This is a genomic window from Halanaerobium saccharolyticum (assembly GCF_003053565.1).
GTDB lineage: Bacteria > Bacillota > Halanaerobiia > Halanaerobiales > Halanaerobiaceae > Halanaerobium > Halanaerobium saccharolyticum_B.
Window position 1 is genome coordinate 1 of sequence record NZ_QAXS01000018.1, and the last position, 57,671, is coordinate 57,671.

General features: G+C 35.8%; 61 protein-coding genes (1 of these 61 running past the window's edge). 17 read left to right on the forward strand and 44 right to left on the reverse strand.

Annotated elements, in window-relative coordinates; translation table 11 throughout:
- Positions 1 to 79: 79 nt before the first annotated feature.
- Both C8C76_RS08165 and C8C76_RS08170 read right to left on the reverse strand, forming a co-directional pair.
- The gene (locus C8C76_RS08165) at positions 80 to 319 is read right to left on the reverse strand and encodes a trimeric intracellular cation channel family protein (protein ID WP_258222453.1); all 240 of its coding nucleotides are present in this window, start codon (positions 317 to 319) and stop codon (positions 80 to 82) included.
- A 109-nt stretch (positions 320 to 428) separates the two neighbouring features.
- On the reverse strand, positions 429 to 1,205 hold the full coding sequence (locus C8C76_RS08170; RefSeq protein ID WP_108140563.1) for an enoyl-ACP reductase FabI: 777 nt from the start codon (positions 1,203 to 1,205) through the stop codon (positions 429 to 431).
- Between the two features lie 361 nt (positions 1,206 to 1,566).
- Between C8C76_RS08170 and C8C76_RS08175 the strand changes: the two genes are divergently transcribed.
- From C8C76_RS08175 to arsB, 3 genes are all read left to right on the forward strand, one after another.
- Entirely contained in the window at positions 1,567 to 1,935 is a 369-nt protein-coding gene (locus C8C76_RS08175) for an ArsR/SmtB family transcription factor (protein WP_108140565.1), read from the forward strand.
- A 48-nt stretch (positions 1,936 to 1,983) separates the two neighbouring features.
- Positions 1,984 to 2,385, forward strand: a complete 402-nt coding sequence (locus tag C8C76_RS08180) for an arsenate reductase ArsC (RefSeq protein ID WP_108140567.1) — start codon at positions 1,984 to 1,986, stop codon at positions 2,383 to 2,385.
- A 111-nt stretch (positions 2,386 to 2,496) separates the two neighbouring features.
- The gene (gene arsB / locus C8C76_RS08185) at positions 2,497 to 3,579 is read left to right on the forward strand and encodes an ACR3 family arsenite efflux transporter (protein ID WP_108140569.1); all 1,083 of its coding nucleotides are present in this window, start codon (positions 2,497 to 2,499) and stop codon (positions 3,577 to 3,579) included.
- 193 nt (positions 3,580 to 3,772) lie between these two features.
- Here arsB and aroC read toward each other — a convergent pair whose 3' ends face one another.
- From aroC to C8C76_RS08235, 10 genes are all read right to left on the reverse strand, one after another.
- On the reverse strand, positions 3,773 to 4,879 hold the full coding sequence (aroC, locus tag C8C76_RS08190; RefSeq protein ID WP_108140571.1) for a chorismate synthase: 1,107 nt from the start codon (positions 4,877 to 4,879) through the stop codon (positions 3,773 to 3,775).
- Between the two features lie 110 nt (positions 4,880 to 4,989).
- Complete coding sequence (locus tag C8C76_RS08195) at positions 4,990 to 5,328, reverse strand: DsrE family protein (RefSeq protein ID WP_108140573.1); 339 nt, start codon at positions 5,326 to 5,328, stop codon at positions 4,990 to 4,992.
- Between the two features lie 36 nt (positions 5,329 to 5,364).
- A complete protein-coding gene (locus C8C76_RS08200) occupies positions 5,365 to 6,474 on the reverse strand; it encodes a methylated-DNA--[protein]-cysteine S-methyltransferase (protein WP_108140575.1) in 1,110 nt (369 codons plus the stop codon).
- 48 nt (positions 6,475 to 6,522) lie between these two features.
- Entirely contained in the window at positions 6,523 to 7,251 is a 729-nt protein-coding gene (locus tag C8C76_RS08205; RefSeq protein WP_258222454.1) for an HD family phosphohydrolase, read from the reverse strand.
- A 137-nt stretch (positions 7,252 to 7,388) separates the two neighbouring features.
- Positions 7,389 to 7,958 carry a DUF4256 domain-containing protein gene (locus tag C8C76_RS08210; RefSeq protein WP_108140577.1) on the reverse strand — a complete coding sequence of 190 codons (570 nt, stop codon included), beginning with the start codon at positions 7,956 to 7,958 and terminating at the stop codon, positions 7,389 to 7,391.
- Between the two features lie 180 nt (positions 7,959 to 8,138).
- Complete coding sequence (locus C8C76_RS08215) at positions 8,139 to 8,528, reverse strand: DUF302 domain-containing protein (protein ID WP_108140579.1); 390 nt, start codon at positions 8,526 to 8,528, stop codon at positions 8,139 to 8,141.
- A 38-nt stretch (positions 8,529 to 8,566) separates the two neighbouring features.
- Positions 8,567 to 8,884, reverse strand: coding sequence for an SHOCT domain-containing protein (locus C8C76_RS08220; RefSeq protein WP_108140581.1), 318 nt, complete (start codon positions 8,882 to 8,884; stop codon positions 8,567 to 8,569).
- 55 nt (positions 8,885 to 8,939) lie between these two features.
- Positions 8,940 to 9,506 carry a DUF305 domain-containing protein gene (locus tag C8C76_RS08225; RefSeq protein ID WP_108140583.1) on the reverse strand — a complete coding sequence of 189 codons (567 nt, stop codon included), beginning with the start codon at positions 9,504 to 9,506 and terminating at the stop codon, positions 8,940 to 8,942.
- 278 nt (positions 9,507 to 9,784) lie between these two features.
- On the reverse strand, positions 9,785 to 10,771 hold the full coding sequence (locus C8C76_RS08230; protein WP_108140585.1) for a YhdH/YhfP family quinone oxidoreductase: 987 nt from the start codon (positions 10,769 to 10,771) through the stop codon (positions 9,785 to 9,787).
- A gap of 57 nt (positions 10,772 to 10,828) precedes the next feature.
- Complete coding sequence (locus C8C76_RS08235; protein WP_108140587.1) at positions 10,829 to 11,848, reverse strand: YeiH family protein; 1,020 nt, start codon at positions 11,846 to 11,848, stop codon at positions 10,829 to 10,831.
- 142 nt (positions 11,849 to 11,990) lie between these two features.
- On the opposite strand from C8C76_RS08235, the gene C8C76_RS08240 reads away from it, so the two are divergent.
- Positions 11,991 to 12,875 (forward strand): LysR family transcriptional regulator, encoded by an 885-nt coding sequence (locus tag C8C76_RS08240; protein WP_108140589.1) that lies wholly within the window; start codon positions 11,991 to 11,993, stop codon positions 12,873 to 12,875.
- A gap of 68 nt (positions 12,876 to 12,943) precedes the next feature.
- Here C8C76_RS08240 and C8C76_RS08245 read toward each other — a convergent pair whose 3' ends face one another.
- From C8C76_RS08245 to C8C76_RS08270, 6 genes are all read right to left on the reverse strand, one after another.
- Complete coding sequence (locus C8C76_RS08245) at positions 12,944 to 14,023, reverse strand: ADP-ribosylglycohydrolase family protein (RefSeq protein ID WP_181248178.1); 1,080 nt, start codon at positions 14,021 to 14,023, stop codon at positions 12,944 to 12,946.
- Positions 14,024 to 14,071: 48 nt separating this feature from the next.
- On the reverse strand, positions 14,072 to 15,502 hold the full coding sequence (locus C8C76_RS08250) for a nicotinate phosphoribosyltransferase (protein ID WP_181248179.1): 1,431 nt from the start codon (positions 15,500 to 15,502) through the stop codon (positions 14,072 to 14,074).
- Positions 15,503 to 15,564: 62 nt separating this feature from the next.
- Entirely contained in the window at positions 15,565 to 16,530 is a 966-nt protein-coding gene (locus C8C76_RS08255; protein WP_108140591.1) for a zinc transporter ZntB, read from the reverse strand.
- Positions 16,531 to 16,543: 13 nt separating this feature from the next.
- Positions 16,544 to 16,882: a phenylpyruvate tautomerase MIF-related protein gene (locus C8C76_RS08260; RefSeq protein WP_108140593.1), complete on the reverse strand. Its 339-nt coding sequence runs from the start codon at positions 16,880 to 16,882 to the stop codon at positions 16,544 to 16,546.
- Positions 16,883 to 16,914: 32 nt separating this feature from the next.
- Positions 16,915 to 17,667: a hypothetical protein gene (locus C8C76_RS08265; protein WP_108140595.1), complete on the reverse strand. Its 753-nt coding sequence runs from the start codon at positions 17,665 to 17,667 to the stop codon at positions 16,915 to 16,917.
- Positions 17,668 to 17,722: 55 nt separating this feature from the next.
- Entirely contained in the window at positions 17,723 to 18,283 is a 561-nt protein-coding gene (locus C8C76_RS08270; protein ID WP_089656052.1) for a sugar O-acetyltransferase, read from the reverse strand.
- A gap of 172 nt (positions 18,284 to 18,455) precedes the next feature.
- Here C8C76_RS08270 and C8C76_RS08275 point away from each other — a divergent pair, with 172 nt between their 5' ends.
- Complete coding sequence (locus tag C8C76_RS08275; protein WP_089656053.1) at positions 18,456 to 19,292, forward strand: zinc metalloprotease HtpX; 837 nt, start codon at positions 18,456 to 18,458, stop codon at positions 19,290 to 19,292.
- A 150-nt stretch (positions 19,293 to 19,442) separates the two neighbouring features.
- Here C8C76_RS08275 and C8C76_RS08280 read toward each other — a convergent pair whose 3' ends face one another.
- A complete protein-coding gene (locus C8C76_RS08280) occupies positions 19,443 to 20,930 on the reverse strand; it encodes a TrkH family potassium uptake protein (RefSeq protein ID WP_108140597.1) in 1,488 nt (495 codons plus the stop codon).
- Between the two features lie 235 nt (positions 20,931 to 21,165).
- Here C8C76_RS08280 and C8C76_RS08285 point away from each other — a divergent pair, with 235 nt between their 5' ends.
- The gene (locus C8C76_RS08285; RefSeq protein WP_108140599.1) at positions 21,166 to 21,600 is read left to right on the forward strand and encodes a Dps family protein; all 435 of its coding nucleotides are present in this window, start codon (positions 21,166 to 21,168) and stop codon (positions 21,598 to 21,600) included.
- A gap of 93 nt (positions 21,601 to 21,693) precedes the next feature.
- Here C8C76_RS08285 and C8C76_RS08290 read toward each other — a convergent pair whose 3' ends face one another.
- From C8C76_RS08290 to C8C76_RS08335, 11 genes are all read right to left on the reverse strand, one after another.
- A complete protein-coding gene (locus C8C76_RS08290; RefSeq protein WP_108140601.1) occupies positions 21,694 to 22,233 on the reverse strand; it encodes a hypothetical protein in 540 nt (179 codons plus the stop codon).
- A gap of 65 nt (positions 22,234 to 22,298) precedes the next feature.
- Positions 22,299 to 22,574: a metal-sensitive transcriptional regulator gene (locus tag C8C76_RS08295; protein WP_089656057.1), complete on the reverse strand. Its 276-nt coding sequence runs from the start codon at positions 22,572 to 22,574 to the stop codon at positions 22,299 to 22,301.
- Positions 22,575 to 22,632: 58 nt separating this feature from the next.
- Entirely contained in the window at positions 22,633 to 25,119 is a 2,487-nt protein-coding gene (locus C8C76_RS08300; protein WP_108140603.1) for a heavy metal translocating P-type ATPase, read from the reverse strand.
- Between the two features lie 61 nt (positions 25,120 to 25,180).
- On the reverse strand, positions 25,181 to 25,318 hold the full coding sequence (locus C8C76_RS15130; RefSeq protein WP_166637103.1) for an LDCC motif putative metal-binding protein: 138 nt from the start codon (positions 25,316 to 25,318) through the stop codon (positions 25,181 to 25,183).
- Positions 25,319 to 25,565: 247 nt separating this feature from the next.
- The gene (locus C8C76_RS08305) at positions 25,566 to 25,775 is read right to left on the reverse strand and encodes a heavy-metal-associated domain-containing protein (protein WP_108140605.1); all 210 of its coding nucleotides are present in this window, start codon (positions 25,773 to 25,775) and stop codon (positions 25,566 to 25,568) included.
- A gap of 81 nt (positions 25,776 to 25,856) precedes the next feature.
- Entirely contained in the window at positions 25,857 to 26,489 is a 633-nt protein-coding gene (locus C8C76_RS08310) for a class I SAM-dependent methyltransferase (RefSeq protein ID WP_089656060.1), read from the reverse strand.
- 126 nt (positions 26,490 to 26,615) lie between these two features.
- Complete coding sequence (locus C8C76_RS08315; RefSeq protein WP_258222455.1) at positions 26,616 to 27,326, reverse strand: Crp/Fnr family transcriptional regulator; 711 nt, start codon at positions 27,324 to 27,326, stop codon at positions 26,616 to 26,618.
- A 56-nt stretch (positions 27,327 to 27,382) separates the two neighbouring features.
- Entirely contained in the window at positions 27,383 to 27,598 is a 216-nt protein-coding gene (locus C8C76_RS08320) for a cation transporter (protein WP_089656062.1), read from the reverse strand.
- A 66-nt stretch (positions 27,599 to 27,664) separates the two neighbouring features.
- The gene (locus C8C76_RS08325; RefSeq protein ID WP_108140609.1) at positions 27,665 to 29,506 is read right to left on the reverse strand and encodes a heavy metal translocating P-type ATPase; all 1,842 of its coding nucleotides are present in this window, start codon (positions 29,504 to 29,506) and stop codon (positions 27,665 to 27,667) included.
- 198 nt (positions 29,507 to 29,704) lie between these two features.
- Positions 29,705 to 31,639, reverse strand: coding sequence for a copper-translocating P-type ATPase (locus tag C8C76_RS08330; protein WP_108140611.1), 1,935 nt, complete (start codon positions 31,637 to 31,639; stop codon positions 29,705 to 29,707).
- Positions 31,640 to 31,717: 78 nt separating this feature from the next.
- On the reverse strand, positions 31,718 to 32,167 hold the full coding sequence (locus C8C76_RS08335; protein WP_108140613.1) for an RrF2 family transcriptional regulator: 450 nt from the start codon (positions 32,165 to 32,167) through the stop codon (positions 31,718 to 31,720).
- 191 nt (positions 32,168 to 32,358) lie between these two features.
- Here C8C76_RS08335 and C8C76_RS08340 point away from each other — a divergent pair, with 191 nt between their 5' ends.
- The 4 genes from C8C76_RS08340 to cysK all read left to right on the forward strand — a co-directional run bounded on the left by C8C76_RS08340 (position 32,359) and on the right by cysK (position 35,962).
- On the forward strand, positions 32,359 to 33,150 hold the full coding sequence (locus C8C76_RS08340) for an ABC transporter ATP-binding protein (protein WP_108140615.1): 792 nt from the start codon (positions 32,359 to 32,361) through the stop codon (positions 33,148 to 33,150).
- Positions 33,131 to 33,886 (forward strand): ABC transporter permease, encoded by a 756-nt coding sequence (locus C8C76_RS08345; RefSeq protein ID WP_108140617.1) that lies wholly within the window; start codon positions 33,131 to 33,133, stop codon positions 33,884 to 33,886. The genes C8C76_RS08340 and C8C76_RS08345 overlap by 20 nt, the downstream gene beginning before the upstream one ends.
- 67 nt (positions 33,887 to 33,953) lie before the next feature.
- Positions 33,954 to 34,958: an aliphatic sulfonate ABC transporter substrate-binding protein gene (locus C8C76_RS08350; RefSeq protein WP_108140619.1), complete on the forward strand. Its 1,005-nt coding sequence runs from the start codon at positions 33,954 to 33,956 to the stop codon at positions 34,956 to 34,958.
- Between the two features lie 80 nt (positions 34,959 to 35,038).
- Entirely contained in the window at positions 35,039 to 35,962 is a 924-nt protein-coding gene (gene cysK / locus C8C76_RS08355; protein WP_108140622.1) for a cysteine synthase A, read from the forward strand.
- A gap of 26 nt (positions 35,963 to 35,988) precedes the next feature.
- On the opposite strand, the gene C8C76_RS08360 is transcribed toward cysK, so the two are convergent.
- Entirely contained in the window at positions 35,989 to 36,753 is a 765-nt protein-coding gene (locus C8C76_RS08360) for a DMT family transporter (protein WP_258222456.1), read from the reverse strand.
- Positions 36,726 to 36,902, reverse strand: coding sequence for a hypothetical protein (locus C8C76_RS15365; RefSeq protein ID WP_258222457.1), 177 nt, complete (start codon positions 36,900 to 36,902; stop codon positions 36,726 to 36,728). Before C8C76_RS15365 ends, C8C76_RS08360 begins: the two co-directional genes overlap by 28 nt.
- Positions 36,903 to 37,369: 467 nt before the next feature.
- On the opposite strand from C8C76_RS15365, the gene C8C76_RS08365 reads away from it, so the two are divergent.
- The 5 genes from C8C76_RS08365 (at position 37,370) to C8C76_RS08385 (ending at position 43,414) form a co-directional block, all read left to right on the forward strand.
- Complete coding sequence (locus tag C8C76_RS08365; protein ID WP_108140624.1) at positions 37,370 to 38,629, forward strand: YeeE/YedE family protein; 1,260 nt, start codon at positions 37,370 to 37,372, stop codon at positions 38,627 to 38,629.
- An 80-nt stretch (positions 38,630 to 38,709) separates the two neighbouring features.
- Entirely contained in the window at positions 38,710 to 40,407 is a 1,698-nt protein-coding gene (locus C8C76_RS08370) for an FAD-dependent oxidoreductase (protein ID WP_108140626.1), read from the forward strand.
- Between the two features lie 103 nt (positions 40,408 to 40,510).
- Positions 40,511 to 41,374: an ABC transporter permease gene (locus C8C76_RS08375; protein ID WP_108140628.1), complete on the forward strand. Its 864-nt coding sequence runs from the start codon at positions 40,511 to 40,513 to the stop codon at positions 41,372 to 41,374.
- A gap of 95 nt (positions 41,375 to 41,469) precedes the next feature.
- The gene (locus C8C76_RS08380) at positions 41,470 to 42,555 is read left to right on the forward strand and encodes a taurine ABC transporter substrate-binding protein (protein ID WP_108140630.1); all 1,086 of its coding nucleotides are present in this window, start codon (positions 41,470 to 41,472) and stop codon (positions 42,553 to 42,555) included.
- Between the two features lie 64 nt (positions 42,556 to 42,619).
- Positions 42,620 to 43,414 carry an ABC transporter ATP-binding protein gene (locus C8C76_RS08385; protein WP_108140632.1) on the forward strand — a complete coding sequence of 265 codons (795 nt, stop codon included), beginning with the start codon at positions 42,620 to 42,622 and terminating at the stop codon, positions 43,412 to 43,414.
- Between the two features lie 145 nt (positions 43,415 to 43,559).
- Here the strand turns inward: C8C76_RS08385 and C8C76_RS08390 are convergent, their stop codons facing one another.
- Positions 43,560 to 44,459: a rhodanese-like domain-containing protein gene (locus C8C76_RS08390; protein ID WP_108140634.1), complete on the reverse strand. Its 900-nt coding sequence runs from the start codon at positions 44,457 to 44,459 to the stop codon at positions 43,560 to 43,562.
- Positions 44,460 to 44,615: 156 nt separating this feature from the next.
- Positions 44,616 to 45,536, reverse strand: a complete 921-nt coding sequence (locus C8C76_RS08395) for a sulfurtransferase (protein ID WP_108140636.1) — start codon at positions 45,534 to 45,536, stop codon at positions 44,616 to 44,618.
- 203 nt (positions 45,537 to 45,739) lie between these two features.
- On the opposite strand from C8C76_RS08395, the gene C8C76_RS08400 reads away from it, so the two are divergent.
- Positions 45,740 to 47,359, forward strand: a complete 1,620-nt coding sequence (locus tag C8C76_RS08400; protein ID WP_108140638.1) for an ArnT family glycosyltransferase — start codon at positions 45,740 to 45,742, stop codon at positions 47,357 to 47,359.
- Here the strand turns inward: C8C76_RS08400 and C8C76_RS08405 are convergent.
- The 8 genes from C8C76_RS08405 to rfbB all read right to left on the reverse strand — a co-directional run bounded on the left by C8C76_RS08405 (position 47,322) and on the right by rfbB (position 55,062).
- Positions 47,322 to 48,083 (reverse strand): ABC transporter ATP-binding protein, encoded by a 762-nt coding sequence (locus C8C76_RS08405; RefSeq protein WP_108140640.1) that lies wholly within the window; start codon positions 48,081 to 48,083, stop codon positions 47,322 to 47,324. The two genes, C8C76_RS08400 and C8C76_RS08405, sit on opposite strands and share 38 nt — an antisense overlap.
- Positions 48,080 to 48,850 (reverse strand): ABC transporter permease, encoded by a 771-nt coding sequence (locus C8C76_RS08410; RefSeq protein WP_108140642.1) that lies wholly within the window; start codon positions 48,848 to 48,850, stop codon positions 48,080 to 48,082. The genes C8C76_RS08405 and C8C76_RS08410 overlap by 4 nt, the downstream gene beginning before the upstream one ends.
- Positions 48,840 to 49,847, reverse strand: a complete 1,008-nt coding sequence (locus tag C8C76_RS08415) for an ABC transporter substrate-binding protein (protein ID WP_108140644.1) — start codon at positions 49,845 to 49,847, stop codon at positions 48,840 to 48,842. Before C8C76_RS08415 ends, C8C76_RS08410 begins: the two co-directional genes overlap by 11 nt.
- 17 nt (positions 49,848 to 49,864) lie before the next feature.
- Positions 49,865 to 51,109, reverse strand: coding sequence for an ATP-grasp domain-containing protein (locus tag C8C76_RS08420; protein ID WP_108140646.1), 1,245 nt, complete (start codon positions 51,107 to 51,109; stop codon positions 49,865 to 49,867).
- The gene (locus C8C76_RS08425) at positions 51,097 to 51,864 is read right to left on the reverse strand and encodes a glycosyltransferase family 2 protein (protein WP_108140648.1); all 768 of its coding nucleotides are present in this window, start codon (positions 51,862 to 51,864) and stop codon (positions 51,097 to 51,099) included. The genes C8C76_RS08420 and C8C76_RS08425 overlap by 13 nt, the downstream gene beginning before the upstream one ends.
- A complete protein-coding gene (gene rffA, locus C8C76_RS08430; protein WP_181248180.1) occupies positions 51,857 to 53,032 on the reverse strand; it encodes a dTDP-4-amino-4,6-dideoxygalactose transaminase in 1,176 nt (391 codons plus the stop codon). The genes C8C76_RS08425 and rffA overlap by 8 nt, the downstream gene beginning before the upstream one ends.
- A 40-nt stretch (positions 53,033 to 53,072) precedes the next feature.
- Complete coding sequence (locus C8C76_RS08435) at positions 53,073 to 53,963, reverse strand: LysR family transcriptional regulator (protein WP_108140650.1); 891 nt, start codon at positions 53,961 to 53,963, stop codon at positions 53,073 to 53,075.
- A gap of 139 nt (positions 53,964 to 54,102) precedes the next feature.
- Entirely contained in the window at positions 54,103 to 55,062 is a 960-nt protein-coding gene (gene rfbB / locus C8C76_RS08440) for a dTDP-glucose 4,6-dehydratase (RefSeq protein WP_108140652.1), read from the reverse strand.
- A 218-nt stretch (positions 55,063 to 55,280) separates the two neighbouring features.
- Here rfbB and C8C76_RS08445 point away from each other — a divergent pair, with 218 nt between their 5' ends.
- Positions 55,281 to 55,610 (forward strand): YolD-like family protein, encoded by a 330-nt coding sequence (locus tag C8C76_RS08445; RefSeq protein WP_108140654.1) that lies wholly within the window; start codon positions 55,281 to 55,283, stop codon positions 55,608 to 55,610.
- Positions 55,611 to 55,625: 15 nt separating this feature from the next.
- On the opposite strand, the gene C8C76_RS08450 is transcribed toward C8C76_RS08445, so the two are convergent.
- Together C8C76_RS08450 and ltrA are read right to left on the reverse strand one after the other, a co-directional pair.
- Positions 55,626 to 56,882: a Y-family DNA polymerase gene (locus tag C8C76_RS08450; protein WP_108140656.1), complete on the reverse strand. Its 1,257-nt coding sequence runs from the start codon at positions 56,880 to 56,882 to the stop codon at positions 55,626 to 55,628.
- A gap of 297 nt (positions 56,883 to 57,179) precedes the next feature.
- Positions 57,180 to 57,671: part of a group II intron reverse transcriptase/maturase coding region (gene ltrA / locus C8C76_RS08455; protein ID WP_108140658.1), annotated on the reverse strand (this coding region is incomplete at its 5' end). Its footprint extends 480 nt past the window's final position; the window shows 492 of its 972 annotated nt.

Consider the following 57,671-nt stretch of genomic DNA (forward strand, 5'->3'; position numbering starts at 1 on the left):
AAAGGATAAGGTAGTGACTGAATATTCTGTAGATAGTATATGTTCTCAATAACTTAAATTTGACAATGCTTAAATATTTTTATGCAATGCTAGTGAAAAAAGCAGATAAAATACTGATTATGAGATAGATTGGGTTAGCAAGAGAAACAGGTAAATCTTTATTTATTAATATATCTCTAATAGTCCCTCCGGCAACTGCAGTAGTTATTCCAAAAACAGCAACCCCATAATAATCCATCTCCTTTTCTATAGCACGCAGAGCTCCTGACATTGCAAAAGCTATAGTTCCTATAATGTCAACAATCGAAATAAATTCCATTTTAACCTCCTGATTTATTAAAAAAAGTCCTCAGAAAATCTCCATTATTTAACGGAAAAATGAACATTCTCTGAGGGGAAATCATCTTCCAAAATGTTATTTTAAAAGATTATCCCTGGGTGTGATAACCGCCATCTACATGAAGAATCTCTCCGGTTACCATGCTCGATAGATCACTGAGTAGATAAAGGGCACTTGCAGCAACTTCTTTCTGCTCAACTAATCTTTTCATCGGAGATTTATCTTTAAAATTTTTCATTAGATCTCTAAAATCAGAAATACCGCTGGCAGCTCTGGTTAGAATTGGACCTGGCGAAAGGGCATTAACTCTAATATTATCACGCCCGAGATCTGCGGCAAGGTATTGAACTGAAGATTCGAGGGCAGCTTTAGCAACTCCCATAACATTATAATTTGGAATCACCTTTTCCCCTCCATAATAGGTCAAAGTAACTGCTGCTCCTCCCTTTTCTTTCATAAACGGATAAGCCAGCTGAAGAGCTTTAACATAAGAGTAAACACTTATTTCCATACTGCGCAGAAAACTGCTGCGGGCTGTATCCATATATTTCCCTTTTAAATCTTGTTTATTAGGACCACCGGCAATTGCATGGACTATAAAATCAAATTGACCTCCAAACTCTTCTCCAATCTTTTCAAAAACTTCCTCGAACTCCTGGTCATCTGTGATATCTAGCGTGTGATAACCTGCGGCTCCAATCTCTTTAAATAAAGGGATTACCTTTTCGCCAATTTTTTCATTCTGATAGGTAAAAGCAAGTTCTGCTCCCTCTTTTTTTAATCTCTCTGCAGTCTCCCAGGCAATGGATTTTTTATTTGCTACCCCCATAATTATTCCCTTTTTACCTGACATTAATCCAGCCATCATAATTACCTCCCACAATAAATTGATTTAGTTTCAGATGAAATTAATAATTCTTTTTAAGTAAAAATATTTCATTCTATACTTAGTATAATTCATCTAAAACAAAGGTATTCCTTCAATTTTATCAAATATAAATAATTAACACTTCTTTTTATAATTCCAATTTAATAGAGTTCGATTTAAGTTAATTATTACAAAAAAATCATTTTTTATCAGTATTGACTTTAACAATCAAAATTTAACTCTTAGCAACTATGTAAAATAAATGTTAAATTATTGTAAATGACTTGACTATCTAAAAAAATACAAATATAATTTAAATATGATTAAAATCGAATATCCAAATATAGGAGGTCATAAAGTGGAGATTATTGAAGTCTTAAAGGCTCTGGCCCATGAAAACAGAATTAGGATTTTAAATCTTTTGGCTAAAAGTGAACTCTGTGTCTGCGAATTAGAAAATATTATGCAGGTTAATCAGTCCAATGCCTCCCGACATCTGGCGAAATTAAAGCAGGTCAATTTAATTAAAGGTAGAAAAAAAGCTCAGTGGATATACTATCATCTCAACGAAAAAATGCTGGCTGAGCATAAATTTATCAAACTTTTAATTGAAGATGAACTGGACGACTTTGCTGAGGCCAGAAAAGATTTAAAAAGGCTTAAAAAATACAATAACAGTTCTTTAAGCTGTGAAACACTTCCTGAAAGTAATCTATTTTCAAAATAGTAATTTTTTATTTAAAACATAATAACTATTTATAAGGAGAGATATTTAATGAAGTATAAAGTTGGATTTATTTGTGTTGGTAATTCCTGCCGCAGTCAAATGGCAGAAGGTTTTGCAAGAGAATATGCTGGTGATATTTTAGAAGTTTACAGTGCAGGTACTGATCCATCTCCGGAGGTTAAAGCAAATGCTGTTAAGGCGATGGATGAAGTTGGAATAGATATCAGTGATCATTATCCAAAACTACTGGAAGAAATCCCTTCTGAACTGGATATTTTAATTACAATGGGCTGTGGTGTTGAATGTCCCTACATACCCTGTAAGTTTAGAGAAGACTGGGGTTTAGATGATCCGGCCGGTCACCCAATGGAAGTTTTTAGAGAAACCAGAGAAATTATTGATCAGAAAGTTAAAGAGCTAATTGAAAAAGTGAAGAATGATGAAATCTAATTAAATAAAAACAGCAGTTTAAGCTTAGTCTGTTCGTTTGAGCTGCTGTTCTATTTTTTAAGCAGGCATATGATTAAAACCGAATCTATTAATGTGAAATGAGGGATAATTATGAGCAATAATTTTAAAAAAGAAAATTCTAAAACAGAAATTGAAGTGAAAAATGAGGACAATTCTTTAAGTATTTTTGAAAAATATTTAAGTGTCTGGGTAGGACTCTGCATTGTTATCGGAGTTGCTATCGGAAGGTTATGGCCAGCTTTTCCTAATACTTTAAGCAAATTTGAATATGCTCAAGTTTCTATTCCGGTTGCTATCTTAATCTGGTTTATGATCTATCCCATGATGGTCCAGATTGATTTCAGCTCTATTTTTGAGGCCGGTAAAAAACCAAAAGGATTAACTGTTACCCTGGTCAGCAACTGGTTGATTAAACCTTTTACGATGTACTTTTTTGCCTGGCTGTTTCTGCAGGTGATCTTTAAAAACTTAATCCCTGCCGGACTGGCCCAGGAGTATGTTGCAGGTGCAATACTGCTCGGAGCAGCACCCTGTACAGCTATGGTTTTTGTCTGGAGTTATTTAACTGATGGAGATCCAGCTTATACCTTAATTCAGGTTTCAGTCAATGATCTGGTCCTGATCTTTGCCTATGCTCCGCTGGTTATGTTTCTTTTAGGCTTAAATAATTTAACAGTTCCCTGGGATACAATTTTACTCTCAGTAATTTTATATATTGTTATACCTCTGACAGCAGGTTACCTTTCTCGCAAATATTTGCTTAAACACAAAGGAAAAGAATGGTTTGAAGGGGTTTTTCTTAAAAATTTAAGTGAGCTCACAGTAATTGGTCTACTATTAACTTTGATTATCCTTTTCTCATTTCAGGGAGATGTGATTTTAAATAATCCCTTCCATATTCTTTTAATTGCTGTTCCCCTGACTATCCAGACCTTCTTTATTTTTGCGATAGCTTATGGCTGGTCCAAACTCTGGAAGATCAATCATTCGGTAGCTGCACCGGCAGGAATGATTGGAGCCAGCAACTTTTTTGAACTGGCTGTAGCAACAGCAATCTCAGTTTTTGGACTGCAGTCCGGAGCTGCACTGGCGACAGTAGTTGGAGTTTTAGTTGAAGTTCCTGTTATGCTGGCTCTGGTCAAAATAGCTAATAAGACCAGAAAGTATTTTTAATATTATTTATTAAAGCCACCTTAAATATTAACAGCTAAAGGTGGCTTTTTATTTAAATAAATGTCTCAGCTTCTTTTCTTTCCTCGCCAAAATTCTCGATTAAATAATCGGTGATTTCTTCAAAATGATGATGATCCATATATTTAGCCTCAATAGGACATTTTTGAATACAGCTGCAGCATTTTCCTTTCCATTATTTATTTTCACCATATACTTTTTCAAGGTTAGCCATTTTGGCTGTCATATTCTTTAAAAGCAGATCTACTAAAATTAAAGATATCATTGCTTCTACAACCACAACTGCTCGGGGAACAATTACCGGATCATGTCGTCCCTCAATATTAATTTCAATATTTTCACCAGCTTTATTTACAGTCTGCTGAGTTTTTTCGATTGAAGGAGTTGGTTTAACAGCAGCTCTCAATACAATATCACTGCCATCTGTAATCCCACCTAAGGTACCGCCTGCATTATTAGTTAATTTAGTTATTTTTCCCTGCTGATAATTAAAAAAATCATTATGCTGATGACCTGTCATTCTGGCAGCTTTGAAACCACTGCCGATTTCCACTCCCTTGACCGCTCCAATTGACATAATAGCTCTGGCAAGCAGGGCATCTGTTTTATCAAAGACCGGATTTCCCAGCCCATCAGGTATATTCTTTACCCTGCATTCAATTGTACCTCCAGAAGAATTATTTTCTTCAATTAATTTTGTTAAATATGCTTCTGCCTCCTGAGCTGCAGCCAGATCCGGCATATATAAAAAGTTTTTTGGGATATCATCCTGATTAAAATTTTCTGAATCAATTTTCACAGGTCCGATCGAAGCTGTGTAGGCTGTAATTTCAACTCCAAGTTCTGCCAGTATCTTTCTTGCTACCGCTCCGGCTGCAACTCTGGCTGCAGTTTCTCTGCCTGAAGCACGTCCACTTCCTCTGTGATCTCTAAAACCATATTTTAAATCATAACTATAATCAGATTGGGCCGGTCTGTAGACATCTTTTAAAGCAGAATAATCCTTTGAACGCTGATTTTTATTATAAATAATCATCGAAATTGGAGTTCCAGTTGTCTTACCTTCAAATACACCCGAAAGAATTTCTACCTCATCTTTTTCCTTGCGGGGAGTTGTAAATGGTGACTGACCTGGCTTTCTCCTATCTAAGTCTTTTTGGATATCAGCTTCTGAAATTTCAAGTCCGGCCGGACAGCCGTCAATTACAACACCTAAAGCCTTACCGTGTGATTCTCCCCAGGTTGAAATTTTAAATAAATCTCCCAGTACTGATCCTGACATTTATCTCACCTCTTTTAAATTTTAAAACCCGAAAGAACAGAAAATTATTCTATTTCTTTCGGGCTCAGATCCTTTATTTTTATTTTAATAATTAAATTACTTTTATAAATCTACATAGTTATAATTTGATAACCATCTTTTATGTAGGCTTCCATAGAAGGATGACCACTCATATCACCTTTGAGAGGAATATCTGTTTTCTCGTTATATTCTAATACTCCCAGTTTAGCAGAACAGGCTTTACAGATACAGTCGATTAATCCTTTCTCTTTAGCTTCAAAATAGTGCTTGTTATTTGACTCTTCCAGCTTTTGAACCAGTTTTACGGCTTCACCTTCAAAAATAATCTTTGCCTCATGTCCTTTTTCAGCTAAGTCCAGTGCATTGAGCAGTACATGCTGAAAACACATTAATTCTCCGTTAAATGCGAAAAATGCAAATTTATCCATTAATATCACCTCTTTTATAATTTATAAAAAATAATATCATAATTTATTCTTTTTTTCATGCTCAAGCAGCCACTTTTTCCGCCAGATTCCTGCCCCATAACCACCTATTTTACCACTGCTTGCAGTTACCCGGTGGCAGGGAATGATAACTGGAATGCTGTTTTTATTATTGGCGTTACCAACTGCTCTGTAAGCTTTATTATTCCCGATTGCTTCTGCCACTTCCTTATAAGAAAAGGTAGCTCCATAAGGAATTTCCCTTAGCTGTCTCCAGACACTTTCTTGAAAATCTGTACCTTCAATTCTAAGTGGAAGTTTGAATTTTTTCCTTTCACCCTCAAAATACTCATCCAGCTGCTTTTTTGCAGCTGCCAAAACAGCTGCCTCCCCTTCCTGATAGCGCTTTACTTCCTGAAAATGAAGTCGCAACAGCTCACCCTGACTAGCCTGGAGCTCAATTAACCCAATTGGTGAGTCATAATACGCCACTTTATTAGCAGTAGATAATTCTCCAGCATTTTTAAATACCTGATCAAGATTTTGGGCTGTTATCTCCCAGATATAAAAAGAAGCTGCTGTGTTGTAAGGAGTGAAATTTCGTTCAAACTTTTTGAAATCTTTTTCTGTCGGCTCAGATTTCAAGCCATAAAACCACTGAATCCCCTTCCTAATACCTAGATCATGATAACTGATTACATTTCTTCTAGCTAAAGAAAATATTAAAAACATCTCTGCTGTCCAGCGGCCAATCCCTTTAACAGCTGTTAACTGTTCAATTATTTCTTCATCTGAAAGCTCTTCAATTTTAGCAAGCTGAACATTATTCTTCAAAACCGCTTCTGCAAGATTATTAAGGTAATTAACTTTACGCTCGGATAGACCGGCTTCTTTCAGTTTGCTTTCAGGAACTGCAGCAACAGCCGCAGGCGTTAATTTAGGAAGAATATTATTTACTTTCTTCCAGATAGAATCAGCCGCACTGCCAGAAAGCTGCTGGTAGACAATACTCTGAGTTAGAGAAGTAAAAGGATCAGGAGTATAATATCTATTTATTTCACCAAGATATTCAATTAAATCTGACATCCTCCTGTCTTTAACTTTTAGGTGATCAATTTCTGCTTGAGAAATTTTTATTTTCTTTTTCATAATCTAAAAACACCTCAATTAAAGGAGATCTTAACTAAATCTACCTATTTAATTACCATTCAATTCTTCTTCAATATCCTCTTTTTTAGTGGCTATAGAGTCAGCCAGGTGAAGAAGTCTCACATCAGGATAGAGTTCTTCTGCTTTACTTCTTTTGCGCTCATCAAAGGGGCCATAAGGTCCCATATGATAGGTAATCGCAAGGATATCCCTCTCTTCTAAGTTAATGAATTTAGATGCTTCAAGAATTGCCCGCATTGAATGGTTTAATGGCAAATTATCCTCGTTATAATTCCAGTCATTTCTTAAATCAGGTGGAGCAACATTCCGTCCATCCTTAAACCACTTGATCAAATCACTGGCATATTCTTTGGAAATTATAAATTCCTTATCCTCAACATATTTATCAAGACCATAATTATTATACATTTCCATATTATCTCTAACCAGACTTCTTAAAAAATTATTCTGGCCGGGAGTAATAGTATGCTGCATCTCTGAAGTATAAGCAAAACATTTTTCGATATCATGCAGGGAAGCCTGAAGAATAATATTTTCCCGTGGTATGCCTGCAGAAATTTCTTCATTTAATTTTAAATATTCTCTCTTAACATTTTCAGTGTGTTCTAAAAGTCCACCAGTCCTATTTAAATGATGTCTAATACTGGCCGGCTTTTTATAAAAATCAATTTCTTCTAAAAAAACTAACAATTCTTCAATTCCATTTTTTCCGGTCTGTTTAAGATCGGCAATAAAACTTTCTTTCAGTTCCTTCATTTTTGCACCTCTTGTATATTCTAGTTATTTTAAATCCTGTTGTTTTAAATCCTAATTCTTAATAACTTACTTATCAAATTTTAACATTTAAAGACCTATAAAACAAGTTAAATTGATAAGCAGGTATATTTTTTGGATTAAACCCGCAGTGATCCGCGAAAGCCTCGAGAACTATAATATGATTGAGCACCATTATGATAAACAAAAACATGATCATAGCGGCGGTCACAGAAAAGTGCTCCACCCAGTTCTCGAATTCCTTCAGGTGTTTTTATCCAGCTTGAAGTTTTTAAATCAAAGGCTCCCAGCTCCTGCAGCTTGCGGTATTCTTTTTCTGTTAAAATTTCTATCCCCATATCCGCAGCCAGATCAAGGGCACTATTTTCAGGCTTATTCTTTTTTCTTGACTCAAGTGCTTCCCGATCATAGCAGAAACTCCTTCTTCCGGCAGGACTTTCAGCTGCACAGTCGACAAATATATATTCTCCACTATTCTGGTCAAAATCAACAGCATCCGGTTCTCCACCTGTTTTCTCCATTTCATTTAGCGACCACAATTCTTCCGGTTTAGATAAAAGTCTTTTTTCTACCGCAGACCATTTAAGATTCTGATGACGATCCATATTTTTTTCAAATCGTTCTTTTAAAATTTCAATTAATTTCTGCTCCTGTTCTGCAGATAATTCTTTTTTAGCGTTTTTCTTCACCTTTTATCCCCCTATAACTTTAGCGGTTTTATAAATAAATTTTTAGTTTCTCTCTATAAATATAGTATATTACTCTGAAATAATTATAGCAACACCATTGATAATTAAATAGAAAACCTGTATAACTACAGCTAATTAGGCCACTGCCGTTATACAGGTTAAGTTAAAATATTTATTAGTCTAAATATTTTCAATTACTCTTGTTAATCTTGATTTTATTTCTTTTGCTATTTCATTAACTCTTTTGTCTTCTGACATTCCCAGGGCCTTTACAGGATCAATCGCTGCTACTTCTGTTTCTCCACTGTCATTTTCATAGACGATCACATTACAGGGCAGCAGCAGTCCAAGTTCTGATTCCTCACCTATTCCTTCAAAAGCAAAGGCGGGGTTACAGGCCTCAAGAATTAAATAGTTATTCATATCTTTATCCAGCTTCTCTTTAAAAGTCTTCTGCATATCGATTTCTGCCAGGACACCAAAACCCTCTTCTTTTAACTCATTTTTCACCTTAGTTACTGCCTCAGAATAGGAAAGTTCAACTGTTTTTTGAATTCCATATTTACTCATCATTATTCCTCCTTATATTTTAAGGTTGAATTTTGAATCTAATTGTTTAAATTATCAAGTATTTCTTTTAACTCTTCTTTAGTGATTTCGCCTTTAGCATAACGCTCTCTGGCAATTTTTTCTGCACTATCTTCACTTTTTCTATATTCAATTTCTCTGCTATTGTTAAATCTATCTTGCTGGTCAGTAAATTTACTGTGACCGCTATAGGGTGGACCACCATTTCTGCGATCATGACGACTGTGATGATTGTGCCTGTTATATTCCTTAAAGAAATAATAGACAACACCAATGATTACAATCCAAAAAATAATTGAAAATCCTCCGCCCATCATTCCTGGGCCAAAACCCATCATAATTATACCTCCTAATTATTATTCCAACTTTTTATTCTAAACTAATGAATAATCTTTAGTACCATCTGTCAAGCCAGTCGCGCATCATAAAAATTTCCTGACGCTGGCTGTCTCTAATACTTTCAGCAAGTAAATAAACTGATCGATGTTCAGCTAGATCCTGAACAATTAACTGCTGTGACATCATAACAGCTCCCATATGGTGGAAAATCATATCTTCTAAAAAGGCATAATCCAATTCTTCGCCAGCTAATCCTTCATAATTTCCCATCATTGGTTGATACTGATAGTTATTTGATCTATTAGGATACCACTCAGCCAGGTACTTTTCCATTTCTTCAATTTCCTGAGTCTGAACCTCTATAATATCTTTAGCAAATTCTCGCATTTCTTCCCGGTTAGTATTATCTCTTAAAATCTTTGCCTTGGTTACAGCTTCTTCATGATGAGGTATCATTTTGACTAAAAATTCATATTCACTGTTTACTGATTCCATCATTCCAGGCCTCATCATACCCGGCCCCATCATTCCGGGTCCAAATCCAGGCTGGGCAAAAACAAGATTAGCTCCAATACCAACTGCTGCTAATATAATTAAAGTAATTATTAAATTTTTCTTCATTTAGTTATCCTCCTTTAAGCTTAAATCAGCTCTCAATATACCCCTATTAGGTATCTTAAACATAGTATAGCACTCGGGATTAATTCTGTCAAGACTTATATCGTAATTGTTAAATATTAAACTCTACTATTCCTATCAGCTTTACTCTAAATTAATTATAGGATAGAAATGTGAAGAGAATATGAATTAATGATAAAGATATTTTAATTTTTGATAAGAAAAAAGAGCGGCTGACGAAAAGCCCCTCCTCTAGAACAAATTATTTAGTTGGCTAAAAATTATAGTTTAACTATTACTCTGCCTTTTGAATTTCCAGCCAGCATGTTTTCAATCTGCCTATCTAAATCTTCTAATCGTACTTCTGTTGTAAACTCATCCAGTTGATCAAGCTTCCAGTCTGTGGCAATTTTCTGCCAGACATCTTCTCTTAAAGTTCTTTCACACTGAACTGAATCTATACCAATAAGACTGATCCCTCTTAAGATAAATGGATACACATTTAGATCTAATTTTGCAGATGCAACATTTCCACAGCAGGTTACAGCTCCATTATAGCTGGTTGATTTAATGGCATTAGAAAGCAGATTGCCACCTACAGTATCAATAACGCCTGACCACTTTTCTTTTAACAGCATCTTACCGGAATCATCAGCAAGCTCTTTTCTATTTATAATATTTTTTACCCCTAAGTTATTGAAATATTCTTCTGCCTCAGTTTTTCCAGTTGCTGCTGTAACATCATAACCGAGCTTTGCTAAAATAGCAGAAGCAAAACTGCCGACCCCTCCGGAAGCACCAGTAACCAGGATATTTCCTCGTTCAACATCTGCTGCTAAAAGTTTATAAACCGAAAGTGCTGCTGTAAACCCAGCAGTCCCATAAATCATACTTTCTCTTAAAGACAGATTCTCTGGTAATTTCACAGCCCACTCTGCAGGGATTCGGATATATTCCTCAAAGCCACCGTCAGTATTCATTCCTAAATCATAACCGGTAACTATAACCTGATCACCTTTTTGATAAGTTCCACTCTGATCCTCCACAACTTTACCTGCTGCATCTATACCAGGCGTATGAGGATATTCTCTGGTAACTCCTTTATTTCCAGCTGCAGAAAGAGCATCTTTATAATTTAAAGAAGAGTATTTAACCTTAATTATTAAATCACCTGCTGGCAGATCCTCAATTTCTTTTTCTATAACTTTTCTTGTATATTCTCCCTCAACTTCACTTACTTCCAGTGCCTTAAACTTTATATTATCCATCTTTATTATCACTTCCTTTAGCCTTATCTTAACATAAGCGCTCTTGAAATTAAATATTTAAATCTGGCCAATAAACAGCTGAACTGTAAAAGAAACAATAACTACCAGTGAAGAAATAATAAAACCGTGCAGTAATGGTTTAATTCCTGAATCAGATACCTCGCTAAAATTAGTTGTCAGGCCAATTGCTCCTAAAGACATAATCATCATGAATTTAGATATTGAAGCAATATTGCTGCTTAATTCAGCTGAGATAAAACCGGTACTTTTTACGGCCACCATTACTAGAAATAAGAGAATAAAATAGGGAAATATATTTTTAATTTCAACTTTTTCTTCCTGCTCATTTGAACTTAAACCCATTTTTTTATTTTCTCTGGCATTGATCAAAGAAAAAATCATTACAATAGGCACAATAGAAAGGGTTCTGGTTAATTTTACGATTACCGCAAAAGAACCAGCAGCATCCGAAAAAGCATAGCCAGCTGCTACCACCGAGGAGGTATCATTAACTGCTGTTCCCGCCCAGAGGCCAAAACCTAAATCACTCATGCCAAAATATCTGCCTGCAAGAGGAAATAAGATTACCATCAGCACATCAAAAATGAAAGTGGCAGAAATAGCATAGGCAATATGACTGTTGTCTGCCTCAATTGTTGGAGCTACTGCAGCGATTGCAGAGCCACCGCAGACACCAGTACCAGCCGAAATTAGACTTGAAAGTTTCCAGTTCATATTAAAAAGACGGCCAAATAAATATCCTCCTCCAAAGGCTGTCAGCAGAGTAAAGGTCATCACAATTAATGAATAACCACCGACAGATAAAACCTGAGAAAAACTCAAAGTAAGTCCCATCAGTACAATTCCTGCCTTTAAAATTTTCTTCGAAACAAAATTGATGCCGCTATTGAAAATAGAAATTTCTCTAATAATCGGATTTAAAAGCATCCCCAGCATTAGTGACAGAACACTGCCGCTGATCAAATGCATAGGTATGTAAGTGCTTACTGCCTTAGCAGTCAAAGCTAATAAAATTGTAAGGATGATTCCTGCTAGATAATCACTAAACTTATTCATTTTATCTTCCCCCTTATAGTTTACAATCTTGATTTTATAACAGATTATCGATAAAATAAAATTATAATATTTTATAAATATATAAATTTAAATTATAGTAACCCTTTTAATAATTGAATTCATAGACCGGGAGGAAATAAATATGATCGATTTTAGACATCAGACTTTCTTGGAACTCTGTCAGATCAAAAACTACACTAAAACTGCTGAAAAACTACATATTACACAGCCCACTGTTTCCCAGCACATTAAACATTTAGAAGAATATTACGGGGTTAAATTATTTAATTACAGCAGCAAAAAGCTTAATCTAACTGCGGCTGGTAAAAAGCTATATCATTATACAGAAAGGATGCGCGCTGACAGTAGAGAAATAGCAAAAACTATCAGCAATAAATCATCCAAGCAAAATATAAAATTTGGGGCGACTCTCTCAATTGGTGAGTTTGTAATGCCGGATATATTAGATCAGGCGATGGAGGAAAATCCGGAGCTTAATTTTGATATGCTGGTTGAAAACACAGCCACTCTGCTCCAAAAATTAAAAGCGGGAGAAATTAATTTTGCCATTCTGGAAGGTTTTTTTGACAAGACTAAGTATGGATATCACCTTTTTAGTAGAGAGAAGTTTATTGGTATCTGCTCTGCTGAATCAAAATTAAGCAGCGAGAAAATAAAATTGGATGAGCTCTTAGATTTTCGCCTGATTTTAAGAGAAAGTGGATCTGGAACCAGAGAAATCTTAGAACAAATTCTTTATACAAATAATTTAAATCAAAAAAGCTTTGCTAAAACTTTAGAAATTGGCAATCTAAATGCGATTAAAGCTCTGGTATCCCAGGGTAAAGGCATTTCTTTTATGTATCAAGCAGCAGCTAAAAGAGATTTAGAGGCGGATAAAATCTCAGCCTTAAAGATTAAGAATTTTAATATTGAAAGAGAATTTAATTTTGTCTATTTAAAAGACAGTGTTTTTGCAGAAGAATATCGTAAATATTTTGAGCTTTTTATTAATTTAAGAACCTAAAATGAAAAAAGCTGTTCTGACAGCTTAAATTCACTATCAAAACAGCTTTATATTCAAGTTTCATTTATTTAAATTTTTTCTACCAGTTTATCAGTTAAGCTGAGCAATTCATCTTTCTGCTGTAATCCTTCAATAAATCTTTCTGGGATCCTGGGAAAACCAACCTGAGCTCCGATTAAAGCACCGGTCAGCATTGTTCTCACCTGATTCTGGCCGCCTCCATTGAGGGCATGGAGTACTCCTGCTTCAAAATCATCTTTAAATCTAGCCGCTAGATAATAAACTGCAGGCAGCATATGATATATTGCACAGGGCATTCCGTAAACAACTGCAGCCTTCCAGGCAGGTTCAATCTCTATATCTTCATCTACCGCTGCTCTGGCCATATAGGAAGGTGAGAGCAACCCATCAGGAGAGGCAAAGATTCCCTCACCATAAAGATCAGATTCTTTGACCATGTTATCTCCAGCAGGTGGATTTAAATTATCAGAAGTTACCTTATGGAATGGTAATTTACCATCGTCTACAGCCTGCATAAGTTTTGCAGATATTTGGGGATCCAATTTTTCTCCCCTGACCAGTAGAGCAAGTACTGAACTGTAAGCAACCGTTAAAGAACCAATCAAATTGTCTGACTGGGTTAAGGCTGTATTTTCAGTTATATTCAAGCTCAAAGCCTCAAGGTCATCTGCATAGAAAATTGCCTGAGCAATATTTCTTTCAATTGCCTCAGTCGTATCTGCATTACCGGCGACCTGATCCCAGGGCAGCTCATTTTTTACTCTTGCCCGCCAGAGATGCCGAATCGACTGACTTGTATATCCTCCCGGGCCAGCCATCGCCTTCCCAGAGATTTTTGGCAAAAAGTCATCGTCCATCATTTTGCAGAAAGCAGTCTGATCATAACCGTCATTTTCGATTAAATGCTCAGTCATCATTTTCAGCAGAATACCAGCCTGAGAAATTTCGCCAGCCTTAAGTCCCCCGTGATACCTGTCAGTTTTGGGTTCAGTATAATCATCAATCCAGTCACCATATTCTTGCCGCATTTCTTCTAAATCATAATACCAGTGAGGTCCAACACCAAGAGCTTCTCCAATAAAAGCACCCATCAGCGCCCCTTTTGCTCTTTCTTTTTTACTGACCATAATTATTAGTCCCCCCTTCAACTTAGCCTCTGATTCGGTTTTAAAACCTTACTTTTCCATTTTATTTTCCTGAATAAGTTTTTGCTTTAATTCATATAATTCATCTGAGAGATCTACTTTCATTTTATGGGGATTGGTCAACCTTTTATATTCTGCCCCCAGACTTTCTTTTTCTTTTTCTGCATATTTCTTAATTTCAGCCACTGTTGGGGAATCATAAACTAATTTCCCCCTTTTAAAAATTGGCTCCATCATTTCTCTAAGTTCATAATCACCCTTTTTAAGAGTGGTAGTTTTCCAGGTATCTCTGGCATCAAATAAAACTAAATCACTATCTGCACTAATTTTTTCTTTATCCAGAGCAATCAAATCTGCTCTAATTTCTCCAGATTTTCTATCATAAATTCTAATCAGTTTTTTATTTCCCGGATCAGTCATCTTTTCAATATTATCAGAAAGCTTAATTTTGGGCTGATCATTATATTCACTCATCTTATAAACTGCTCCAAAAGCAGGACAGTCATATGAAGTAATCAGTTTTGTTCCAACTCCATAAAGATCAATCTTTGCTCCCTGCAGGTTGAGAGAAGTTATAATATCTTCATCAAGATTATTAGAAGCGACTATCACTGCATCTTCCAGCCCGGCCTGGTCAAGCATTTTTCGAGCCTCTTTAGAAAGATAGGCTAGATCACCACTGTCCAGTCTAATACCAAAGAGCTTTGATTCAATTCCATTTTCCTTCATCTCTTTAAAAACTTTAATTGCATTAGGAACCCCCGATTTTAAAGTATCATAGGTATCAACCAGTAATATAGCACTATTGGGGAAATTATCAGCATAGGTTCTAAAAGCTTCCAGTTCACTTTCAAAACTCATTACCCAGCTGTGGGCATGGGTTCCGCTGACCTTAACTCCAAATTTTTTACCGGTTAAGACATTGGAAGTCCCTGAGCAGCCACCGATTACTGCTGCCCTTGCTCCATAGACCCCAGCATCTGGGCCGTGAGCCCGACGTAGACCAAATTCCAGCACATTCTTTCCCTGAGCTGCTTCATTAATTCTGGCAGCCTTAGTAGCAATTAATGCCTGGTGGTTAATAAAATTTAAAAGTGGAGTTTCTAATAACTGGGCCTGTAAAATAGGAGCTTCTACCTTAAGCAGCGGCTCTTTTGGAAAAACAACACTGCCCTCCGGTACTGAATAAATATCTCCTGTAAATTCAAAATTCTTTAGATAATCTAAAAATCTTTCTTTAAATCCCTGGCTTCTTAAATATTCAATATCATCTTCTTTAAACTCTAAATTCTCTACAAATTCAATAATCTGCTCCAAACCAGCAAAAACAGCATAACCATTACCACTGGGATTATCTCTGTAAAAAAGATCAAATACTGCCTTTTCTGTTTTTCCTTTTTCACAGTATCCCTGGGCCATAGTCAGCTGATAGAAATCTGTTAAAAGACTTAAATCTCTCATTCTAATATACACCAACCTTATTTAATTATTTGCTATTATAAAATTTTAACATCTAAGGTGGATTAAATCCAGTCATTCCGTTTAAAGAGCCAGTATTCAATTCCAATAATCACCAGCATTAAAACTGAAAAAATCCCAAAAGCTGCACCGCTCTCAGTCCCCGGCATCCCACCAATATTAATTCCAAATAAGCCGGTTAGAAAACCTAAAGGCAAAAAGATACTACCAACTATCGAAAGAATATACATTGTTCTATTCATCTGATCATTGATCTTATTATTTAATTCTTCCTGAACCAAAGCTGCCCGGTCTCGGATAGTATCCAACTCTTCAATCTGACGGATTGAGCGGTTGGAAAATTCATAAACATATTCTTTATCATCCTCATCCAGCCAGCCAATCTTTTCTTTATATAATCGGGCCATCGATTCCCGCTGAGGCACTATATAGCGCCTGATAATAACAGCTTCTCTTCTCTTTTCCGAAATCATTGAGCGCAGTTTAGCTCTTTCGGCTGTTAAAACTTCTTCTTCCATTTCATCAATCTGTTCTTCTATATCATAGATATAATCACTAATCCGGTCAATTACACCATCAAGTACTCTGATTAAAAAATCAGCTGTACTCCGCGGACCATTCCCTCGCTGATAACTCTGATCAATATCATCAATGGTAAATACCCGCTCACTGCGGGTGGTAATTATTCTGCCGGGCTCAATCCACATGTGCAGAGAAACCATATCCTCCTCATCTGAATCAGGATTTAAATTTAAGCCCCGCAGATTGAGCAGAATTCCATCCTCATCCTTTAAAACCCGGGGCCTGGTCTCTTCGGAAATCAGTTCTTTAATCACAATCTCAGATAAACCACTTTTTTCTTTTAACCAATCTTTTGCTTCTGTCTCCAGCACATTGAGGTGATACCAGCTAAAGGAATCTTCATTCTTGTTAGAAATTTCTTCGGATAAATTTTCAAATTTTTTAATATAATCTTTTTCTATATAATAACCTGTAATCAGTGCCGCCATAAATACCCCCTAGCTAAAAGGTGCCTCCATCCCAGCCCCACATTGCTCCTGGAGCATCAGCAAATTCAATATAAATTCTATCCTGTTCTATTTCCAGTTCCTGTTCCATAAATTCACAGATAAATTGTGATAATTCTTCGGTCATTGACTGCTTTAAACCGATACTTTTAACTTCAATAAAGGCAGTTTTTTCTGTACTGCCGCCAAATGTCATCTTCAGATCGGCTTCTAGTGCAGTCATAATATATGATTCTGGTTTTCCCAGCTGTTCTGCCATCTCAGCTGATAGTTTTTCTAGCAACTCTTCTTTTCTTTCTACTTGCTGATTGGTCTGTACTTTAATATAAGGCATTAAAAACACTCCTTTTTAAATTTTAGATTTTTCTACTCACTTAAATTGCGAACTATACCATATTTCCTTAAAACTATTAAGTCGGCATCAATTCTGCCACTTGTTTCAGGAGCATAATCTACATCGATCAACTCAATGAACTCTGCTGTATAATCTTTTAAAACTCCATTATATTTAACCCATTCACTGCCCTTTTTAAGCTCTAAAATTACTCTTTCACCAATATAATCTTCCAGTAGAGGTTCATAAGATGTTTCAACCAGCCCATAAAGTTCATTCTTCATTTTATTAACTTCACGGTCATTACTGCTGATAGCTGCACCAACAGGTGTTGTTTTAGATAGGTGACTGGTCATTAAATTAAGAATTTCAATAACTGCATCCTTAATGATCTTAAAAAAATTCAAGATCGAACGCCTGAGTCGGCGCCAGCGGGAAGGATGAAAAGTTTTTTCAAAGTCTTCCTGCCGCAATTTTTTACCTTCCGCTGTTAAATCATGATGATAGCGGACAACTGCCTGAATGTCTGGATATTCATTTTTATAGAGCAAAAAACTTAAAAACTTTAAGCTCTGTTCATCTTTAATCAACTCTGGATAGTCAAACTTCAGTCCGGAGCTTTTTAACTTTAATTCTCCCTTGTACTGCTGACCATTTAAAAGTTCTAAAGTAACCATATCATCTCTAAAATCTTTAAGACATTTATCTTTCTTAATTTTTCTTAAGACAACTGCTACCAGTGCTGAAAGAACAATAAATATAATTGTTATAGTTGTAGCATCCAAGATTTAACCTCCCTGGCCAAATTTTTTCAAGCAGATTACAAATTAATTTAAAAATTTAGCTGTTATCAATTTCTTTAATCACTCTGGCAGGATTACCACCGACAAAATGATCGGCCGGTACATCTTTAGTTACTACTGCTCCAGCTCCAATTACAGCATTATCACCAATTTTTACTCCCGGCTGGATAATAGCTCCTCCACCAATCCAGACATTGTCACCAATCTCGACAGGAAAACCAAGTTCCCGGCCTGAATTGCGGGCCTTTTCTTCCAGAGGATGTGTGGCAGTATAGATCTGGACTGCCGGTCCCAGCATTACATTATTACCGATAGTTATTGTATTTACATCAAGTAAAACACAGTTGTGATTAGCATAAAACATTTCACCAATGTTGATATTATAACCATAATCACAGTAAAAATTAGGCTCTATGTAGGGTGCCTTATCTGTCTGCAGCAGTTCTTTTAAGACAAGCTTTTTCTTTTCTCCCTCCTGAGGAGCCAGATTATTATACTTATAGCATAATTTTTTTGCCCTTAATCTATCTGCTGCCAGTTCTTTATCCTGAGGATTGTACATCTCTCCTGCTAACATCTTTTCTTTTTCTGTTTTCATAATAACCACCTTTTTTATTTATTTGATCACTATATCCATATTTAAACAAAGAGAAAGAAATTCCTCTATTTTGAAAACCTAATTTCTCATCAAATTTTAATTTGTATAAGCTGTAATATTGCTGTAGAATTAGATTAGAAATAGATATATTTTACTCTAAGGAGGAGATCTTATGCACCGCACAAAAACATTTTTATTAATGTTTTCTTTAATAATTGTTTTTATGTTTTTTGGAGGAATGATTGCTGGTGAGGATGGAATTGTGATGGCTTTTGTTTTTGCCCTGGCAATTAACTTAATCAGCTACTGGAACAGTGATCAGCTTGCAATTAAAATGACTAAGTCTAAACCTTTAAGTGAGGCTGAAGCACCTGAAATCTACAGAATAGTCCGCAGGCTCAGTCAAAATGCTGAACTGCCGATGCCAGATATATATTTAACACCGTCAAATCAGCCCAATGCCTTTGCAACCGGTAGAAATCCCGAACATGCAGCTGTTGCTGTTACTCAGGGTTTAATTAACTTGTTAAATGAAGATGAATTAGAGGGGGTAATTGCCCACGAGCTGGCCCATGTAAAAAATAGGGATACCCTGATCAGCACCATGGCCGCTGTAATGGCGGGAGCACTTGCCTTCTTAGCCAGAATGGGAAGGTTCAGAATGATTTTTGGCGGCCGCCGCAATAATAATGGCGCTGGAGCTTTACTGCAGCTGGTTGCTATTATCTTTGCTCCGCTGGCAGCTATTTTAATCAAAATGGCGATATCCAGATCAAGAGAGTATATTGCTGATGAAACAGGTGGGAAAATCTCTGGTAATCCTGAAGGACTGGCCAGCGCTTTAGAAAAGATGGAGCGCTACAGTCAGGGAGGCCAGCCGATGCAGGTTAATGAAGCTGCAGCCCACATGTTTATTTTAAATCCACTCTCCCGAGAAGGAATGGCTAAATTATTCAGTTCCCATCCACCTACAGCAGAAAGAATAAAAAGACTGCGCCAGGTCAAATAATACAGTAAATTATTTTATCCAAAAATAGTTAAAGCCATAAATCTTCTGCAAAAACAGAAAATTTATGGCTTTCTTTTTATCAAATTATTCATACCAGTGGTTAACATCATAGCGGCCGCTGAAAAAACAGCCTGCATTTGTTGTAATTTTTTATGATTTCCAGGCTTTAGGATTTAAAAGAATAATTAGAGGTATTATTTCTAACCTGCCGGCAATCATTCCCACTATATGTACTATCTTAACAATTGGAGATAGATCTGCCAGCTTGTTGACAGAGATAAAGGAAGGTCCAATATTGCCAACTGCTGAAAACATAGTTGAATAAGCTTCCCAGCTGCTTAAATCAGAAAATAAGGCGGTTATAATTCCGCCGGCTGCAATTAAAAAGAGCCAGAATGAAAATAAGCCAGTTAATTTAAAGATCTCATCTTTGTCCAGAATCTGCTTATCTATAGTTACCGGCAGCACAGCATGAGCCGGGTAATAAATTTTTTTGATATCCCTCTTAAAAAGTCTCCCCAAAATTTTAATTCTCATTACTTTAATTCCACCAGAAGTAGAACCAACACTTCCTCCAATCAGCATTAAAAGCAGAAAAAACATTTTAGCTGCAGCAGGAAAAAAGCTGGAATTTATATTTTCAGTGCTAAAACCAGTTGTCGTTAATAAAGCAGTAATCTGAAAAAGACTTTTCCTAAAAATTTCTTCAGCAGAACTGTCAGCTGTCTTTAAAACAATTACCGCGGCTGAAATTATGACTGCTGAATATATTATTATTTTAGAATATGTTTTAAATTCACTGTTATTGATAACTCCTTTATAATCACCAGTGAAAAGACGGTAGTGTAGAAGGAAATTGACTCCTCCTAAGAACATAAAAAAGATAATAACATATTCGATTAAAATATAGTTTTCAAAACCGCTGGCAGCAAAATGACCAATACTCTGATCATAGTGCGAGAAACCTCCAGTAGAAATAGTAGTGAAGCTGTGGGTTAAGGCATCAAAAAAACTCAAACCCAGCAGTTTTAGAATTACTGTTTCTGCAATAATAAATAAAATATAAATGCCCCAGAGAATTTTAACTGTTCTAAATATATTGGGAACCGGTCTGGAAACATTAAATTTATGTCCTTCTGCACTAAAAAACTGCCAGGTCTCTCCTCCTGCGCGACTGGCAATCAGCAGGAAAAAAGTTAAAATTCCCAGTCCACCAAGAAACTGCATTAAGCTGCGCCAGAAAATAATAGACTTCGGCAGCAGATTGAGACCACTAAAAACTGTAAGCCCAGCAGAAGTAAAACCAGCAGTTGACTCAAATAAGGCATCGATGAATGTCTTTTCAATTCCAATTATAAAAGGTAGGGCACCAAATAGAGAGACAACAATCCAGCTGAAAGCACAGAGCAGCATTGCAGTAGTCAGATTTATTTCAATCTTATTTTTCTGAGCCAGAGCTCTTAGCAGAAAAGCAGCAAGCAGAGTAAATAAAATTGCAAAGTAATATGCCTGATATAATTGATTTCCTTCATTATATAATAGAGAGATGATTAAAGGAATAATCAACATCGGCACCAGTAAAAATAAGAGGTGGCTTAGATAATATGTAATTGTATTTAAGCGGCTTGATTTAAGCAATGACTTTTCCTCCTCTAATAAAAACATCTAATATCATTATACAGGTTATCAATCAATATCAGCAAGCTTTTGCAAAATATTTCAAGACAAAAACCAATTAATTTTTGTAAAATAAAATACAATTAATCTAAAAATGAAGTTCTCCCTTGACTATTTAAAGCAAATCATATATTATATTTATAGTACTTAATAGTAATGATTACTATTACTAATAATATAACAGGAGGAATTTATAATGAAAGATTACAAAAAAATGAACACTTATTTAGCAAACCTGGCAGTTTTAAACACAAAATTACACAATTTACACTGGAATGTTGAGGGTAAACAGTTTATGCAGGTTCATAACTTTACAGAAGAACTTTACGATGATTTCTTTGAAAAGTATGATGAGGTTGCAGAGATTATGAAAATGAAAGGTGAATTTCCGCTGGTAAAGCTAAGTGAATACCAGGAAGCTGCAACAGTTGAAGAATTAGATTCTAAAAAATATGGGGTAGATGAAGTATTAAATGAGGTTTTAGCTGATTTAAAAGAAATGAAAAAATTAGCTACAGAAATCAGAAATGATGCTGATCAAGTTGGTGACTTCGAAGTTGTTGGGGCCTTTGAAGATCATGTAGCTGGCTACAGTCAGAACATCTGGTTTGTGAGATCTATTTTAGCATAATTGAAACTTAATTTAGATTAGTAAAGCCAGGGGATATCCCCTGGCTTTTTCTATTTCTTAAACTAATCAAAATCTATTTTTAACTCCAAAAATTTAATTTCTGATTTCTATACTGCCAGTAACTTCACTATCTTCTGTAATTTCGGCTGAATCCTGATATTCTTCAGCTGCATAATAAATATTCCCTTCAACAGTTCCATCATAAAGAGTAAATCCATTTGCCTCCACAATAATATCTCCTACAAATGTCCCTGCCTGAAAGCGTGTGTTTGGACTTTTGATAATCATTTCTGGGGCTGTAATTGTATATCTATCTGTTATATTACGCTCATCATCCTGAGCATAAGCTGCTATTTTTCTGTAGAGATCATTTTCTGAATCACCACCATTATAGAACTCACCTTCAACTGTTATTGCTTCTTCAAAAGTTAAATCATTCAAAGCTGCTATGATCCAGCTGCCATCAGAACTAATTGCTTCCCTAAATGCTGCTTCTTCACTTACAATTGAAGCTGTCGTTACCGTATCAGCAGCCTGTTCCTCCTCGGCTGCCTGCTCAGAATCACCCGAACATGCCGCAAGACCAAAAAGTGACAAAAGAACAATTAAAATAAATATTACTTTTTTCTTCACTGCTTATTCCTCCTTAATTAAATAATGACAAAATTAAAATAGTCGTTTTTGTGCTAATTAATCTCTTAGTCAGTAAACTTGGCCAGCACATCCATCAGTTCATCAATAATCTCATCGCCCTCTTCATTTTTGACTGCTCTCTGAACACAGCCGTGGACATGTTTGTCTAAAATCTTAAGTCCAACTTTTTTGAGCCCACCCTGAACAGCATTTATCTGATGCAGGATATCAACACAGTACTTTTCTTCATCGACCATTCGCTGTAGACCACGGACCTGACCTTCTATTCTTCTTAAACGAGTTATCAGCTCTTTTTTATCCAGATCACATAAGGAATTCATCAAATCCCTCCCAATTCTTCTATTTAATTATATCATATCAAATAACTAATAATCTATTTTATTTATAATCAGCCTGCACATTTTCACTTCTTAAAAGGTTGGCATTAGTCACAACACTGATTGAACTTGTAGCCATTGCCATTTCAGCAATAACAGGATGTAATAGTCCCATAATTGCAACCGGAATCGCAATGAGGTTGTAAAAGAAAGCCCAGAACAAGTTCTGTTTGATCTTCTTAAAGGTTGCTCGAGATAGTTTAACTGCTGTAATGACTGAAGATAGATCTCCCCGCACCAGAGTGATATCTGAAGATTCAATTGCAATATCAGTCCCGGTACCAATTGCAATTCCAACATTGGCCTGAGTTAAGGCCGGTGCATCATTGATACCATCACCAACCATGGCAATAATTCCAAATTGAGACTGCAGTTCTTTAACCTTATCTACCTTACCATCTGGCAGAACTTCTGCCACTACATGGTCGATTCCTACTTCTCTGGCAATAGCTTCAGCTGTACGCTGATTATCACCGGTGATCATTGCTGTTTTTAAACCTAATTTTTTAAGTTCGGCAATTGCTTTAACTGAATCTTCTTTTAAAGCATCTGCCACAGCAACTATTCCCAGCATCTGACCATCTGCTGCAGCCAGCATTGCTGTTTTGGCTTCGTTTTCCAGCCTTTTTAGTTCAGCTTCAAAACTGGAGGTGTCTATTCCTGCTTCTTCCATCAGTTTTCTACTGCCGACTAGAATTTCTTTGCCTTCAACTTCTGCCTTAACCCCTTTACCGGTAACAGAATTAAAGTTTTTAATTTCTTTTACTTCAATTTCTCTATCTTTTGCTCCTCTAACTATTGCTTCTCCCAGTGGATGTTCAGAACCTGCTTCTACACTTGCAGCCAGCTGTAGTAATTTTTCTTCGCTGCTTTTTTCGGCTGCTATTAAATCTGTTACTTCCGGCTTACCTTTAGTAATGGTTCCTGTCTTATCAAAAACAATTGTGTGTACATCCTTCATAGTCTGGATTGCCTCACCTTTACGGATTAAAACTCCATTTTCAGCTCCAATTCCACTTCCAACCATCAGAGCAGTTGGAGTTGCCAGCCCTAAAGCACAGGGACAGGCTATAACTAAAACGGCAATTGTTGCGAAAATTGCCAGGGTAAATGTTCCAAGTGTTGGATCAACCCAGGGCAGAAAAGATTGAGCCCAGAAGCCAACTTCTCTTAATGCATCAGGAAAGATCAGCCATAATCCAAAGGTCGAGACTGCTATAACTAAAACAGTTGGCACAAAAATCCCTGTAATTTTATCAGCAAATTCCTGGATCGGAACCTTAGTTCCCTGAGCTTCCTCTACCATCTTAACTACCTGTGAGAGGAAGGTATCCTTTCCAACTTTAGTTGCCTTTACTTTGATCAATCCATTTTGATTAACTGTAGCACCGATTACTTCATCACCGTTTGTTCTTTCAACAGGCATTGATTCACCAGTTGCCATTGACTCATCAACAGTTGTCTTTCCTTCAACTATTTCTCCGTCAGTAGGTATTTTTTCTCCCGGTTTAACCAGCATAATATCACCAGGCTGTACATCTTCAATTGCAACTTCCTTTTCTTCACCAGCTTCAATAATTGTTGCAGTTTTTGCTCCCAGTTCCAGTAATTTTCTGATTGCCTGAGAAGCTCTGCCTTTTGCGGTTTCTTCTATATAGCGACCGGTTAAATGAAAGGCCATAATCATAGCTGAAACTCCAGCATAATTAGCAATCGGAGTAAAAAATACTGCCGGACCGGTTATAAAGGCTGCTCCAGTACCCATTGCGATTAAAACATCCATATTGGCACTGCCGTGGCTGACTGCTCTATAGGCAGTTATAAAAGTTTTGCGTCCAAAAACAAAAAGTGGTGGAATTGCTAAAACAATCATTCCTAAATTAAAAATCTGCATATTAGGCCAGGCAACCCCAAAGAACATCTCCGGAATCATCCAGAGCATGATTGGAATTGTAAAAGCCCAGGTACCCCACATTTTTTTCTTTGCTTCCTTAACTTTTTTCATATCATCACTGAGTTCGTCCTCAGCATTTTCACGACTTTTATCTGTTTCTTCATCTTCAAAACTGAGCAGTTCATAACCAGAATTCTTAACAATTTCTCTAAAGTCATTTTTGCTTAAGACTTCTGGATTATATTCTACACTGCCTTTTTCAGTTGCAATATTAACATTTGCCTCGTAAATACCTTCACTTTTATTTAAAGCCTTTTCTACAGCTGCTGAACAGCTGGCACAGGTCATTCCACCTATCTTAAAAGAAGTCTTTGCCTTTTCTTCTTTAACACCATAACCACTATTTTTAACAACCTCAATTAATTGCTCTCTGCTGCTTTGAGCTGGATCAAAAGTTATATAAGCTTTTTCAGCAGCAAAATTAACCTGTGCTTCAGTGACTCCTTCAGCTTTATTTAGAGCTTTTTCTACTGCTTGAGCACAGCTGGCACAGCTCATATCCTGTATTTTTAAAGTTATTTTCTTATTCGCCATTATTCTGCACCTCCATTAAGATTATATAAATTATTTCTAAAATAATATCCAGCTAATAAATCTACTTTCCATTTTCTTTTTTTGTTTTTCCATCACCACAGCAGTCCGGTACATCATCTCCATACTGCTTCTCGTTGGCGGAAGCAAGTTTGTCAACAAAGTTCTGCCACCAGCTTTTTTGGTTTTTATTCTGAGCCATCTTGTATCCTCCTCAAAATACATAATATATTAATTCTATAAGTACAATTAATTTATCACTTAAACTTCTAAAAGCAAATTCGTGCAGCTCTAATATATTTACGTAATTTCAATTTATTACTCTTTTAATTGTCGGTTGAAACGAAGAATTTTTTTCAAGATAGGAATTAAGTAGTTTGTTTATTAAAAACGAAAGAATTAAAAAAATATACCCCTACCATGTATATTAAGATTAAAATTTTTTAAATTTATTTGGTCTTTATATACTCGTAGCCAGCTTCTTCAACAGCTGCTTTAAATTCAGCTTCTGCTACTTCTTTTTCTAATTCTACAACTGCCTCACCTTTATCAGCATCAGCTGCTGCAGAAATAACACCATCAATCTTTTCTAATTCTTTTACAGTATGCATCTCACAGTGTTCACAGGACATACCTTCTATAATAATAGTTTTTTTCATTTTTTAACATCTCCTTTATACGCTATACATGTAAGGGGTATAATTAATGATAGCATCACCAACTAACTTTGTCAAGATTAGTTATTTTTTAAGCTCGATTTCTTTAACAATATCGGACATCAAATCATTCACCTCAACCAGCTTCAGTCCAGCTTTTTCGATATTCTCGATAGTTTTACGGTTGATATTCGCTCCCCAGGTGTAGAGGCTGACCCAGTTAAATAAATCCATCAGCTTACCAACCAGCTCATTCTGACTCCGCATATGCTCCAGCATTATTATCCTGCCGTCTTTTTTTAAGACTCTTTTCAGTTCTTTTAACCCTTTAACTGGATCAGGTACCGAACAGAATACACAGCTGGTGACAATTAGATCAAAATTATTATCTTCAAAATTAAGATCCTGAATGTCCATTTCCAGTAACTTTACTTCCCGATTATATTTCTTAGCCTTTTTTTCAGCTTCCTGAATCATTTTGGGACTGAAATCTATGGCATAAATTTCAATATTATCCGGATAATATTCAATATTTTTACCACTGCCAACCCCAGCTTCTAGAAGTCTCATATTATCTTTATCAATTTTATCTTCAACCCTCTGCCAGAGATTCTGGCGCCAATCTCCCATTTTCCCTTTTTCCATTAAATATTCAAGAGAATCATAAACTGGAGCCACTCGGTCATAGCGTTTTTTAATTTTATTATTTTCACTCATAATAATAGCACCTCATTTTGACACTATATATCCCTATCTAGTATCTTAAGTATAGTATAACACTCAGGATTGTTGGTGTCAAAAAAGATGCTTTCCCTCAAGTAAGAAAGCATCTTAAAATTAAATCTAAGCATTTTTAATTAAAATCTTTTTCTGTCCCTGCAGTGATATGATCTTTTCCTGCTGCAGTTCTGATAATTTACGGCTTAATGTTTCCTGAGTTGTTCCAATTAAATTTGCCAGACCATCCCGACTCAGCGGTAAATTAATTAAAATCCCGTTTTCTTTTTTTATTCCACTTTCCTTGGCCAGCTCCAGCAGTAAACGCATTGTTTTTTCTTTTGCATCTTCCAGAGCCAGAGACTGCAGTTTATTTTCTGTTTTGTTTAAGCGGCTGCTAATTGCTGATAGTAATTTATATGAAAGTTCTGGTGATGATTTAATTAATTTTTCCAGTTCATCTTTGGGAAGCATGCAAATTGTGCAGTCCCCTACCGCTTCTGCACTGCTGCTTAACTCTTCTTCTTTAAATAATACCAGTTCTCCCAAAAAATCTCCTTCTTTTAACAACCTCAATATATACTGATTTCCCTCTTCATTGCTTCGATACAATTTGACCAGTCCGGATTCAATAATATAAATATTCTTTCCTATTTCTCCTTCCAGATAGATTAATTCTCCATTTTTAAACTTTTTTTGTTTGACCAGATTATTTAATTTATTTATTTTTTGATGATCCAGCTCAGAAAAAATTGGTACTTTTCTTACACATGCTTCATGATTACAATTTTCCATAATATCACCCTCATAATTAATGTTGGCATCTGCTTTCTCCAATTAATGAACTTTTTGGTTTAACTAATTTTAAGGAAAAAACAGATGCCCTTTATTATCTATTTAGTCTTTTCTACTTTATATCCTGTTTTTGCAACTGCTTTTTTCAGACCTGAGATATCTATTTTATCAGGATCATACTCTACATTAGCTTTGCTGGTTGTATAATGAACATCAGCTTTTTTGACTCCTTCTGTTTTATTTAAAACCATTTCTACCTTATTTGCACAGTCAGGACAGCTCAGTTCTTCTAAATAAAGTTTAATTTTTTTCATTTTTTTTACCTCCAAATTTTATTATTTTAAGTTATTCTTAAAAATCTTAAATCAATATTATTTATTTTAAGCTGCATCATATCTCAATAGACGCATTGCATTAAAGATTACTATTAAAACACTTAACTCATGAACAAGCATTCCAGAAGCCAGAAAAACTTTCTGACCTAAAACACCTGCCAGTAGAGCGAAAACAACCAGAACAGCAAAGACTACATTTTGTTTTATATTTCGATTTGCCGCTTTGCTGAGTCCAATTGCATATGGTAGTTTATTTAAGTTATCTGCCATTAGAGTAATATCTGCTGTATCAATAGCAGCATCTGTACCGGCTGCTCCCATTGCAATCCCAATATCTGCTGTTACTAAAGAAGGGGTATCATTTATTCCGTCTCCTACCATAGCCACTTTATAACCTTCTTTTTGATATTCTTCTACTGCCTTTACCTTATCTTCCGGCAGCAGCTCGGCTCTATAACCATCAAGATTCAGTTCATTAGCAACCGATTCTGCAATCCTCTCATTATCACCGGTTAACATCACTACTTTTTTGATACCCACCTGCTTTAATTTTTCTACAATCTGATAGGCATTTTCTCTGGGTCGATCAGCAATTGAGATCAGAGCTATTATTTGATCATTTTCTGCCACTATTACAACTGTTTTCCCCTCTTCTTCCAGTCGATTTTTTTGCTCTTCAATTTCTGGCTTAATCTCAATTTCCTCTTCCTTAAATAACCTGCTGTTTCCAATCATAATTTCTTTACCATCAATTTGGGCTGTTACACCTTTTCCGGTATGAGTCTCAAAGGCTACTGGAGATTTAATTTCTGTTTTCACTGTCTTTTCTGCTTTCTTTTTGATGGCCCGGGCCAGGTGATGTTCAGAGTTAAATTCAGCGATTGCATCCAGTCTTAAAACTTCAGCCTCACTTTTATCATAAGTTATGAGCTGATCAACTTCGGCTTCTCCCTTACTCAAGGTCCCAGTTTTATCAAAAGCAAGCATATCAATTTCGCCTGATTTTTCTAAGTACTCACCTCCTTTGATTAAAATTCCATTTTTAGCCCCATTACCGATCCCAGCCACAATAGATATCGGTGTCGAGATAACCAGTGCTCCCGGACAACCAATAACCAGCAGAGTTAATGAAAGTCTGACACTGCCGCTGAAAAAATAGGAAATAATTGAAAGCAGAATTATTCCAGGAGTATAATATTTAGAAAAACGCTCCATCAACTTTTGAGTAGGTGCTTTTTCCTCCTGTGCTTCCTCTACCAGCTCTATTATTTTACCAAAGGTTGTGTCATCTCCAACCTTTTCAGTTTTAATTTCCAGATAACCATTTTTATTTATGGTCCCACTGAAGACCTCATCTCCAATTTCTTTTCTAACCGGCACTGATTCGCCGGTAATTGCAGCCTGATTGACCTCACTTTTACCTTTAACTACTCTTCCATCAACCGGAATTTTTTCTCCAGGCCTGACAATTACTACTTCCTCAACCTCTACTTCTTCTGCTGCTATCTCCTTTTCTTCTCCCTCTCTGATAACTGTAGCCAGATTAGGAGCCAGATCCATTAAGTCTCTAATTGCATCTCTGGCTTTCCCTACTGTTCTGCTTTCTAAATAGGAACCAAAGGCAAAGAGAAAGGTAACTGCAGCCGCCTCCCAATATTCTCCAATAATAACTGCCCCAACTGCAGCAATTGATACCAGTAAATTAATACTTATCACTTTCATTTTTAAAGTATTATAGGCACTAATCGCTACTTGATAACCCGCAACTACTGCAGCTGCCACCATGGCTGTATCAAAAATTAGGGGATTAAAATTTAATAAATTGCTCAACCAGCCTACTCCAATTAAAAACCCTGATATAGTAACTATTTTTAATTTCTTTTTCATCTCAACCAACCTCCCTGATTACTTTGTACCACCAGTATAACAATTTTCCAGAAAGGCAGCTATGATATAAATCATTTTTTACAAAAAAAGACCTCAGCCAGCTTTAAAAATACAAAGTGACTGAGGTATAACTCATTATATTTAATTTTTTGATTAGCTTTAAAAGCCAAGATTTTATTATTTAAATTGAAACTCATCTTAAAATTTTAACATCTTGGCATTGATTGCTACAATAACTGTACTCATTGACATCAGTACTGCACCAACTGCCGGAGAAATCATAATTCCAAATCCGGCCAGCACACCGGCTGCCAGTGGAATCGCAAAGGCATTATAGCCTGTAGCCCAGAATAAATTCTGAATCATCTTCTTAAATGTCAGGCTGCCAAATTCAATCAGTTTTAGCACATCAAGTGGGTCACTTTCAACCAGGATAATATCTGCTGTTTCTGCTGCCACGTCTGTACCTGAGCCGATGGCAATCCCGATATCTGCTTTGGCCAGGGCAGGTGCATCATTAACACCATCACCGGTCATTGCAACAAAGGCTCCTTCAGCCTGCAGCTCCTCAACTTTCTGCTGTTTTTGATCGGGCAGTACTTCGGCAAAATAATCAGTCAGACCGAGTTCATTACTCACATATTCAGCAGTTTTTTGATTATCTCCAGTCAGCATCTTAACTTTAATGCCTCTGTCTTTAAGCTTTTGAACTGCCTCATAGGAACTTTCTCTAATCTGATCAGCCAGTCTGATCATTCCAATTAAACTTCCTGCCTCTAAAATAAAGACTTCGGTAAATGGTCCTTCCTTTAAAGCATTCTCCGGTACCTCAATTTCATTTTCTTCCAGATAACCAGGAGAAACAGCTTTCATATCAGTTCCATCAATTTTTCCAATAACACCTTTACCTTTTATAATTTCAAAATCATCAACTTTTAGCAGTTCAAGTTCATCTGTCTCAGCTTTTTTTACTATTCCATTTGCTATTGGATGTTCTGATTCCTGTTCTAAAGAAGCTGCTTTCTGCAGGATGTCCTGCTCATTATAATTATCAGCAAAGCTTTCTACTGCTTCAACTCCAAATTCTCCTTCAGTTAAGGTCCCAGTTTTATCAAATAATACTGTATCTATTTTGCGAGCATTTTCAAAAGCTGTCCGGTTGCGGATTAAAAGTCCATTTTTAGCAGATAGAGTTGTAGATACCGCAACTACCAGTGGAATTGCAAGTCCCAGAGCATGAGGACAGGTAATAACCATCACTGTTGCCATTCTTTCAATAGCAAAAGCCAGGTCCCCGGTGATATAGAACCAGCTGCCAAAGGTTAAAGTACCTGCTGTAATTGCAATAATAGTCAGCCATAAAGCTGCTCGGTCAGCAAAATTCTGTGTTTTTGATTTAGCTGCCTGGGACTCTTTAACCATCTCTATAACCTGAGATAAGTAACTTTCATCTCCTGCTTTTTCAATTTTAATTTTAATTGAGCTGTCACCATTAACAGAACCACCTATTACTTCATCATCAACTTTTCTTTCAACGGGTTCTGATTCTCCGGTTAACATGGACTCATCTATATAGGAATCTCCTTCGTAAATCACTCCATCAGCTGGGATTTTTTCTCCCGGCTTTACCAGAACCTGATCTCCTTTTTCTAACTCTTTAATCTTAATTTCCTTAACTTCTCCCTCAACAATTTTATGAGCCTGATCCGGCATCAACTTTGCCAGTTCTTCTAAGGCCTGCGAGGCTCCCATAACTGAACGCATTTCAATCCAGTGACCTAAAAGCATAATTACAATTAAAGTTGCCAGCTCCCAGAAGAAAAATCTACCTTCCAGACCAAAGACAACGGCTGAACTGTAAAAATAGGCGACAGAAATTGCCAGGGCAATTAAGGTCATCATTCCCGGATTTTTATCGCTCAATTCATCCTTGAGGCCTGAAAGAAATGGCCAGCCACCATAGAAAAAGATTACTGTTGAAAGTAGAAATAAAAGATATTTGCTGCCTGCAAATTCGAGTGTATAACCAAAAAAGCTCTGAATCATAGGTGAAAGTACTAAAATTGGTACTGTGATCACTAAAGATATTTTAAATCGCTTTTTAAAATCCTCTAACATTTTCTGATGATCCATTTTTAATACCTCCTTATTTAACTATACCCCTGTAATGTATCTTAAATACAGTATAACACTCAGATTATTTGAGTCAAATTAAATATAATACATATATCCTTCTCCTTTTTCTTTCCTTACTTCTTCTATCCTCACTTTTAGGTCGGCTAGAGTAATAGATTTCATCAACTCCTGCAGACCATCTTCCAGCTTTAACCAGATCTCCTGGGCAACTGTTTGAAAAACTACTTCCTCTCCCTGCTCATTATCAATATTAATTTCTGGTACAATTTTCCCTTCTAATACTGCCAGTATATCAGCCAGACTTATTTCCTCAGGTGGCTGATTTAATAAATAACCACCGTGAGCCCCCCTGATACTTCTGATAAGACCAGCTTTTTTTAACTCTGCAAAAATCTGCTCCAAATATCGTTCCGAAATATTCTGCCTTTCTGATATTTCCCGCAGAGAAACTGCATTTGAGTCAGCATTGACTGCCAGATCTATTAAAGCTCTAACTCCATATCTTCCCTGAGTTGAAATTTCCATTTTAATAACACCTCATTATTTATTGTATAAAGAAAGAATCAGACTTTTATGTAAATTCTTTTACTACTAAAATTTTACTACAGCAGGAAATTAAAAGCAAACTGGACTTGACAAAATAATATGAACTGTATATAATTTAAGCAGCATATATGTTAATTCCTATAGACTTACCGTAGATTAGGGGTGGTTAAATGAATCTATTAAATATTAAAGATCTTAATAAAAATTTCAAGCAGGAAAATGAAAATAAGTTAGAGGTTTTAAAAGGGATAAATTTAAAAATAAAAGAAAAGGAATTTATTAGTTTTATTGGTCCTTCCGGCTGTGGTAAATCAACTCTGTTAAATATTTTAGCGGGCTTAATACCTGCCAGTTCCGGACAGGTGATGCTAAAAAATAAGTTGATCCAAAATCCTGGTAATGATCGAGTTATGGTATTTCAAGAAGCTGCTCTATTTCCCTGGCTTACTGTCATAGAAAATGTACTTTTCGGTTTAAAAATAAAAAAAATAGATAAAAAGAAGGCATATCAAAAAGCCTTAGACCAGTTAGAAGCAGTGCAGCTTAAGAACTTTAAAGATTCCTATCCTCATCAGCTCTCTGGCGGCATGAAACAGCGGGTGGCAATTGCCAGAGCACTGGTCATAGATCCGGAAATATTATTAATGGATGAACCTTTTGGCGCTCTGGATGAACAGACAAGATTAATGCTCCACCGCCAGTTAATAAAGCTCTGGCAGGATACAGAAAAAACTATCGTCTTTGTAACTCATAATATTAGGGAAGCAGTTAAACTTTCTGACCGAATCATTGTTTTTGGCAGTAATCCAGGGAGAATTGTGGAAGAATTTAAAATTGATATTCCACAACCCAGAGACAGAGAAAATCCTACTTTAATTAGATTAGAAAATAAAATTTTAAAGTTATTAGAAAAAGAAATTAAAAAACAGGGTGAAAAAAAATATGAAAAAATTGCTACCTAAAACTATTTTTATTTTATTAATTCTGGCAATCTGGCAGTTTTTATTTCAACTGAATATCTGGCCTGATTTTCTCTTTCCTTCTCCTCAGATGGTAATGATAACCCTGATTGAAGGTTTTAAAGATGGAACATTTACCTTTGCCATCACAGCAAGTTTTAAAAGATTACTGATAGGTTACAGTATTTCTCTTCTCTTTGGTTTGATGCTTGGTGTTTTAATTGCCAGTTTCCAGCTAATTGAAGATACAATCGGCCCCTTTATACTCGCCCTACAGAGTGTACCAAGTGTTGTCTGGCTGCCTCTAGCCCTACTCTGGTTTTCAATGGGAGAGAAAGCAATTATTTTTGTGGTAGTTCTTGGTGGTACCTGGAATATGGTGATTAATGCCAGTACGGGAATTAAAAATGTTCAGCCTGTTTTAATTAAGGCTGCTAAAACAATGGGGGTTAACAAGATTCAACTTTTCTGGAAGGTAATTTTACCGGCAGCTGTACCTCATTTAATAACTGGAATGCGTCTCTCCTGGGCTTTTTCCTGGCGAGCTTTAATGGCTGGGGAGCTAATTGGAAGTGGAGATGGTCTTGGCCAGATTTTGATGTGGGGTAGAGATATGGGCAATATGAGTCTGGTAATCACAGTCATTTTACTTATTGGATCAATTGGCTATCTCACAGATAATTATTTATTTAAAAAAGCAGAAACAGTAGTCCTCAATCGCTGGGGCTTAAATAACTAGTAAATTTTAATTAAAATAAATTATTCATAATAGATTAACAAAATATTTTAAAAGGAGAATTTAAATAATGAAAAGAATAAATCTTAAAATCAGCATTTTAGTCCTAATAGTCCTAAGTTTATTAATTTTTACAGCAGCCGGAACAGGGGCGGCTTCTGATCTGAAAGAAATAACTATCGGTTATTTTCCCAACATCACCCATGCACCGGCAATTGTTGGAGTTAGTGAAAATATATTTGTTGATCAGCTAAATGGAATTAAGGTCAAAACTAAAATTTTTCCAAATGGATCACTTTTTATGGACGCTCTGGCCACAGATCAAATTGATCTGGGTTATGTTGGACCCGGGCCAGCTATCAATCGTTACCTGCAGGGGGCAGATGTAAAAGCTCTGGCCAGTGCCAGTAACGGGGGAACAGTTTTAGTTACCCGAAAGGATTTTGAATATAATTCTCTAGCAGATTTAAAAGATAAAATCATTGCAACTCCTGCTCTGGGCTGTACCCATGATCTGCTATTTAGGCAGTTGATTAAAGACAATAACCTAAATACAAATCGTCGCGGAGGAACTATTGACCACCGGGCTCAAAAACCGGCAACAATGGTTGGCCTTTTTGCTACCAAACAGCTTGATGCTGCAGTAGTTTCTGAACCCTGGGCCGCAAAAATGGAAGCAGAGATTGGTTCTAAAGTAGTTGTCGACTGGGATCAGATGCCCTGGGATGGTAAGCTGCCCGCTGCTGTAGTTGTCTCAACCAGTAAATTTATCGACAATAATCCAGTTTTAATAAATAACTTTCTTAAGGCTCACCAAAAAACAGTTGAATATATCAATGAAAATCCCCTTAAGAGCAGTAAAATTATTCAGCAGAAAATAAAAGATATAACCAGACAGGAACTGTCTCTAGAAATAATTAAAACTTCAATGCAGAGAACCAATATCACTTCCAGGCTCGATAATTCTGCCGTACAAAAGCTTGCTGATCTTTCTGCAGAATTGGGCTTTATTAAAGGTGATTCTGATCTAAATGGATTTATAGATTCTTCATATTTAGATGAAATAACCAGATAAAATTTGTTATTAATCTGAAATTTTGAAATAATGTATTTAAAGTTACTGTTTAGATTGATAATCTTAAAAAGTTAGGAAGGATAAAAATGAAGGTAGTAAATAATATAACAGAATTAATTGGTGAAACACCGGTTGTTAAATTACAAAAACTTACTAATAAAAATGATGCGGATGTTTATGTTAAATTAGAGTATTTTAACCCCAGCGGCAGTGTAAAGGATCGTCCTGCTTTAAATATGATAGAGGAAGCCGAAAAAACCGGAAAACTTAATACTGGAGGGACAATAATAGAACCTACCAGCGGCAATACAGGGATTGGACTGGCAATGATTGCTGCAGCTAGAGGATATAACTGTATTATTATTATGCCTGATAGTGCTTCTCAGGAAAGAATAAATATCTTAAAGGCCTATGGAGCTGAGGTAGTACTTACTCCTGCTCAAAAAATGATGCAGGGAGCAATTGACAGAGCACATGAATTAAAAAGCAAAATCAATAATTCTTTTATTCCCAACCAGTTTGAAAACCCGGCAAATCCTGCAGTCCATCGAAAGACAACTGCCCCGGAAATTTTAGAACAGATGAATGGTCAGCTGGATGCTTTTGTAGCCTCAGCAGGTACAGGAGGAACAATTTCTGGCACCGGAAATAAACTAAAAGAAAAATTACCTGAATTAAAAATATATACTGTAGAGTCAGAAAATTCTCCTGTTCTCGCCGGTGGTCAACCAGGTCCTCATAAAATTCCCGGCACCGGACCTGGCTTTATTCCCCAAACTCTGGACAGCAATATTTATGATAAAATCTATCATATTTCTGATCATAATGTAATTGAAATAACTAAAAAACTGGCTGCTGAAGAAGGCCTTCTTCTCGGCCCCTCTTCTGGTGCAGCTGTCTGGACTGCACTGCAGGTAGCTAAAAATTTAGATCCAGAAAAGAAAGTGCTTGCTATCGCCGCAGACACCGGACAGAGATATCTTGGGGGAGAGTTTTTTAGTTAAATATATACTAAATTACAGGGCCTCAATTATGAGGCCTTAGTCGCTCTTCTATTGGAAGCCGTTTTAGTTTCATCAGCTGTTGAAATCCTGCCAGCTTTACGAAGTTTTGATGCATAAAAGTTGATAAATCCTGCCATAATTATCGCTGAACCTCCAAAAATGCTGAGTGAATCAGGTATTTCACTAAAAATAATTATTCCAATAATGACTGAAAAAACAATATTTGAATAAGCATAAATTGATACTTCACCGGCTTCACTAAAACGATAAGCCTTAGTTACAAAAAACTGAGCTAGCAAAGCGAATAGTCCAAGTGCAAAAAGAGCTAAAACTTCTCTCAAATCTGGAACAACAAATTTACCTGTAAAAAGAAAAGGTAAGGTTGCCAGAGTTGAGAAAGTACAAAATGCAAGAACAATTGTCTCTGATGATTCACTTTTTCTTAAGTGTCTTAAAAGGGTATAAGATATACCGGATAATATCCCAGCACTCAATGCGATTAAGGCAGGGAACATCTCAGAGCTTAGACTTGGCTTAATTACAAAGAGAGCTCCCAAAACCGCAAAAGACAAAGAAAAAAGCTGCGTCTTTTTTATCTTTTCATTTAAGAATAAGGCAGCAAAAATCATCACAAAAAATGGAGATGTTTTATTCAAAATAACTGCATCTGCCATTTTCATCTGACCAATTGCATAAAAATAACTGGCAATACTAAAAAAACCAATCAGGCTTCTCAGTAAAACTAATTTAACATTATTAACTTTTATTTTTTTTCCGTTTCTACTGACCATAAACAATCCAAATAAGATTCCAACAAGATTCCTAAAAAAATCTTTTCTGCCAGTGGAATATCACCCAAAAATTTAACGGTTGCCGCCATTAGTGCAAAAAATGCTGAAGATAAAACCATATACATTATACCCTTTTCATCATCATCCACTTTTAACACCTCATTATTAAATTTATTATCTTTCAGATTTTAACTGCCACTCATTATACAAGTATACACTCCCTATGTAAAGGCTTAAATAGAGATTATTTTATTTTTTTTATTTGTATTTTTTTTAGATGAAAATTAGGCTGCTATAAACACTAGACTAAGCATTAAACAACCTCTGAATCTATCTAAATATTAATGTTAACCCTAACTCTAAAATACTCTCGCTAAATAACTTTTATGTTTATCAAAATCTTATATAAAATAAAGTTATCCAACATAAGATATTATTATTTTAGTATTGATAATAAATAGTATATAATTGATATAGAAACTTGTGAATAATATTATAAATAACTTTTGAGCAAAAATTAAGCAGTAAATTTTGAACTGACATAATTTTTTGTTCTGCTTTGCGAATTTTAGAACAAAGTTATTTACTATTCAAAAATATGAGGAGGGATTTTTTAATGAAAAAATTTGAAAAAGTTTTAGGATTTATAGCCATTATTATTGTATTAGCAGCAGCTAAGTTCTGGCTGAAGACAGATCTTCTATTTTTTAGACTATTAGCAGGAGCTGGACTGGGTTATGCTCTGGCCAGAGCCTACACCGGATTTGCCGGCAGTGTTAACAGAGCCTACAGAACGGGTTCAACCAAGTTGATGAGAACAATGTTATTTATGTTCTTTATTACAGCCGTTTTAATGACAGCATTTCTATTTGATAAAGATCCAGCAAGCTACAATCTCTGGATTAAACCAATTAATATTGGATTAATGCTGGGAGGTTTTCTGTTTGGTTTTGGAATGTCTATTTCTGTCTGCTGTGCCAGTGGAGTTTTAACTGATCTACCACAGGCTTTACCGAGAGCATTTACAACACTTATCTTCTTTATGATTGGTGTTTTTGTAGGTTTCCCAATTCAGTATACTGCCGACTGGGTTCAGGAATCATGGTTTAGCAGTTATATTGGCTATAGAACAATGGGTGGTGTTTTCCTTCCCGACTTATTCCAGGGAGATGGATTTGAAGGTTACTTAGGAGCTTTAATTGTTTTTGGTGCAATTTGTCTGCTCTTTACTTTTCTTTCATACTATTATGAAAAAAGACAGAAAAAATCTGGAAAATATAGTGGTTTAGAAATCGAAAGAATTCAGGAAAACTTAGAACCAATGGATTTGAAAAACTTTAAATTATTTAGTCCAGATACTTATTACCATCTGTTTGAAAAACCATGGACTTTAAAACAGGGTGCTATAGCACTTGCTGTAATTGTTACAGTTATGATGGGAGTTACAGGTTATGGCTGGGGAGTTTCTCAAGCCTATGGTATCTGGTTTGGTAAAATATTAATGTTATTTGGTATTTCAGCTGAAGCAATTGGAGAATTTACTCAGTTATCAGCCCAAAATTTTGCTACTCCATTTTTTGAACACCAGACTTCCGTTCAGAACTTTGGTATTCTAATTGGTGCAATTATTTACCTTTTAACTGCCGGTAAATTTATGGAGTTTTTCAACTCTGAACTGCATATTAACAAAAAACAGGTAGCAATGTATTCTCTTGGTGGTTTAACAATGGGCTTTGGTACTCGTCTTGCACAGGGATGTAATGTTGGAGCCTTATTCACACCAATTTCTAATTTTTCTCTATCAGGTTGGGTATTCCTTATCTTTATGATTATTGGTGGAATAATAAGTAATAAGTTTAGCGAAAAAGTATTTTAAATTTAGTAAGTAACATGTTCTCTCAAACACTATTTTTTTGAGAGTGATTTATAATATAAAATTTACAGGAGGAATAAAATATGAGTAAAAGAGTTTTAATTGTTGGGGGAGTAGCTGGTGGAGCTGGTACAGCTGCTAGAGTAAGAAGACTGGATGAAGACGCAGAAGTAATTATGTTTGAACGGGGTTCACATGTTTCTTTTTCTAACTGTTCTCTACCTTATCACTTAAGTGGAATTGTTAGAGATTGTGATGATTTAGTTTTAATGTGCCCTTCCAAATTTGCCGAGCAGTACAATATTGATGCCCGTGTTAACAGTGAAGTTACAAGAATTAATAGAGAAGAAAAAACAATTGAAGTTAAAAATTTAGAAACTGGTGAAACATACACTGAAGCCTATGATAAATTAATGCTCTCTCCTGGTGCCAATCCAATTAGACCTGGAAGTATCAAGGGAGTAAATAATGATAATGTCTTTACTATCAGAAATGTTGATGATATTGACAAATTAAATCAGTATGTTAAGAAAAATAAAGTTGAAAATGTGGCAGTAATTGGTGCCGGTTATATCGGAGTTGAAATTGCTGAGAACTTTATCCACTCTGACAAAAATGTAGCTTTAGTTGAAGCTATGGATCAGGTCTTAAATCCTTTTGATTATGATATGGCTCAAATTATTCAAAAAGAGCTTCATGATAATGGAGTAAATGTAGTTTTATCAGATCCTTTATCTGAGGTAAATGATGACCATGTTGTTTTAAAATCTGGCAAGAAACTTGACGCTGAAGCTGTTGTTTTAGCTATCGGTGTTAGTCCAGAAACCAAACTTGCTAAAGATGCAGGTTTAAAAATTGGTGAAACAGGTGGAATTGAAGTAAATCATAACTATGTAACAAGTGATCCTGATATTTATGCTGTTGGAGATGTAATTGAAGTTTATTCTAAGATTGCCCGCTCTAAAACAAGATTACCACTTGCTGGACCAGCCCAGAGACAGGCTCGTGCTGCAGCAAACCACATGTATAATATTCCAAATAAGAACAATGGTGTAATTGGAACTTCTATCATCAGAGCCTTTAATTACAATGCTGGTGCAACAGGTCTTAATGAAAAACAGCTCCAGGATGCTGGTATTTCATATGATTTTGTTTATGTAATACCTACTGATAAAGTTGGTCTAATGCCAGATGCTAATCCTTTACACTTTAAATTAATTTACGAAGTGCCAACAGGTAAGATTTTAGGTGCTCAGGCTGTAGGTAAAGGTAATGTAGATAAAAGAATTGATGTTATGGCAACAGCTATCTTAATGGATGCAACAGTAGAAGATTTAACTGAATCAGAGTTAGCTTATGCTCCTCTTTTCTCTACTCCCAGAAACGCTGTTAATCAGGCCAGCCTGGTAGCAACTAACTTAATCAATAACCGCTACAATCAGATTCCTGTAACTAAGGTTAGAGAATTAGTGGAAAATGATGCCTTTATCGTTGATGTTCGCGAAAAAGATGAATATGAAGCCGGTCACCTGATTAATTCAGTCAATATTCCTTTAAGTGAATTAAGAGAAAGAACTGATGAGATTCCTAAAGACCAGCCAGTTTACTTACACTGCCGTTCAGGCCAGAGAAGTTACAATGCTGTTCTAGCATTACAGGGTAGAGGTTATGATAATGTGACTAATATCGCTGGATCTTTCCTAGGAATTTCTTTCTATGAATATTTCCAGGATCAGACAACAGATCGCGAAAAAATTGTAACTGAGTATAACTTTGAGTAAAATCTTATAGGTACCGGTTACTTGAGAATTTTTTCCAATTAATCCGGTTTTAAATAGTTATAATTTAAAAAATAAAAAGTACCGGCATAAGGACGTGTAAACAATGGCTTTAGATAATAAAAAAGAGATCAACAAAGATCAATCCTCATCTAATCATTCTTCAACTCAGAATATCAGCAGAGAGCCAGCTAAAAATAAAAAAACTAAAACAGAAAGAGCGCTCACTTTTTTAACCTGGACTTCTATTTTTCTTATCTGGTATGTTATAACTAAATTAGGAATTTTTACGCCGACTCTACTGCCGGGACCAGCAAGAGTCTGGAGAGCTTTCTTAAGAATTTTAGCTGAAGGTTATAATGGAGTTTCTCTCTGGCTGCATTTAGGAGCCAGTTTCAAACGTCTCTTTGTTGCTTTATTCTTTGCAATTTTTACCGCTGTTCCGCTGGGACTACTAAGCGGTTATTTTGACAAAGTTGAGGCAGTAATTGATTCTGTAGTTGAATTTTATCGTCCACTGCCACCACTTGCCTATTATACGCTTTTAGTTCTCTGGTTCGGTATTGATGACACCTCAAAACAGATTCTCTTATTTTTAGCTGCCTTTGCTCCTATTTATATTGCCTGTGTCTCTGCAGTTAGAAAGTTAAATCAGGATTTTGTGCTAAGTGCCAGATCACTGGGAGCAGCTCAAAAGGATGTTTTTTTCAAAATTGTGCTGCCGGCTTCTCTGCCCGAAATTTTTACCGGAATCCGAACTGCATTTGGAGTCGCTTATACCACCCTCGTTTCTTCCGAAATGGTTGCTGCGACTTCCGGTATTGGCTGGATGGTTCTGGATGCATCTAATTTTTTGAAAAGTGATGTGATTTTTGTAGGTATTATAATTATGGGAATTACAGGAGTAATAATTGATGCTGGCTTAAGGTTTTTAGAAAGAAAGATAATTTTCTGGAAAGGACATGTCTAAAACTTATAATTTAAATTCTAATTACACTTTACGATTGAACTTATGCTGAGAATAAATTTGATTTGAGATAATTCAAAAAATTTGGAGGTACTGAAATGAAAAAAAGTTACTTAAAAAAATTATTTCTGTTATTTATAGTGGCAGCACTTGCTTTAACGCTAACAGCCTGCGGGAGTGATCAGGCTCAAAATGATAGTTCAGAAACTGAAAATACAGCTGCCCAGGAATCACTGCCTGAAGAGATTAATTTTGGTATTTTAAGAGTTCCTAATGATGAAACTATTGCAGTTGCTGAAGGTTTTTTCGATGATTATTTTACTGAACGTGGAATCGAGGTTAATACCAGAGTTTTTGATTCCGGAGTCGAAGCCAATCAGGCCCTTGCTTCTGGAAGTATTGATTTTGCTACTATGGGAAATACAAATGCAATTACCGCTCTCGCCCGTGAACTCAATGTCGAATTAATCTGGATCCATGAGGTTCTGGGAGAAAATGAAGCGCTGGCAGTCAAAAATGGTTCTGGGATTGAAACAGTTGAAGATCTGGTTGGAGAAAGAATTGCAGTTCCTTTTGCTTCTACCGCCCACTATATTCTTTTAAATGTTCTAAAAGAAGCTGGGATTGAAAAAGATGTTCAGCTTTTAGATATGCAGACTGCCGAAATTGTAGCCGCCTGGGAACGGGGAGATGTCAAGGCAGCTTATACCTGGCAGCCAACTCTGGCCCAGCTTTTAAAAAGCGGCTCTACTTTAACTGACAGCAGAGAAATGGCTGAAAAAGGCTATATTACCGCCAATGTTGACGTTGTCCGCAAAGGATTTTCTGAGGAATACCCAGAATTAGTTGCTGATTTTATTTCTGCTCTGACTAAGGCTGGAGATATTTATAGAAGTGACCCTGAAAAAGCTGCTGAAATTGCAGGTAAGGAACTCGGCCTGGAAACTGAAGTTGCTCTGCATCAAATGCGTGGTACCACCTGGAAAACAAGAGAAGAACTCTTAAGTGAAGATTTCTTTGGTACAATTGATCAACCCGGAAACTTTGCCAAAGTAATGAAAGATACTTCCGACTTCCTGCAGAATCAGGGTTCTATTGAAGAATCTCCTTCTCAGGAAGCCTTTAATGAATATGTTAATCCTGAATATATCAAAATGTCACTGGAAAATGAAGAAAATAATTAATTTTAATATTTAAGATTTTAACTTAATCAATGTAATTAAAGCTAATCAGGAAAGGATATATTTTATGTCTGCTCAAACAAAAAAAGAGAGCTTAATTAAAATTGAAGATATGAGCCTGGAATATGGTGAAAGTATTAATTCTACACTTGCCCTTAAAAATATTAACTTAGAAATTAATAAAGGTGAATTTATCTGTGTTTTAGGCCCTTCTGGCTGTGGTAAGAGTTCACTGCTTAAATGTATTGCCGGCTATGTGAAGCCAAGTTCTGGCAGAGTTATGATGCAGGGGAAGCAGGTTGAGGGTCCTGACTGGCACCGGGGAGTTGTCTTTCAATCTCCTACCCTCTATCCCTGGATGACTGTGAATGAAAATGTTGAATTTGGACCTAAAATGCGAGATCTACCCAGGGCTGAAATTAAAGAAATTCGGGAATATTTTTTAGATGAAGTTAATTTGAGTGGATTCGGTGAAAATTATACCTTTGAATTATCCGGGGGTATGAAACAGCGAGTTGCTATTGCTCGGGTGCTGGCTAATTATCCTCAGGTTGTCTTAATGGATGAACCTTTTGGAGCCCTGGATGCTTTAACCAGAGAAAATATGCAGAACTTAATCCGCAACATTTGGGAAGAAAATAATACGACCATCTTTTTTATCACCCATGATGTGGATGAAGCACTTTTACTGGCCAATCGAGTTGTTGTGATGTCAAAACAGCCGGGAGAGATTATTAAAATCTTTGATGTTGATTTTACAAATCAGATATTTGAAAAGGGAACAAAAGAAGTAATTTACAATGAGGATTATTTTGCAGTTAAAAATGAAATTATGGATATTATTCACGGTCAAATCGATTAATTTTTAATCTAGTGCTTAGTCCAAAATAATTTTAGGATAAATATTATAGCAACATATAATGCAGAAAGGAGCCCAAATGGGCTCCTTTCTTGTATAAAGATTAATTTTATACTTATCTTCTGCTTAATTTAATTTTTAACTCAGATTACTGAACTACTTCGTATCCCTGATTAGCCCAACCAAGTGGTGCATTAGCATCAGTTCCCATACCACCATTAAGTGATACAGCATCATAGCCTAACATTCTTAAACCAGCTACTGCCTGACCTGCAGTTTGACCTGTGTAACAGTAAACAACTAACTTCTGATCCTGTGGAAGCTGTCCAAAATACTGCTCCATACCAGCACCCCAGGGAATATTAACTGCACCTTCTATATGACCTTCAGCGAAAGCTCCTGGCTGTCTAATTGAAACTACCATCATATCTGCATCAGAGTCTACAGCCATCTTTAACATATCTTCAGCAATTTTATAGTTCTTATACATTGAATCACTAACATCAGCTAAACCTGCATAATAGTCTTCAATAGCAGCTTTAACATCTGAATTAATTTCATAATCTGTAGCTCCACCAAGTTCATTTGCCTCAGTTTCAACTATTTCTTCATAACCATCAACTTGAGAAATTCCAAGATTCCAACCAAATCTAACTGATTTAGCTTCAAAACCGGCAAAGTTTAATAAAGCAACCGCCTGATTTGCAGTCTGAGCTGTATAACAGTAAACATAAATAGTCTCATCACCAGGTAACTTGTCTAAAGCAGCTGGCATAGCGTCTGGACCCCAGGGTACATTTACTGCACCTTTGACATGTCCTTCATTATAAACATCAGGCTGTCTGATATCTAAAACAAAGAGATCTTCTCCAGCTTTAACTTTTTCTACAAAAGCTTCTTCCCCAATCATGCCATTATCTTCTGGAAGATTTGCAAAATAACCATTAACCGCATCCTCTACTGCATCTGAAACTGCAAGTGCTGAACTGGAAACTACAAGTAAAGCCATCATAACTATTGCCATTGATAATAAAATTCTTTTTTTCATTCTTATTCCTCCTAATTTTTTGATGAAATATTAAAGATAACTAAATTGTGAAATTGCAATACATTAAAATATATTTCACAAACTTTCTTAAATAAAAGTTCTCAACTCACTGTTAAGAACTTCTATTATCAACATTAATTTGTTAAAATAATTTACTTAAGAACCATCCTGAGCACTTGGTTCAGCAGGAGCACCACTTAGCATTCCCTTTGGAGTTGAGCTATCTGATGACCATTCGATCCAGGCACCGTCGTAAAGCTTAAGATCTCTATAACCAGCATTATGTAGAGCTAAGAAGCTTTGAGCAGCTCTAATTGAAGTTTGACAGTACATTATAACCTCTTTATCTGGAGTGATATCATTATCTGGATAATATCTTTGAATATAACTTGGTGGATAAAATTCTCCATTATCCTTATTATTGTCGACATAATTGATATGAATAGCTCCAGGAATAATACCCTCACTAACCTCATCGGCAGTTCTAACATCTAAAATAACAACATCTTCAGCAGGATTGTTTGCCTGTTCAAGAACTTCTTCCTTAGTAGCAATTAGCTCCTCATTCTTTTCAGCAGCAGTGTATTCTGCAGCCTCAACCTCGTAGTCACCGGAAACAAATTCTGCTCCAGCTTCTTCTAAAGCATTTAAACCTCCACTAATGACTTTCATATTTGCAGTGTCATGGCCGTAAACCAGCATTGTCCACCATAAACGAGCTGCATCCATATTATTGTTATTATCATAAATTATTACCTTTGTCTGATTGGAAATACCATTCTCCCCCAAAGAAGATTCTAATTTGGAAGCATCGGCCAGCATATTTGGATAAGGACCAAAAGTAGTAATATCATTTCTGGCAATGTTTACTGAACCTTCAAGGTGCTGGTCTTCAAAGTCACCAGAGTTTTGAGTATCAACTACAACTACCTCTTCTTCCTCAATCATCTTTAAAGCTTCATCAGCTGTAATTATATCCTGCCCCACTTCACCGGGAACAGAAATATCCGCTTCACAGCCTGTGAGAATAATCGCAAAAGCTAATAAAATAAATAATACCTTTATTGATTTTTTCATTTTTCCACCTCCGAATTTATATTGTTAAAATTGGAACAATCTCTAATAATATTATAAAACATATTCCCCACTTATAGTTATAACAATTGCTAATAGTATATTCAATTATCAAATGAAAAGGCTTTATTGGCAATATTTTAAAATAAAACCTTGATTGTGGTATAATAATACCAATCTAATAAATATTTTTTAGGAGCGTTCATATGTATTTTACTGTTAAAGATATCTTTAAAAAAATAAAAGCCTGGAATTTAATAGTTCTCTTTTTTATTATAAACCTTTTCTTTCTCAAAAACTTTCCCTTTGTTCATTCAGACGAGGCCTGGTTGAGCGGGCTTTCTCGACAGATAATGCAGACAAATAACCCAGCCAGCACTGAAACGTTTTTTGATCTGCTGCCGCGGAACCCACATGCAATCAAAATCTTTTTTCACTTTTTACAGATCATTTTTATTAAGTTATTAGGTTATCAAGTCTTTACTTTTCGCTTAATTTCACTGCTGGCCGGCAGTTTGAGTCTTTTTATCTTTTATAAAATAACTTTTTTAATTACCAACTCTAAAAAATTAAGTATACTGGCTTTAATTATACTGGGCCTGGACATTCATTTTATTTATAGTTCCCATCTGGCCCGGCAGGAAATTATATTAGTTTTAATATTCTTAACTGCACTCTATTATTTTTTAAATGCGATAGAAAAAACTGATGAAAAAAATTATTCAGAATCAAAAAAAGAAGACACAATTAAAAAAGATATCTATCTTGGCCTTATTCTGGGCTCAGCTATTGGTTTCCATCCAAATGCTTTTATTATTTCCATGCCCTTTATAATGATCTACAGCTGGAAACTGGCTTTCAATAAAAAAACTAAACTTAAAAATTATTTAAGTTTTGGGGGAACTTTAGCAGTAACTGCCTTCTTTTTTATTTTTTTAAGTTTTCTCTTTGATCCTAATTTTATTGGCAATTACAGCAGCTATGGAGCTCAGTTGGGTGTGCTGGATTCTTTACTGCTTAAATTAGAAAATTTTAAAGATTTTTATCTAAAATTATTTTATCAGGTAAGCGGTACCTATTATGTTCCTCCGATTAAATTTCAACTGGTATTTTTTGCAGCTGCAGCTCTGGCTTCACTGGCTAAACTTTTACTTAACAAAGATAAGTTAAATTTATTTTTGCTTATCAGTCTATTAGCTGTTAATCTGGGATATTTAATTATCGGCAGATACAATCAAACTTCAATAATTTTTATCTTTCCGATTGCTTATCTTATATTTATCAACCTAATAAAAAATTTAAATTTTAAACTGAGCGGCAGCTTAATCCTGATTTTAATTGCGCTTTTAACCCTGAACAGTGGGACTACAATAATTGAGGAGAGCCATTATAATTACCAGGATTATCTGCAGCAGATTGCAGAGGTAGTGCCGCGAGATGCCAGGGTGCTGGCAAATCTAAATACAGACTATTATTTTGAAAATGGAAGCCTTGTTGATTACCGAAACCTTGCTTATCTGCAGGAAAATAATCTCTCTTTTGCTGATTATATAAATCAAAATGAAATCGAATATATAATTTATCCCGAAGAAATGGATTATATCTACAACAGCCGACCAAGCTGGAATATTCTCTACGGCAATCTCTATCCTTATTATCAAGAAATGCAGCATTTTCTCAATCAGGAAACTGAACTAATCAAAGAGTTTACTAATTCTACCTATCCAATGAGAATTGTAAGAAAAATTGGAGCCAAAAACTGGTCAGTTAAAATTTATAAAGTCAATTCTACAGCTGAGACTGGAGCTTTTCAAAAAGCTGATTAAAATCTCTGCTGCTCCGAATACGAGGGTATGGAAGTTTATTTTCAATAATATTAATTACTTCGCCCGGCTCATTTTTCATCAGCACTATTCTTTGGGAAAGAAAAACTGCCTCCCTGATATCATGGGTCACAAAAATAATTGTTCTCTCTTCTTCCTGCCAGAGCTGAACCAAAAGCTGCTGCAGCTCCTGGCGAGTCTGGCTGTCTACACTGCCAAATGGTTCGTCCATTAACATAATTTCAGCTTCTGCAGCCAGGGTTCTGGCCAGAGCAGCTCTCTGCTTCATTCCTCCGGAAAGCTGATGTGGATAATAATTCTGATAGTCCAGGAGTTTAACTTCTTCTAGATATTTAAGAGCTTTTTCTTTAATCTCTGCTGAACTTAGCTTTTCTTTGTTGTTTTTAGCTGCTGCTTTAACTGCAAATTCTACATTGTCAATTACCTTCTGCCAGGAAAAAAGTTGCTCAAAATCCTGAAATAACATTATTCTATCTAAACCCGCTTCTATAAGTTCTTCTCCTTCTTTTAAAAACTGACCTCTATCTGTTTTGCTGAAACCGGCTATTATTTTAAGTAAAGTTGATTTACCACAACCGGAAGGACCTAAGATCGTCAAAAATTCATTTTCTTTAATCTCTAAATTAATATCCTTTAAAGCAATCTTTTTTTCTTTTTCGGTCTCAAAACTTTTATTAACATTTTTAAGTTCTAAATAGGATTTCATTTTAACATTCCCCATTTTTTAACTGTTTTTGCTTCCAGCTTTTCAAAAATAAAATCTTCAACAGCTATCCCAATTAGAATAATCACAATTATCCCGGCAAATACCCCCGGCAAATCAAAGAAAACCCTTTTTTGAAAAATATACCAGCCAAGACCTCCCAGACTGTTAATTGCACCAAAGAGCATTTCAGCACTAATTAACGCCCGCCAGGATCTGGCCCAGGCTATTTTTAAACCGGAAATAAAGTAAGGTAAGGAAGCGGGGATTAATATCTTATACATAAATTCTAATTTATTTAAACGATAATTTTTGGCAATCAGAGTATAAATATCAGGAATAGAATTAAAACCTGTACTTAAATTTAAAACTAAAGGCCATAAAACTGAATGAATAATTACAATCAAAATTGCTGTTTTGCCAGAACCAAACCAGATCAAAATTAAAGGCATCAGAGCTATTCCAGGCAGGGGATGCGCAAGAGCAGTAAGAGTATCTATCAAACCAGCAGCATAACTAGAAAAATAAGCTGTCAGAGAAAGAATCAAAGCTGTAATAGTGGCCAGAAATAGACCCTGGGCAATCACTGATAATGAAAATCCTATCTGCTTAATTAAGGTGCCATCTTTTAGTGACTCAAATAGAGCAATTAATATCTGGTCAAGGCCGGGAAAAATCATTTCCGAAAAAATTCCGCTTACTGCTGTCAGCTGCCAGATCAGAGATAAAATCATCCCCCAAAAAAATCGCTGTTTATATTTACTCTTCATTTTGGACAGCTTCCTCCTCTGAAGCAGTTTCCCTGCCGGTTAAATTTTTTTCAAAAACAAGCTCAGAATACTGATAATTATTTGCTTCCAGATAGGCTTCTGCAGTCATAAAGTCAATAAATTTATCCAGTCCTTTGACCTCAGAACTGTATATCATTCCCGGCCAGTTTAAATATTCCAGCATTTCAGTCTGACTTAAACTATAATTATCTGCCAGAATTTCCGCTGCTTCTTCTGGCTGGCCTTCTATAAATTCTATCGCTTTCTCCAGAGCGTCCAGAAAATAAGCATAATTTTTAGGCTGCTGCTCGTAAAACTCCTCAGTACTGACACCTATAATAAAGGTGAAGTCACCACCAAAGGCTTTTCTGCCGCTTAAGATCTTTTTAATTCCTTCTTCTCTGCTTTCTAAAAAAAGATAAGGAGGGGAGGCAAAATGAGCACTTACTTCTCTGCCGGCAAGCAGAGCATTCATTGCATCAGGATGACTCATTGTCAAAAGCTGTTCATCAAATCTATCAACTTCTCCAAATTCTCTTTCAGCTGCCATTGAGAGCAGAATATGCTGAATACTTCCGGGCTGGGGAAGTGCAATTTTAGCATCAGTTTTAAAATCTGCCAGACTATTAATATCTCCTCTGTTAGTCATTAAGCCCAGGGGACTCTCAGAAAGACCGGAGATAATTTTCCACTCCATCCCCTTATCGCGAGCAATTAAAAAAGGAGGAATGGCCATAAAAGCTATATCAACTTCGCCAGCCAGCATTGACTCTCTAATAGAAGTAGTATTGCTCAGCTGCTTCCATTCGACTTTTAAATTTGGGTTGGCTTCTTCTAAAAACTTAAGTTCTTTGATTAACTGTACAGGAGCATAGGCCAGCCCGTACTGTTCGGCAATAGTAATTTTTTGCTGTGGCCCTGCTTCATTATTTTCACAGCCGCTGACCAACAGCAGAGTTAAGAGCAAAACTATAATAATTGTTAGATACTTTTTCATACTTACACTCCTGATTTTTAAAAGTTTTCTCCGATTTCTCTATAAACAAGATTCTTTCCCTTCTGGTCAATAATCTTTAACTTATCATATACAGCAGCTACCCGCTGCTGAAGCTCTTCTTTATTATCTGCCAGCACTATAAAATAACCGGCTCTGGCAGTTGCATTTTCTATATCCGGAATCCGCTCTCCAGGCCTGTAGTTAAAACCAACTTTTAAAAGTCCGGGTAATTTCTGCAGTTCAGAGCTTTCAGTTATAAGGTCTATCCTGCCCGGGCCAGCAAAGAAAAGCTGTGAAGATAAATATTTTTGATTGGCCTGCAGAGAATAATCCTGCAGTGCTTTCTCCTCAAACGGCTCACCTGCTGCCAGCCTGACCATCATTTTCAAAATATCAACTCCTGTCAGCGCTGGCATAAAATCTCCCTCATAGGCGCCTCCGATTCTGCAGGCTATTTCGTTAACCTTTAGTCCCTCTTCCCCAATTAAAAATTGAAAATATATTGGCCCATTTTCAATTCCAAACTCAGCCACAATTTTTTCAGTTATATTCTTAATTTCAAAATAATATTTTTTTAAATGCTTTGAAGGAAAAAGATGGGAAGAACAAATTCCAATATGAATTCCCGCTTCAAATCGCAGGCGGTCAGTAACCGTTAAAATTGTTGTCTTTCCATCTACAACCCAGCCACTAACTGTAATTTCATCTGATTTATAATATTCTTCTAGCAAAATTTCATCCTCTCGAGAATAAGAAAGAACTTCGTTAAATTTTTCTCTAATTTGAGCAGTTGTCTCCAATTTAAAGACACCCCTCTGCCCCTGACTGTCCAGAGGTTTAATAACAAAGGGTCTCTCAAAGTCTTCCAGTTCCTGGTCAGAAAAATCTGCTGCTAAAATTTTATATTTCACTGTTGGGATAGCTGTTCTGCTGAATTTATTTTTCATAACTTTTTTGTTAGTTACCGCCTCAGCTGTTCCTGTTGAAAGATACTGTGTTAAATCCAATCGTTTAGCTACCCGGGCAGCAGTATAGACTGGCTGATCTGTTCCAGCCGTTAAAATACCGTCCACCTTATATTTTTCTGCAGTTTTAAGGTTGGCCTCAAGATCGAAAGTGCTGCTTTCAGAACTGAAATCAGCAATCTTTTTGCCGGGAGCATCCTGATAATAATCTGAAACAACTACCTCATGCCCCAGCTCTTTTGCCTTTCTAATTAAACTCAACTGGCCACTGCCTCCACCAAGAATTAATAACCGCATTTTGATTCCTCTTTTTCTCTAAAAGTTTTTTCTGCAATTAAATACTGTTCTTTTTTTGAGCGTAAATATTTTAAAAAAGGAAATTCTCCGTAATAGATAAAAAGCTTTAAAAATAATTTTAATAACTTTAAAAAACTATAATTGGACTGACCATATTTGCGCTGCTGCTGTTTTGTATAGATATTTGCAATCGCTGGCTCTTCTTTTAAAATGATAGCCGAAAGATAGATAAAAGATTTTTTTGAAGCTGTAATTTTAGCAAGCATTTCTCTGGTAATTATTCTAAAACTGCTGACTCTAAGCCCATCTTTTTTGGGAGTGATCAGATTAAAGAGCCAGTTGGTCAGCCTGGAGCCTATTCTTCTATAGAAACTGTGTGCTCTCACTTCTGGAATTGCATATACTACATCATAACCCTCTTTAATTTTCTGCAGCAGCAGTACTATATCCGAAGGCTGATGCTGCAGATCATCATCCATAGTGATTATATAATCTCCAGCAGCATAATTAAAAGCACAAAAAATAGCATTCTGCTGGCCAAAATTTCTTTCCAGACGAATACCCTTAATTCTGCTGTCCTGATGACTGAGCTCCACAATTTTTTGATAGCTTTGATCCGAACTGCAGTCATCTACCATAATTAATTCAAATTCAAAATTATTTGTTACAGCAACTTTCTTCACCGCCTGGTAAAGTTCTTCCAGAGAATCCTCACCATTATAAACAGGTACTACAATAGAAATTAAATCAGTCATTAACTTCCTCCACCTGCCTGTTTAAGCTGCAAAAAATTTCTTCCAGAGCTTGAATTATATAATCTAATTCCCGCCGGGAAAGTTCTGGATAAATTGGCAGACGGAGCAGACTGGAAGCAACCTGATTTGTCAGCTGCAGATCTTCTGCTTGATAACCAAGTTTTTTTCCCATTGGCGAGGCATGTAAAGGCTGAAAATGAAAAGCAGCCTCTATTCCTCTGGCCTTAAGCTCTTTTAAAACAAAATCTCTTACTTTTTGATTTTTAAATTTTAAATAATAAATATGATAATTGCTTTTTTTAACAGCAGGAACTACCGGTAAAAGATCTAGAAAATCCTCATCTAAAAATTTCTTCAAATTTTGATTGTAATAATCAAATACTCTTTTCCGCTGAGCAGTAATATAATCAATCTCCTGCAGCTGGGCAAATAAAAGTGCCATCAATATGTCTGATGGCAGATAACTTGAGCCCTCACCAACCCAGCTGTATTTATCGATTTCTCCTCTTAAAAAACGGGAACGATTTGTTCCTTTCTCTCTGATGACTTCTGCTTTTTGAATCAGTTTTTGCTGTTGAGAATTAATAACTAAGGCTCCACCTTCACCACTGACAAAATTTTTGCTGCCGTGAAAGCTGTAACAGCCAAAATCTCCCATGCCACCTGCAGGCTCCCCATTATAAAAACTATTAACTGCATGAGCAGCATCTTCAATAACATAGATATCATTTTTTGCTGCAATTTCCCTAATCAGATCCATTTCACAGCTAATACCGGCATAGTGAACCGGAATAACAGCCTTTGTTTTAGAGGTGATTTTTGACTCAAAATCAGCAGGATCAAGGTTAAAGCTATTTCTTTTAATTTCTGCAAAAACAGGTCTGGCCCCTTCTTTTAAAACTGCATTCGCAGTAGAACTAAAAGTAAAAGAAGGCATAATAACTTCATCACCTGTTTTTAATCCTATTAATTGAGCAGCCATTTCCAGAGCATGAGTAGCTGAAGTAGTCATTAAAACTCTATTTAGATCAAACTTTTCTTCCAGAAATTCACTGACCCGGGCTGTATAATATCCATCACCACTTATACTGCCTCTTTGAAGGGCATCAGTTATATATTCGTTTTCTTTTCCACTCAGATAAGTTTTATTAAAATCAATTTTCAACATAAATTACTCCGCTCCAAACTTTCAGGCTCTTAATTTTTACTTAATAACAGATATGTCTACCCAATTTTTTAAAGTTCGCTATAAAATCTTTTACATCATCAGATAAAAACTCTGCTTTTTTATTAATCATATAAATATCATAATCAAGATCATAATCAGTAATTCTGGAGACATTAATTTCTTTAGCACTAAATTCATCTCGAACTGCATTATATGGTACAAAAGCAACTCCATAACCTTTGCGAACCAGAGTCTTTATTGCTTCTGTAGAATCCAGACGTGATATAATTTCTATCTCTGAAAAATTATGACCAACATCTGCCAGCACCTCTTTAAAATTTTCCTTTATTATACAGTCTTCTTTTAAAATCACAAATTTATGATCCAGAATTTCCTCCAGCTTCACCTTTTCCGGCAGATCAAATGCAGGTGGTGAAATAAGCACTACTTTTTCGTTAATTACCTCTTCAGAGTGAAGCTCTTCAGCCTGAGCTGGATGAGTTGTAAACCCAATTTCGCAGATATCACTTAGAACATCCTGCTCTATTTTATCTGAAGAAGCGGCAACCAGATTATACTTATGATTTGGAAACTTAAACTGCATATTTAAAATTGCACAGGGGAGACAGTAAGTAGCAATAGTATATTCTCCCTCAATCTTTATTTCCTGACTTTCCTGTTCGTTTAAATCCGAAAGCATCTTATTATAGGTTCGAATAATATTATCTGCATATTTTAATACTACCTCACCTGAATTGGTCAGCTTTACTCCTCGATTGCTGCGGATAAAAAGTTCTTTCCCCAGTGAATCTTCAAGTTTTTGAATCTGCTGACTCAAAGCAGGCTGAGATATGTGAGAATTATTTGCAACTTTGGAGATGCTTTTTACTTCTGCAATCTCCTGAAAATATTTTAAGCTTTCAATATGCATAACTACACCCTCTCATTGACAGTTAATATAATTTAGAAAATACTGTTTTAAGCTAATGTTCTTAATTAATTATATTATTAATCAAAAGAAATAACAAGAGTTAATCTCGAAAGCAAAATATTAACTCGATTCCCCAAATCTAGATCAAATTTTTCCACCACTGCTTGTGATCAAGATACCAGTTCAAAGTTTTCTCTACTGCCTGCTCAAAATCATATTCCACTTTCCAGCCCAGTACATTTTTTATCTTACTGGTATCGACTGCATAACGGTAATCATGACCTTTTCGGTCTTCTACATGTTTGATTAAAAGCTCTGATTTTGACAGCAACGATAAGATTTTCTGGGTTATTTCCAGATTGCTCTTTTCATTGTTTGCTCCAATATTATATATTTCACCACTATCTCCCCGCCGCATTACCAGATCAATTGCCCGGCAGTGATCTTTAACATAAATCCAGTCTCGGATATTACTTCCATCACCATAAAGAGGCAGTTTCTCATTCTGAAGTGCATTAATAATAAAAAGAGGAATTAACTTTTCTGGATACTGATAGGGACCAAAATTATTGGAAGACCTAGTGATATTAACAGGCAGCTCATATGTTTTTGCATATGATTTAACTAAAAGATCGGCGGCTGCTTTCGAAGCAGCATAAGGACTGGACGGATTTAACGGACTATCTTCTTTAAACTTCCCTTCCGGACCAAGACTTCCGTAAACCTCATCAGTAGATATCTGCACAAACCTTTTAACTCCAAATTTAAGAGCCAGATCAAGTAAATTCTGGGTCCCTTCAATATTTGTTTTAACGAATACCGAAGGATCTTCTATACTCCGATCAACATGAGATTCAGCTGCAAAATTCACTATATAGTCTATTCCCTGATGCATAATCTGATCAATTTTTTCTTTATTACAGATATCCATTTTTTTAAATTCATAATTAGGACTGTTCTCAACAGCTTTCAAATTATCAAGGTTACCGGCATAACTAAGTTTATCTACATTAATAATTTGATCATCATAATTTTCAAGCTGATAACGAATAAAATTACTGCCAATAAAACCGGCTCCACCTGTAACTAAAATCTTCATCTGTTCAAACCCCTCCTATGAAAATATATTAGATAAAATCAAAAATTTCTCTCATAAAATACCAATATTCTTTAAAACTATTATATCATATTGAGCCTTAATTCTACATTAAATCCGGATCTTTTTTAAAAGAACTTGTTTTGCGAACACTTGTATGCTAAAATTAAATATATAGTGCTTTAGCTCTGCCTAATAGCCAAACCAAAGGAGTTGATAAAATGAATTTTAAAGACAGAGGTAATAAAAAATGGAATTCCTTAATGCTGGTTGAACATCAGAAAAGATTAAAAGAATTAAAAATGAAGGAAGCCGAAGTAGAAAAACCGGAACTTGACCAGCAGGAGCTAAAAGAGATTAATTTTAAACTTAAAGAAGCATTAACGAAAAACTTAACTGTCAGCATAAAATTTTATGAAGATAAGATAATTAAAGACATAAAGGGCAAAATTTTAAAACTCGAAAATTATGAACAGCAGCTTAAAATTGAAAAGCTTAATCAGGAAATCAAAAAACTTAAATTTAGCCAAATTATAGAATTTGAATTTTAAATTTTCAGGAAAGAATTATTTGTGGTGCCCACCAATGGTATTTTCAATTCTCTCTTTAATATTTCCTTTTTCTAGATTGCGGGCATAATATAAAACATCTTTTCCCATTTTGCTGGCCAGTCGGTCTCTAAGCTGATTAATTTCTGATCTTTTTAAATCATTTTCAAATAGATTTAACTGCTGATAATCACTATCCGTAAATTTCGTTAAATAAAGACTTATTTTTCTGACCTTTTCGCCCTGATAATGTTTATTTAAAATAACCACTGCTGCCTGATAAATATCTCTAGTCAGATCCGTTCTTTTTTCCAGACTTAGCTGTCTGGAAAAACCCTTTTTGTTTTCACTTTTTGAATAGCCCAGAGCAAGCGAAACTGTTTTACCTTTTAGATTGTTTTGACGAACTCTTTTACTAACTTCTTCAGCCAGGTTAAAAATTACAGTTTTGATTTCTTCCAGGCAGGTATAATCACTGTAAAGTGTGATTCCTCGTCCAACTGCTTTTTTGCGGTCATCAAAATGCCCCTCTACTTCTGAATAGTCTATTCCCCAGGCATGATAGTAAAGCTGATTACCGATGATTCCAAATTTATTTTCCAAATATTCCAGTGGAAGTTGAGCCAGTTCACCAATTGTATAAACTCCAATTTTATTCAGCTTTTTTTCAGTCCGACTGCCAATTCCCCAGCAGTCAGATAAATTTAAAGGCCATAACTTCTCAGGAATATCACTATAATCCCAGCGGCAGAGACCGCTTTTTTTTCCTTCGTTGTCCATTGCTACCTTGGCCATAAACATGTTGGGGCCAATCCCCATACTGCAGGGCAGACCATATTTACTCCAAATTTCTTCTTTGATTTTTACTGCCAGTTCAAATGGATCACCATACTTTTTCTGACTTCCATTTAATTTAAGCCAGGCCTCATCTATTGAATAGATATGTATTGCTTCCAGCGGCAGATAAGAATTAAAAATTTCAGTTATTTTCATTGAAATTTCAAGATAAAGCCCCATATTAGCTTCAGCCAGTATAATTTCTTCCCTGTCCGGGATTTGATATAAACGGTGAGCTGTTTTTATTCCATATTTTTGCTTAAGAGCAGCAGATGCTGCTAAGACAACTGATCCTTTTCTTTTCTTATCACCAATTACAGCCAGATAGCCCTTAAGTGGATGAATATTTCTTTTAACCAATTCAATGCTGGCATAAAATGACTTCATATCAACACATAAAATTTGATTCTGAGGAGCATCACTATAATCAGGCTGCATACTAAAACCTCCTTAACGAACATTTGTTTAAATATATTTTAGCATATTTTTTCGGTTTTAGCAAACATAGGTTCGATAAAGTCTTGAGTCTCTTTTGAGTCTCTTTTGGACCAGGTTCAAATAGACCTATTTGAACCTGGTCCAATTAAAATAGAGTAGGACCAGCTTTTCAGCTGGGACCCCTCGTCAAACTGCACGTACGGTTCTCCCGTATACAGCTTTCCGTCAGTCGTTGCCCCACCATCTCAAGGAATAAGTCTTCGTCACTGTGTTACCACAGCTGTATATTTTAATCCTCTAAGACAATCTAGTAAGTAGTGAAACGAGTCCCTTCTTCCTGAAAAAGGAATTGGGGATTCTTTTGTTTTGATTCATAACTGCTTTCTTTTTCTCCATATATGACCTTAACCGCATTCGTATCCATTTATCTAAGCGCCGGAAAAGTTTCTTAACATTTCCATGACCGAAATAATTAGCCCAGCCATATATTTTAGCATTTAACCTTTTTATAATGGATTCCACTTTCCAGGGCTGATTTCTCTTAGTAACTTTTCTAACATTGTCTTTGAATTTTTCTAGTGATTTCTTTCTCGGTCTTTTGTATCTCCAGGCTATGAATTCAAATCCCAAAAATACAAAACCTTCACCAAAGTTAGTTATTACTGTCTTTTCTGGATGCAGTTCTAATTTGAGTTTTTCTGTAATAATTTCTTTAACTACCTCATAAGCTCTTTTGGCTTTCCTTTTTGATTTTGTCATTACCACAAAATCATCAGCAAATCGCACCAG

Bases quoted from the DNA above. Each gene is read 5' to 3' on its own strand.
- C8C76_RS08350 (WP_108140619.1), top strand. From the start codon at position 33,954: ATGAAAAGAATAAATCTTAAAATCAGCATTTTAGTCCTAATAGTCCTA.
- C8C76_RS08200 (WP_108140575.1), bottom strand. From the start codon at position 6,474: ATGAAAAAGAAAATAAAAATTTCTCAAGCAGAAATTGATCACCTAAAA.
- C8C76_RS08380 (WP_108140630.1), top strand. From the start codon at position 41,470: ATGAAAAAAAGTTACTTAAAAAAATTATTTCTGTTATTTATAGTGGCA.
- arsB (WP_108140569.1), top strand. From the start codon at position 2,497: ATGAGCAATAATTTTAAAAAAGAAAATTCTAAAACAGAAATTGAAGTG.
- C8C76_RS08170 (WP_108140563.1), bottom strand. From the start codon at position 1,205: ATGGCTGGATTAATGTCAGGTAAAAAGGGAATAATTATGGGGGTAGCA.
- C8C76_RS08220 (WP_108140581.1), bottom strand. From the start codon at position 8,884: ATGATGGGTTTTGGCCCAGGAATGATGGGCGGAGGATTTTCAATTATT.
- C8C76_RS08275 (WP_089656053.1), top strand. From the start codon at position 18,456: ATGCACCGCACAAAAACATTTTTATTAATGTTTTCTTTAATAATTGTT.
- aroC (WP_108140571.1), bottom strand. From the start codon at position 4,879: ATGTCAGGATCAGTACTGGGAGATTTATTTAAAATTTCAACCTGGGGA.
- C8C76_RS08345 (WP_108140617.1), top strand. From the start codon at position 33,131: ATGAAAAAATTGCTACCTAAAACTATTTTTATTTTATTAATTCTGGCA.
- C8C76_RS08285 (WP_108140599.1), top strand. From the start codon at position 21,166: ATGAAAGATTACAAAAAAATGAACACTTATTTAGCAAACCTGGCAGTT.
- C8C76_RS08375 (WP_108140628.1), top strand. From the start codon at position 40,511: ATGGCTTTAGATAATAAAAAAGAGATCAACAAAGATCAATCCTCATCT.
- C8C76_RS08180 (WP_108140567.1), top strand. From the start codon at position 1,984: ATGAAGTATAAAGTTGGATTTATTTGTGTTGGTAATTCCTGCCGCAGT.
- C8C76_RS08335 (WP_108140613.1), bottom strand. From the start codon at position 32,167: ATGGAAATTTCAACTCAGGGAAGATATGGAGTTAGAGCTTTAATAGAT.
- C8C76_RS08245 (WP_181248178.1), bottom strand. From the start codon at position 14,023: ATGGTCAGTAAAAAAGAAAGAGCAAAAGGGGCGCTGATGGGTGCTTTT.
- C8C76_RS08215 (WP_108140579.1), bottom strand. From the start codon at position 8,528: ATGAGTAAATATGGAATTCAAAAAACAGTTGAACTTTCCTATTCTGAG.
- C8C76_RS08325 (WP_108140609.1), bottom strand. From the start codon at position 29,506: ATGAAAAAGAAATTAAAAATAGTTACTATATCAGGGTTTTTAATTGGA.
- C8C76_RS08230 (WP_108140585.1), bottom strand. From the start codon at position 10,771: ATGGATAATATAAAGTTTAAGGCACTGGAAGTAAGTGAAGTTGAGGGA.
- C8C76_RS08295 (WP_089656057.1), bottom strand. From the start codon at position 22,574: ATGAATTCCTTATGTGATCTGGATAAAAAAGAGCTGATAACTCGTTTA.
- C8C76_RS08400 (WP_108140638.1), top strand. From the start codon at position 45,740: ATGTATTTTACTGTTAAAGATATCTTTAAAAAAATAAAAGCCTGGAAT.
- C8C76_RS15130 (WP_166637103.1), bottom strand. From the start codon at position 25,318: ATGGCTCAGAATAAAAACCAAAAAAGCTGGTGGCAGAACTTTGTTGAC.
- C8C76_RS08300 (WP_108140603.1), bottom strand. From the start codon at position 25,119: ATGGCGAATAAGAAAATAACTTTAAAAATACAGGATATGAGCTGTGCC.
- C8C76_RS08365 (WP_108140624.1), top strand. From the start codon at position 37,370: ATGAAAAAATTTGAAAAAGTTTTAGGATTTATAGCCATTATTATTGTA.
- C8C76_RS08235 (WP_108140587.1), bottom strand. From the start codon at position 11,848: ATGAATAAGTTTAGTGATTATCTAGCAGGAATCATCCTTACAATTTTA.
- C8C76_RS08425 (WP_108140648.1), bottom strand. From the start codon at position 51,864: ATGACTGATTTAATTTCTATTGTAGTACCTGTTTATAATGGTGAGGAT.
- C8C76_RS08390 (WP_108140634.1), bottom strand. From the start codon at position 44,459: ATGAAAAAAAGAATTTTATTATCAATGGCAATAGTTATGATGGCTTTA.
- rffA (WP_181248180.1), bottom strand. From the start codon at position 53,032: ATGTTGAAAATTGATTTTAATAAAACTTATCTGAGTGGAAAAGAAAAC.
- C8C76_RS08420 (WP_108140646.1), bottom strand. From the start codon at position 51,109: ATGCGGTTATTAATTCTTGGTGGAGGCAGTGGCCAGTTGAGTTTAATT.
- C8C76_RS08435 (WP_108140650.1), bottom strand. From the start codon at position 53,963: ATGCATATTGAAAGCTTAAAATATTTTCAGGAGATTGCAGAAGTAAAA.
- C8C76_RS08240 (WP_108140589.1), top strand. From the start codon at position 11,991: ATGATCGATTTTAGACATCAGACTTTCTTGGAACTCTGTCAGATCAAA.
- C8C76_RS08310 (WP_089656060.1), bottom strand. From the start codon at position 26,489: ATGAGTGAAAATAATAAAATTAAAAAACGCTATGACCGAGTGGCTCCA.
- C8C76_RS08395 (WP_108140636.1), bottom strand. From the start codon at position 45,536: ATGAAAAAATCAATAAAGGTATTATTTATTTTATTAGCTTTTGCGATT.
- C8C76_RS08270 (WP_089656052.1), bottom strand. From the start codon at position 18,283: ATGAAAACAGAAAAAGAAAAGATGTTAGCAGGAGAGATGTACAATCCT.
- rfbB (WP_108140652.1), bottom strand. From the start codon at position 55,062: ATGAAGATTTTAGTTACAGGTGGAGCCGGTTTTATTGGCAGTAATTTT.
- C8C76_RS08250 (WP_181248179.1), bottom strand. From the start codon at position 15,502: ATGAGAGATTTAAGTCTTTTAACAGATTTCTATCAGCTGACTATGGCC.
- C8C76_RS08445 (WP_108140654.1), top strand. From the start codon at position 55,281: ATGAATTTTAAAGACAGAGGTAATAAAAAATGGAATTCCTTAATGCTG.
- C8C76_RS08205 (WP_258222454.1), bottom strand. From the start codon at position 7,251: ATGAAGGAACTGAAAGAAAGTTTTATTGCCGATCTTAAACAGACCGGA.
- C8C76_RS08405 (WP_108140640.1), bottom strand. From the start codon at position 48,083: ATGAAATCCTATTTAGAACTTAAAAATGTTAATAAAAGTTTTGAGACC.
- C8C76_RS08385 (WP_108140632.1), top strand. From the start codon at position 42,620: ATGTCTGCTCAAACAAAAAAAGAGAGCTTAATTAAAATTGAAGATATG.
- C8C76_RS08415 (WP_108140644.1), bottom strand. From the start codon at position 49,847: ATGAAAAAGTATCTAACAATTATTATAGTTTTGCTCTTAACTCTGCTG.
- C8C76_RS08305 (WP_108140605.1), bottom strand. From the start codon at position 25,775: ATGAAAAAAACTATTATTATAGAAGGTATGTCCTGTGAACACTGTGAG.
- C8C76_RS08330 (WP_108140611.1), bottom strand. From the start codon at position 31,639: ATGGATCATCAGAAAATGTTAGAGGATTTTAAAAAGCGATTTAAAATA.
- C8C76_RS08340 (WP_108140615.1), top strand. From the start codon at position 32,359: ATGAATCTATTAAATATTAAAGATCTTAATAAAAATTTCAAGCAGGAA.
- C8C76_RS08260 (WP_108140593.1), bottom strand. From the start codon at position 16,882: ATGCCTTATATTAAAGTACAGACCAATCAGCAAGTAGAAAGAAAAGAA.
- C8C76_RS08255 (WP_108140591.1), bottom strand. From the start codon at position 16,530: ATGGCGGCACTGATTACAGGTTATTATATAGAAAAAGATTATATTAAA.
- C8C76_RS08450 (WP_108140656.1), bottom strand. From the start codon at position 56,882: ATGCAGCCTGATTATAGTGATGCTCCTCAGAATCAAATTTTATGTGTT.
- C8C76_RS08165 (WP_258222453.1), bottom strand. From the start codon at position 319: ATGGAATTTATTTCGATTGTTGACATTATAGGAACTATAGCTTTTGCA.
- C8C76_RS08225 (WP_108140583.1), bottom strand. From the start codon at position 9,506: ATGAAGAAAAATTTAATAATTACTTTAATTATATTAGCAGCAGTTGGT.
- C8C76_RS08410 (WP_108140642.1), bottom strand. From the start codon at position 48,850: ATGAAGAGTAAATATAAACAGCGATTTTTTTGGGGGATGATTTTATCT.
- C8C76_RS08195 (WP_108140573.1), bottom strand. From the start codon at position 5,328: ATGGATAAATTTGCATTTTTCGCATTTAACGGAGAATTAATGTGTTTT.
- C8C76_RS08370 (WP_108140626.1), top strand. From the start codon at position 38,710: ATGAGTAAAAGAGTTTTAATTGTTGGGGGAGTAGCTGGTGGAGCTGGT.
- C8C76_RS08320 (WP_089656062.1), bottom strand. From the start codon at position 27,598: ATGAAAAAAATTAAACTTTATTTAGAAGAACTGAGCTGTCCTGACTGT.
- C8C76_RS08360 (WP_258222456.1), bottom strand. From the start codon at position 36,753: ATGGTCAGTAGAAACGGAAAAAAAATAAAAGTTAATAATGTTAAATTA.